General features: G+C 39.4%; 62 protein-coding genes, 3 tRNA genes, 3 pseudogenes and 1 other annotated feature (2 of these 69 cut by a window edge). Of the genes and pseudogenes, 36 read left to right on the top strand and 32 right to left on the bottom strand.

Annotated elements, in window-relative coordinates:
• The 16 genes and pseudogenes from ftsH to ODU41_RS09080 all read right to left on the bottom strand — a co-directional run.
• Positions 1-332, bottom strand: partial view of an ATP-dependent zinc metalloprotease FtsH gene (gene ftsH / locus ODU41_RS09155; protein ID WP_074391317.1) — the 5' end (the start) only. It extends 1,642 nt beyond the left edge of the window; 332 of the gene's 1,974 nt are visible here — the first part of the coding sequence; it begins with the start codon at positions 330-332; its stop codon lies beyond the left edge, outside the window.
• 21 nt (positions 333-353) lie between these two features.
• On the bottom strand, positions 354-896 hold the full coding sequence (hpt, locus tag ODU41_RS09150) for a hypoxanthine phosphoribosyltransferase (RefSeq protein WP_014735203.1): 543 nt from the start codon (positions 894-896) through the stop codon (positions 354-356).
• A 7-nt stretch (positions 897-903) separates the two neighbouring features.
• The gene (tilS, locus tag ODU41_RS09145) at positions 904-2,172 is read right to left on the bottom strand and encodes a tRNA lysidine(34) synthetase TilS (protein ID WP_141590819.1); all 1,269 of its coding nucleotides are present in this window, start codon (positions 2,170-2,172) and stop codon (positions 904-906) included.
• A complete protein-coding gene (locus ODU41_RS09140; protein ID WP_044668891.1) occupies positions 2,173-3,453 on the bottom strand; it encodes a serine hydrolase in 1,281 nt (426 codons plus the stop codon).
• Positions 3,454-3,465: 12 nt separating this feature from the next.
• Complete coding sequence (locus ODU41_RS09135) at positions 3,466-3,579, bottom strand: SP_0009 family protein (RefSeq protein WP_004194325.1); 114 nt, start codon at positions 3,577-3,579, stop codon at positions 3,466-3,468.
• Positions 3,576-3,944 carry a septum formation initiator family protein gene (locus ODU41_RS09130; RefSeq protein WP_004194327.1) on the bottom strand — a complete coding sequence of 123 codons (369 nt, stop codon included), beginning with the start codon at positions 3,942-3,944 and terminating at the stop codon, positions 3,576-3,578. The genes ODU41_RS09135 and ODU41_RS09130 overlap by 4 nt, the downstream gene beginning before the upstream one ends.
• A complete protein-coding gene (locus ODU41_RS09125; RefSeq protein ID WP_004194330.1) occupies positions 3,931-4,203 on the bottom strand; it encodes an RNA-binding S4 domain-containing protein in 273 nt (90 codons plus the stop codon). Before ODU41_RS09125 ends, ODU41_RS09130 begins: the two co-directional genes overlap by 14 nt.
• A 49-nt stretch (positions 4,204-4,252) precedes the next feature.
• Positions 4,253-7,747 (bottom strand): transcription-repair coupling factor, encoded by a 3,495-nt coding sequence (gene mfd, locus ODU41_RS09120; protein ID WP_398578941.1) that lies wholly within the window; start codon positions 7,745-7,747, stop codon positions 4,253-4,255.
• Positions 7,747-8,316 carry an aminoacyl-tRNA hydrolase gene (pth, locus tag ODU41_RS09115; protein ID WP_044693495.1) on the bottom strand — a complete coding sequence of 190 codons (570 nt, stop codon included), beginning with the start codon at positions 8,314-8,316 and terminating at the stop codon, positions 7,747-7,749. The genes mfd and pth overlap by 1 nt, the downstream gene beginning before the upstream one ends.
• 54 nt (positions 8,317-8,370) lie before the next feature.
• Positions 8,371-9,486 (bottom strand): redox-regulated ATPase YchF, encoded by a 1,116-nt coding sequence (ychF, locus tag ODU41_RS09110; RefSeq protein ID WP_014637241.1) that lies wholly within the window; start codon positions 9,484-9,486, stop codon positions 8,371-8,373.
• Positions 9,487-9,571: 85 nt separating this feature from the next.
• Positions 9,572-9,823, bottom strand: a pseudogene (locus ODU41_RS09105) (helix-turn-helix domain-containing protein); the annotation flags it as partial.
• Between the two features lie 37 nt (positions 9,824-9,860).
• On the bottom strand, positions 9,861-11,438 hold the full coding sequence (locus ODU41_RS09100) for a recombinase family protein (protein WP_154410947.1): 1,578 nt from the start codon (positions 11,436-11,438) through the stop codon (positions 9,861-9,863).
• A gap of 144 nt (positions 11,439-11,582) precedes the next feature.
• Positions 11,583-11,777, bottom strand: coding sequence for a hypothetical protein (locus tag ODU41_RS09095; protein ID WP_002334813.1), 195 nt, complete (start codon positions 11,775-11,777; stop codon positions 11,583-11,585).
• Positions 11,778-11,849: 72 nt separating this feature from the next.
• The gene (gene mobV, locus ODU41_RS09090; RefSeq protein ID WP_398578940.1) at positions 11,850-12,794 is read right to left on the bottom strand and encodes a MobV family relaxase; all 945 of its coding nucleotides are present in this window, start codon (positions 12,792-12,794) and stop codon (positions 11,850-11,852) included.
• Positions 12,795-12,977: 183 nt separating this feature from the next.
• Complete coding sequence (locus ODU41_RS09085; RefSeq protein WP_002588752.1) at positions 12,978-13,373, bottom strand: replication initiator protein A; 396 nt, start codon at positions 13,371-13,373, stop codon at positions 12,978-12,980.
• Positions 13,374-13,484: 111 nt separating this feature from the next.
• Positions 13,485-13,898 (bottom strand): cysteine-rich VLP domain-containing protein, encoded by a 414-nt coding sequence (locus ODU41_RS09080; RefSeq protein ID WP_002588751.1) that lies wholly within the window; start codon positions 13,896-13,898, stop codon positions 13,485-13,487.
• A 338-nt stretch (positions 13,899-14,236) separates the two neighbouring features.
• Here ODU41_RS09080 and ODU41_RS09075 point away from each other — a divergent pair, with 338 nt between their 5' ends.
• From ODU41_RS09075 to ODU41_RS09065, 3 genes are all read left to right on the top strand, one after another.
• Complete coding sequence (locus ODU41_RS09075; RefSeq protein WP_002334816.1) at positions 14,237-15,040, top strand: helix-turn-helix domain-containing protein; 804 nt, start codon at positions 14,237-14,239, stop codon at positions 15,038-15,040.
• A gap of 28 nt (positions 15,041-15,068) precedes the next feature.
• On the top strand, positions 15,069-15,614 hold the full coding sequence (locus ODU41_RS09070) for an AAA family ATPase (protein WP_398578939.1): 546 nt from the start codon (positions 15,069-15,071) through the stop codon (positions 15,612-15,614).
• A 175-nt stretch (positions 15,615-15,789) separates the two neighbouring features.
• Positions 15,790-16,656, top strand: coding sequence for an aminoglycoside 6-adenylyltransferase AadE (locus ODU41_RS09065; RefSeq protein ID WP_001255868.1), 867 nt, complete (start codon positions 15,790-15,792; stop codon positions 16,654-16,656).
• A gap of 613 nt (positions 16,657-17,269) precedes the next feature.
• Here ODU41_RS09065 and ODU41_RS09060 read toward each other — a convergent pair.
• The 7 genes and pseudogenes from ODU41_RS09060 to ODU41_RS09030 form a co-directional block, all read right to left on the bottom strand.
• Positions 17,270-17,386: pseudogene (locus tag ODU41_RS09060) on the bottom strand (helix-turn-helix domain-containing protein); the annotation flags it as partial.
• 104 nt (positions 17,387-17,490) lie between these two features.
• A complete protein-coding gene (locus ODU41_RS09055; protein WP_024379529.1) occupies positions 17,491-17,694 on the bottom strand; it encodes a DUF951 domain-containing protein in 204 nt (67 codons plus the stop codon).
• Positions 17,695-17,703: 9 nt separating this feature from the next.
• A complete protein-coding gene (locus tag ODU41_RS09050) occupies positions 17,704-18,585 on the bottom strand; it encodes a diacylglycerol kinase family protein (RefSeq protein ID WP_044693494.1) in 882 nt (293 codons plus the stop codon).
• Positions 18,586-18,676: 91 nt separating this feature from the next.
• The gene (gene dnaN / locus ODU41_RS09045) at positions 18,677-19,813 is read right to left on the bottom strand and encodes a DNA polymerase III subunit beta (protein ID WP_004194538.1); all 1,137 of its coding nucleotides are present in this window, start codon (positions 19,811-19,813) and stop codon (positions 18,677-18,679) included.
• A 153-nt stretch (positions 19,814-19,966) separates the two neighbouring features.
• On the bottom strand, positions 19,967-21,340 hold the full coding sequence (gene dnaA, locus ODU41_RS09040; RefSeq protein WP_398578938.1) for a chromosomal replication initiator protein DnaA: 1,374 nt from the start codon (positions 21,338-21,340) through the stop codon (positions 19,967-19,969).
• Between the two features lie 202 nt (positions 21,341-21,542).
• On the bottom strand, positions 21,543-22,307 hold the full coding sequence (locus ODU41_RS09035) for a ParB/RepB/Spo0J family partition protein (RefSeq protein WP_014638879.1): 765 nt from the start codon (positions 22,305-22,307) through the stop codon (positions 21,543-21,545).
• A gap of 60 nt (positions 22,308-22,367) precedes the next feature.
• Positions 22,368-23,564: a S1C family serine protease gene (locus ODU41_RS09030; protein WP_044668907.1), complete on the bottom strand. Its 1,197-nt coding sequence runs from the start codon at positions 23,562-23,564 to the stop codon at positions 22,368-22,370.
• A 173-nt stretch (positions 23,565-23,737) separates the two neighbouring features.
• Here ODU41_RS09030 and rlmH point away from each other — a divergent pair, with 173 nt between their 5' ends.
• Positions 23,738-24,217, top strand: coding sequence for a 23S rRNA (pseudouridine(1915)-N(3))-methyltransferase RlmH (gene rlmH / locus ODU41_RS09025; RefSeq protein ID WP_023371894.1), 480 nt, complete (start codon positions 23,738-23,740; stop codon positions 24,215-24,217).
• Between the two features lie 24 nt (positions 24,218-24,241).
• Positions 24,242-24,925 carry a YoaK family protein gene (locus ODU41_RS09020; RefSeq protein ID WP_044668909.1) on the top strand — a complete coding sequence of 228 codons (684 nt, stop codon included), beginning with the start codon at positions 24,242-24,244 and terminating at the stop codon, positions 24,923-24,925.
• Here the strand turns inward: ODU41_RS09020 and ODU41_RS09015 are convergent.
• Positions 24,923-24,996: transfer RNA gene (locus ODU41_RS09015), tRNA-Arg, on the bottom strand. The genes ODU41_RS09020 and ODU41_RS09015 overlap by 3 nt on opposite strands.
• Positions 24,997-25,107: 111 nt before the next feature.
• Here ODU41_RS09015 and ODU41_RS09010 point away from each other — a divergent pair.
• Positions 25,108-25,179: transfer RNA gene (locus tag ODU41_RS09010), tRNA-Glu, on the top strand.
• A 5-nt stretch (positions 25,180-25,184) separates the two neighbouring features.
• Positions 25,185-25,257, top strand: a tRNA-Asn gene (locus tag ODU41_RS09005).
• A 418-nt stretch (positions 25,258-25,675) separates the two neighbouring features.
• Here ODU41_RS09005 and ODU41_RS09000 read toward each other — a convergent pair.
• On the bottom strand, positions 25,676-26,008 hold the full coding sequence (locus ODU41_RS09000) for a helix-turn-helix domain-containing protein (protein WP_024378806.1): 333 nt from the start codon (positions 26,006-26,008) through the stop codon (positions 25,676-25,678).
• Between the two features lie 149 nt (positions 26,009-26,157).
• On the opposite strand from ODU41_RS09000, the gene ODU41_RS08995 reads away from it, so the two are divergent.
• The 3 genes and pseudogenes from ODU41_RS08995 (at position 26,158) to ODU41_RS08985 (ending at position 28,665) form a co-directional block, all read left to right on the top strand.
• Entirely contained in the window at positions 26,158-27,408 is a 1,251-nt protein-coding gene (locus ODU41_RS08995) for a hypothetical protein (protein WP_074391310.1), read from the top strand.
• A gap of 12 nt (positions 27,409-27,420) precedes the next feature.
• Positions 27,421-28,017: pseudogene (locus ODU41_RS08990) on the top strand (SEC10/PgrA surface exclusion domain-containing protein); the annotation flags it as partial.
• Between the two features lie 63 nt (positions 28,018-28,080).
• Entirely contained in the window at positions 28,081-28,665 is a 585-nt protein-coding gene (locus tag ODU41_RS08985) for an LPXTG cell wall anchor domain-containing protein (RefSeq protein ID WP_398578943.1), read from the top strand.
• 414 nt (positions 28,666-29,079) lie between these two features.
• Here the strand turns inward: ODU41_RS08985 and ODU41_RS08980 are convergent, their stop codons facing one another.
• From ODU41_RS08980 to ODU41_RS08970, 3 genes are all read right to left on the bottom strand, one after another.
• Positions 29,080-31,659 (bottom strand): YfhO family protein, encoded by a 2,580-nt coding sequence (locus tag ODU41_RS08980; RefSeq protein ID WP_398578937.1) that lies wholly within the window; start codon positions 31,657-31,659, stop codon positions 29,080-29,082.
• A 36-nt stretch (positions 31,660-31,695) separates the two neighbouring features.
• Positions 31,696-33,318, bottom strand: a complete 1,623-nt coding sequence (locus ODU41_RS08975; RefSeq protein WP_012775415.1) for an ABC-F family ATP-binding cassette domain-containing protein — start codon at positions 33,316-33,318, stop codon at positions 31,696-31,698.
• A 64-nt stretch (positions 33,319-33,382) separates the two neighbouring features.
• Positions 33,383-34,255 carry a YitT family protein gene (locus ODU41_RS08970; RefSeq protein WP_024384295.1) on the bottom strand — a complete coding sequence of 291 codons (873 nt, stop codon included), beginning with the start codon at positions 34,253-34,255 and terminating at the stop codon, positions 33,383-33,385.
• Positions 34,256-34,356: 101 nt separating this feature from the next.
• Positions 34,357-34,563, top strand: a binding site (T-box leader).
• Positions 34,564-34,609: 46 nt separating this feature from the next.
• On the opposite strand from ODU41_RS08970, the gene trpS reads away from it, so the two are divergent.
• Complete coding sequence (gene trpS / locus ODU41_RS08965; RefSeq protein ID WP_024391640.1) at positions 34,610-35,635, top strand: tryptophan--tRNA ligase; 1,026 nt, start codon at positions 34,610-34,612, stop codon at positions 35,633-35,635.
• A 230-nt stretch (positions 35,636-35,865) separates the two neighbouring features.
• The gene (gene guaB, locus ODU41_RS08960) at positions 35,866-37,347 is read left to right on the top strand and encodes an IMP dehydrogenase (RefSeq protein ID WP_074391306.1); all 1,482 of its coding nucleotides are present in this window, start codon (positions 35,866-35,868) and stop codon (positions 37,345-37,347) included.
• A gap of 70 nt (positions 37,348-37,417) precedes the next feature.
• On the opposite strand, the gene recF is transcribed toward guaB, so the two are convergent.
• The 3 genes from recF to ODU41_RS08945 form a co-directional block, all read right to left on the bottom strand.
• Entirely contained in the window at positions 37,418-38,512 is a 1,095-nt protein-coding gene (gene recF / locus ODU41_RS08955; RefSeq protein WP_074391305.1) for a DNA replication/repair protein RecF, read from the bottom strand.
• Between the two features lie 2 nt (positions 38,513-38,514).
• Positions 38,515-38,898, bottom strand: coding sequence for a S4 domain-containing protein YaaA (yaaA, locus tag ODU41_RS08950; protein ID WP_398578936.1), 384 nt, complete (start codon positions 38,896-38,898; stop codon positions 38,515-38,517).
• 137 nt (positions 38,899-39,035) lie between these two features.
• A complete protein-coding gene (locus ODU41_RS08945; RefSeq protein WP_398578935.1) occupies positions 39,036-40,202 on the bottom strand; it encodes a tyrosine-type recombinase/integrase in 1,167 nt (388 codons plus the stop codon).
• Positions 40,203-40,419: 217 nt separating this feature from the next.
• Here ODU41_RS08945 and ODU41_RS08940 point away from each other — a divergent pair, with 217 nt between their 5' ends.
• Positions 40,420-40,527: a type I toxin-antitoxin system Fst family toxin gene (locus ODU41_RS08940; RefSeq protein ID WP_363316190.1), complete on the top strand. Its 108-nt coding sequence runs from the start codon at positions 40,420-40,422 to the stop codon at positions 40,525-40,527.
• 604 nt (positions 40,528-41,131) lie between these two features.
• On the opposite strand, the gene ODU41_RS08935 is transcribed toward ODU41_RS08940, so the two are convergent.
• Positions 41,132-41,638 carry a helix-turn-helix domain-containing protein gene (locus ODU41_RS08935; RefSeq protein ID WP_232051804.1) on the bottom strand — a complete coding sequence of 169 codons (507 nt, stop codon included), beginning with the start codon at positions 41,636-41,638 and terminating at the stop codon, positions 41,132-41,134.
• A gap of 204 nt (positions 41,639-41,842) precedes the next feature.
• Between ODU41_RS08935 and ODU41_RS08930 the strand changes: the two genes are divergently transcribed.
• The 23 genes from ODU41_RS08930 to ODU41_RS08820 form a co-directional block, all read left to right on the top strand.
• Entirely contained in the window at positions 41,843-42,043 is a 201-nt protein-coding gene (locus tag ODU41_RS08930; protein WP_074391302.1) for a helix-turn-helix transcriptional regulator, read from the top strand.
• Between the two features lie 15 nt (positions 42,044-42,058).
• On the top strand, positions 42,059-42,817 hold the full coding sequence (locus ODU41_RS08925; RefSeq protein ID WP_398578934.1) for a BRO family protein: 759 nt from the start codon (positions 42,059-42,061) through the stop codon (positions 42,815-42,817).
• A 3-nt stretch (positions 42,818-42,820) separates the two neighbouring features.
• Positions 42,821-43,447, top strand: a complete 627-nt coding sequence (locus ODU41_RS08920; protein ID WP_398578933.1) for a Rha family transcriptional regulator — start codon at positions 42,821-42,823, stop codon at positions 43,445-43,447.
• Between the two features lie 37 nt (positions 43,448-43,484).
• Positions 43,485-43,799: a phage head closure protein gene (locus ODU41_RS08915; protein ID WP_370695984.1), complete on the top strand. Its 315-nt coding sequence runs from the start codon at positions 43,485-43,487 to the stop codon at positions 43,797-43,799.
• A gap of 172 nt (positions 43,800-43,971) precedes the next feature.
• Positions 43,972-44,373, top strand: coding sequence for a hypothetical protein (locus ODU41_RS08910; RefSeq protein ID WP_398578932.1), 402 nt, complete (start codon positions 43,972-43,974; stop codon positions 44,371-44,373).
• Positions 44,361-44,564: a hypothetical protein gene (locus tag ODU41_RS08905; protein WP_074391299.1), complete on the top strand. Its 204-nt coding sequence runs from the start codon at positions 44,361-44,363 to the stop codon at positions 44,562-44,564. The genes ODU41_RS08910 and ODU41_RS08905 overlap by 13 nt, the downstream gene beginning before the upstream one ends.
• Positions 44,565-44,574: 10 nt before the next feature.
• Positions 44,575-44,760, top strand: a complete 186-nt coding sequence (locus ODU41_RS08900; protein WP_074391298.1) for a hypothetical protein — start codon at positions 44,575-44,577, stop codon at positions 44,758-44,760.
• Positions 44,757-45,092, top strand: coding sequence for a hypothetical protein (locus ODU41_RS08895; protein WP_074391297.1), 336 nt, complete (start codon positions 44,757-44,759; stop codon positions 45,090-45,092). Before ODU41_RS08900 ends, ODU41_RS08895 begins: the two co-directional genes overlap by 4 nt.
• Complete coding sequence (locus tag ODU41_RS08890; RefSeq protein WP_074391296.1) at positions 45,085-45,366, top strand: transcriptional regulator; 282 nt, start codon at positions 45,085-45,087, stop codon at positions 45,364-45,366. Before ODU41_RS08895 ends, ODU41_RS08890 begins: the two co-directional genes overlap by 8 nt.
• On the top strand, positions 45,353-46,288 hold the full coding sequence (locus ODU41_RS08885; RefSeq protein ID WP_398578931.1) for a phage replisome organizer N-terminal domain-containing protein: 936 nt from the start codon (positions 45,353-45,355) through the stop codon (positions 46,286-46,288). Before ODU41_RS08890 ends, ODU41_RS08885 begins: the two co-directional genes overlap by 14 nt.
• A 431-nt stretch (positions 46,289-46,719) precedes the next feature.
• Positions 46,720-47,178 (top strand): hypothetical protein, encoded by a 459-nt coding sequence (locus ODU41_RS08880; protein ID WP_074391295.1) that lies wholly within the window; start codon positions 46,720-46,722, stop codon positions 47,176-47,178.
• Positions 47,179-47,257: 79 nt separating this feature from the next.
• Positions 47,258-47,824 (top strand): hypothetical protein, encoded by a 567-nt coding sequence (locus tag ODU41_RS08875; protein WP_398578930.1) that lies wholly within the window; start codon positions 47,258-47,260, stop codon positions 47,822-47,824.
• A gap of 69 nt (positions 47,825-47,893) precedes the next feature.
• Positions 47,894-48,265, top strand: a complete 372-nt coding sequence (locus ODU41_RS08870) for a replication protein (RefSeq protein WP_074391293.1) — start codon at positions 47,894-47,896, stop codon at positions 48,263-48,265.
• Entirely contained in the window at positions 48,258-48,506 is a 249-nt protein-coding gene (locus tag ODU41_RS08865; protein WP_074391292.1) for a hypothetical protein, read from the top strand. Before ODU41_RS08870 ends, ODU41_RS08865 begins: the two co-directional genes overlap by 8 nt.
• On the top strand, positions 48,503-48,634 hold the full coding sequence (locus ODU41_RS08860; protein ID WP_269472429.1) for a hypothetical protein: 132 nt from the start codon (positions 48,503-48,505) through the stop codon (positions 48,632-48,634). The genes ODU41_RS08865 and ODU41_RS08860 overlap by 4 nt, the downstream gene beginning before the upstream one ends.
• Before the next feature lie 80 nt (positions 48,635-48,714).
• Positions 48,715-49,110 carry an ArpU family phage packaging/lysis transcriptional regulator gene (locus tag ODU41_RS08855; protein ID WP_074391291.1) on the top strand — a complete coding sequence of 132 codons (396 nt, stop codon included), beginning with the start codon at positions 48,715-48,717 and terminating at the stop codon, positions 49,108-49,110.
• A gap of 491 nt (positions 49,111-49,601) precedes the next feature.
• Positions 49,602-50,855: an EF-P 5-aminopentanol modification-associated protein YfmF gene (yfmF, locus tag ODU41_RS08850; RefSeq protein ID WP_398578929.1), complete on the top strand. Its 1,254-nt coding sequence runs from the start codon at positions 49,602-49,604 to the stop codon at positions 50,853-50,855.
• Positions 50,852-52,135 carry an EF-P 5-aminopentanol modification-associated protein YfmH gene (yfmH, locus tag ODU41_RS08845; RefSeq protein WP_141590810.1) on the top strand — a complete coding sequence of 428 codons (1,284 nt, stop codon included), beginning with the start codon at positions 50,852-50,854 and terminating at the stop codon, positions 52,133-52,135. The genes yfmF and yfmH overlap by 4 nt, the downstream gene beginning before the upstream one ends.
• An 81-nt stretch (positions 52,136-52,216) precedes the next feature.
• Complete coding sequence (gene rodZ / locus ODU41_RS08840) at positions 52,217-53,071, top strand: cytoskeleton protein RodZ (protein WP_398578928.1); 855 nt, start codon at positions 52,217-52,219, stop codon at positions 53,069-53,071.
• Between the two features lie 19 nt (positions 53,072-53,090).
• Positions 53,091-53,630: a CDP-diacylglycerol--glycerol-3-phosphate 3-phosphatidyltransferase gene (gene pgsA, locus ODU41_RS08835; protein WP_398578927.1), complete on the top strand. Its 540-nt coding sequence runs from the start codon at positions 53,091-53,093 to the stop codon at positions 53,628-53,630.
• Entirely contained in the window at positions 53,630-54,466 is an 837-nt protein-coding gene (locus ODU41_RS08830; RefSeq protein ID WP_029171263.1) for an energy-coupling factor ABC transporter ATP-binding protein, read from the top strand. Before pgsA ends, ODU41_RS08830 begins: the two co-directional genes overlap by 1 nt.
• On the top strand, positions 54,442-55,284 hold the full coding sequence (locus ODU41_RS08825) for an energy-coupling factor ABC transporter ATP-binding protein (protein WP_002938195.1): 843 nt from the start codon (positions 54,442-54,444) through the stop codon (positions 55,282-55,284). Before ODU41_RS08830 ends, ODU41_RS08825 begins: the two co-directional genes overlap by 25 nt.
• On the top strand, positions 55,277-55,799 hold the 5' portion of the coding sequence (locus tag ODU41_RS08820; protein WP_398578926.1) for an energy-coupling factor transporter transmembrane component T family protein. 272 nt of this gene lie beyond the right edge of the window; only the first 523 of its 795 coding nucleotides appear in the window; the start codon lies at positions 55,277-55,279; its stop codon lies off the right edge, out of view. Before ODU41_RS08825 ends, ODU41_RS08820 begins: the two co-directional genes overlap by 8 nt.

The raw sequence follows: 55,799 nt of genomic DNA, 5'->3' as shown, positions 1-55,799 counted from the left end.
TTCGTTTCTGACGGTAAAATTAGTGACTTAAAGTTTTTATACTTAACTTTGCTAGAAACTTGGAATAACTTAATAGATGAAGCTAACTCATCTTTAGCTTCCTGTTCTGTTTTGTACTTACCAGTAATTTCAATAACACTTGAATTTGGTTGATAAGTAATTTCAGATACATTATTATTTTTCAATTCAGTCACTACTTGTGAATAACTGATTTCTTGAGTTGCTACTTGCTGACCAGCGTTAAAAAATTGAAAGGCTGTAACAATAGTGGCAATAACGAGAATAATGAGAAAAGGATTTTTTATAAATCCTTTATTTGGTTGATTGTTCATAATATAGTAGGAAACCTTTTTCTATTTTGTGTAAACTTCCTCTTTGAGTACACCAACATAAGGAAGATTACGATAATTTTCATCATAATCTAAGCCAAATCCAACTACAAATTCATTTGGAATAGTAAAGCAAGTGTAGTCTGGCTCGATTTCAACAACACGACCTTCTGGTTTATCAAGAAGAGTGGCAATTTTAATAGAAGCTGCCTGACGCAAAGCAAAGAGTTCTTTCAATTCTTTTAATGTGCGACCAGTGTCAATAATATCCTCTACGAAGATGATATGTCGACCTGCAACACTATTGTCCAAATCCTTGATAATCTTAACGGTACCGCTACTCTCCGTTCCGCCATGGTAGCTAGAAACAACCATATAATCCGTTTCTACATGGGCATCAATATGTTTCATTAATTCTGCCATAAATGGGATAGAACCTTTTAAAATTCCTACAAGAATAGGATTCTTATCTGCATAGTCTGTTGCTAGAATTTGACCGAGTTCTTTGCATTTTGCAACGATTTCTTCTTCTGAAACAAGAATTTTCTTAATATCTTTGTCCAACATAGTTGTTCTACTCTTTCATTTTTATATATAAGGTAGCTTTGATTATATCATTTTTTACTGATTTACTCAAATCACTGCTAACAAGATTCGTAATTCCATAAATTTCTCCATTCTGCTCGATAATAAGCGCATTTTGTCGAACTTTCTGTGAGATTTTATTATCAATAAACCAACGGCGCAGTTTTTTATTTACTCCGTTTATTAAAATGGTATCCCCAGCCTGCCTTCTCCTCACTACAATTGGATTTTCTGTAGGAAAATATAAAATACTATCCGCTTCTTCCAAAGGAAGATTGAGAGAAAAAATATATGAACCGTAAGAAAAAATACCCTCTGATTTTATCATGATTTTTTCTGGTTGACTATCCGTCTCTGGTCCTATTTTATAAATTTGAAAACGATGATAATCCTTCTCTAACATGTAATCATTTTTCAATAAATGATAGTAGTTAGCTTTTGAACGCAAGATGTGTAATACTTCATTAAATTGTGGACGAGAGAGCTGTAAATCAGGAAATTTTTCCAAATATTCCTCTAATAGATAACTTTGTACTGCAGGTGTCTGTTGTTGAAAACTCATCACATCTGTAACGGATAAATCCTGTGTCAAATCTCTTAGCGCTTGAAATAGATTATTTGTATCAACTGCAAGATTATTGAGAGCAAGTTCGATTTTAGGATTTTCCTGTTTTAACTTTGGTAAATAGTCATTTCTGACTCTATTTCGAAAATATTTGAAATCTGCATTACTGCAATCTTCAAAATGAAATAGCTTATCAAAATCTGCCTTTTTAAAAGATAAAAGTGGTCGAATAAGTTCTCCTGTTGCAAAAGGCTGAGTCGGTTGAATTGCTGATAAGTGACGCAAACGCCCTCCTCTAATCAATCGCATAAAGACAGTTTCTGCTTGATCATCTGCATGGTGGGCTGTCACTAGTGCAGTGTAGCCTTCCTTCTCCATGATTGTAGCAAAAAATCCATAACGCCATTTTCGTGCCGCTTCTTCTGAAAAATCACCTTCAAAATGGGACAGATAAAAGGGAACATTACTTTCTTCTGCTAACTGTTTAAGATATTTTTCCTCAATGACAGATTCTTCCCTCTGTCCATGATTAATATGGGCAATTCCAAGTTCAATCCCTAACACTTGTTTGCATTCGTATAAAAGATGGAATAGGTTCATAGAATCTACCCCACCGGATACGGCTACTAGTACTTTCTTATGTTTATCAAAAAAGTGACCATCCTGTGTCACTTTTAAAAATCTATCTTTCATTTACTTTAAAATCCCGTAAATATCATTTGCAATTTGTGTAATCTCATCATAATTTGATTTATCTGTAAAAATAGATAAAACAAAAGGAGACCCTGCGTAAACAATCGCTACATCGTGTTTGACATCATCTGCATCGCCAATTTTATGAGCAACTGGAACTGAGATGTCTTTCGAAATACGTTGATTATCAAATTGAGTAGATAACAAACTTTCTAGCACATAGCCATTTTGAATATATAAAGCTTCCATCATTTTCCCTGCGATCTCAGCTGAAGTTTCACGTGTAACCATACTCCACTCACTACCTGTTTTAGCAGTTATTACTTGATAAAAATTGGAATCGAATTTATTAGCTACATAATAAGAAAGTAAATTACTAGCTACATTATCTGACTCTTTAGCAGTCTTATTGATCAATTCTTCCACTGAATAATCTTTGTTGTCAGGAGTTTTTGACAGTGAACCACTTCCTCCAGCAACATAAGCTCCTGGGAAGGATATAGATTCGGCTGTATATTTCACTTTAGTAGTCAAATCAATATACCCAGCATTCAGTTGCTCTTGAACGTAATAAAGAATTGGTAGTTTAGCAATGCTGGCAGAATAGAATAGTTTCTCTTGATTTACACCTGCAGTTTGACCTGTTGACAATTGTTTCACATATATACCAATAGTATCTTTGGAATATTTGTTAGTCAACAACTCTTGAACGGCTTCTACTCTATTATCCGTTTTAGAAAGATTATTTACTGCAATCCAACCTTTATCTGTAACATAGGCAAAATCACCTAGGGAAGTTGTTACGATTTTAGAAACCATAACAGCTTGATAGGGTTGTAAATCATTTTTTATTTCCGTAGCTTCGTTAGCAATTGGTGAGGTTAACAATGTGAAACCTTTTTTTGTCCAATAAGTTTGCTCAACAGTAGTTTCTGTAACAATTACATCATCAAATAGTAGATGCCTACTTGCAAGAATGTAACCCTTGTCATCTATTTGGAAAACCAATTCTTTTTTGCTATTGACTAGAACATCCGTAATAGAAAAACGTTGGTTCGGCTGTAATTGTCCACCTGCTATAGTCAGTTCTTCATCCGAATAAAGATTCTCAGTTTGAAAAACATTTGGGTTTTGAGGGATAGTTTGAAAATACTGATCATAGATAGTATGAGTCAATTCGTATTCTTCTTGCGCTGTGAGTTCAAATGGTATTTCTGTACTATCGACCACCTGCCATCCAAACAAAACTGGCAATAACCATACGAGCAGTTTTTTCTGCATACTCCCTCCTTTCTACGATTCATTTTCTTCTAACTTTAATTCTCTATTCTTTTGATTCAACTCTTCTAATTTTTCATCAGAATGCTGTAAAAATTGCTCTACAATTTTAAAAATAGATTCGGTCATTTTGGTAACCCTGGAATATTGTAGACAAATTCCCCTTCTTTAGAGTATTGATACTTAGCCCGAACATACTTTGCTGCGTATTCCTCATTTTTCAATTTTGCAACCATCTCTGCTTCCTGCTTCTGTTCTTTGGTCAGTTCTTCGTAATTTTTTTCCAATTCAGCAAGTTTCTTTTCCTGCTGCTGAATATTAGTGTAAGTCCCAACAAGATTATAGGCAGGCAACATAAAAAGAAAGATAACTAGAATGAGAATTGCACCCATAAAACGATTTTTTTGTTGGCGTTCTGCCAATTGATGCTGAGTTTTTTTACGCTCCGACTGAATAAAGGCATTATTCAGTTGTAGAATTTTAGATTTCTTCATCTTTTTCTATCCTTTTTTCACTGATAATTTCATACATTTTCAGTGCGTCTTCTTTTTTAGTCGAATCTTTCATTTCAAGTACTTTTACAGTGAGTAGTTTATTACCAAATTGGATTTCAACCTGATCATTTACTTTTAAATCTGTTGAAGATTTCGCCAAAATCCCATTGACTTTTATTCGTCCTTTATCGGCAACTTCCTTCGCAACTGTTCGACGCTTAATAATGCGGGATACTTTCAAATATTTATCTAGTCTCATACTTTACCTCAGTTCATTATTTTACCATTTTTCAAGGTATTTGAGAAATTTATTCTGCCTTCCTTGCTTTAATTTCTTTTAATTTTTCGGCAAAAGAAATCAATTCCTCTAATATTTCATATTCTTTTTTCTGTTGAATGTTAAACACAACAGCTAGTTTTCCTTTATTTTCCGTTATCTGAGCTTTCAAATTTGTCACAGATAAAGCTTCAAAGTAATCTTGCGTTAGGAAAATTTGACCAGCCATAGGTTCGAATGTTACTGTCACTTGATGTTGTCGTCTAAGAACTGTATGACAGAAAACTTGGTCTAAAAATGACTTCAATAGACCGATTTCCAGTAAGTAGGCTACTACATCAGGATACTCTCCAAAACGGTCTATCAATTCTTCTTGTAATTCTTGATAGTTGACACGACTGTCAATATTCTTTATACGCTTGTAAATTTCAATTTTTTGTCGCTGATCAGCAATATAGTCACTTGGTAGATAGGCGTCAATCTGTAGGTTGACCTCAGTGTTGCTTTTCTGACGCTGAGACGCCTTGCCTTGTTTTTCTAAAATGGCTTGTTCTAGCAATTGTGAATACAATTCATACCCTACAGAATCAATAAATCCTGACTGGGCAGCGCCTAAAATATTTCCAGCTCCACGGATAGACAAATCTTGCATAGCAATCTTGAAACCTGATCCTAGTTCTGTAAAGCCCTTGATTGCCTCTAAACGTTTTTCAGCTACTTCTGTCAGGGACTTGTCTGGACGGTACATGAGATAGGCATAGGCAATCCGACTGGAACGGCCAACACGTCCTCGAAGTTGATAGAGAGTTGACAGCCCCATATGATCGGCATTTTCAATAAACAGTGTATTAGCATTTGGAATATCAACACCTGTTTCGATGATTGTTGTGGTCACTAGAATATCATACTCACCCTCTACAAAGGCATAGAGAGTATTTTCTAATTGGATTTCCGACATTTGTCCATGGACGTATCCTATAGTAGCTTCTGGAACCAAGTCTTTTAATTCAGACACTTTCTGTTCAATAGTGTCAACTTTATTGTAAAGATAGTAAACCTGACCTCCGCGATCTATCTCACGAAGCATTGCATCTCGAATAACGGAAGGATTTGTTTCCATCACATAAGTTTGTACAGGATAGCGATTTGTCGGTGGAGTCTCAATTACTGATAAGTCACGGATTCCCAACATGGACATTTGCAATGTCCGAGGAATTGGAGTTGCAGTTAGGGTTAGGACATCTATTTTCTTTTTCAGTTCCTTCAAGCGTTCCTTATGCTTGACACCAAACCGTTGCTCTTCGTCAATAACCAGTAAACCTAAATCAGCAAAAACAACATCTTTTGATAGGAGGCGATGGGTACCAATCAAGATGTCAACTTGGCCTTTTTTCAACTTCTCAAGTGTTTTTTCCTGCTCTGCCTTTGTTTTAAAACGACTCATAACATCAACATTAACAGGAAATTCTGCAAACCGTTCTTGGAAATTAGCGTAGTGTTGCTGGGCTAAAACAGTCGTAGGAACAAGAATAGCTACTTGCTTGCCATCATTGACAGCTTTGAAAGCAGCGCGCATAGCTACCTCTGTCTTACCAAAGCCGACATCCCCTACCAGCAAACGATCCATTGGAGAGTCCTTTTCCATATCTTGTTTGATTTCATCAATGGAACGAAGTTGGTCGTCGGTTTCCACATGTGTAAAGTAGTTGTCAAACTCAACCTGATTCTCATCATCTGGTGAAAAGGCAAAGCCTTTCAGTTGACTACGCTCCGCATAAAGCTTAATCAAATCATCTGCAATATCCTCCACTTGCTTCTGAACTTTTTGCTTGGTTCGTTGGAACCGACCATCGTTTAGTTTATTAACTTTTGGAGCTTTCCCATCAGACGCTAAGTATTTGGAGAGAAGATCAATTTGTTCTACAGGAATAGAAATGCGATCAGAGTTTTGATATTGAACCGTTAAATAATCACGATGAATGCCTGAAATTTCAATAGTCTCAATTCCTAAGTATTGACCGATACCATGAACATGGTGAACGACATAGTCACCAACTGCTAATTCACTATAGTCCTTAATACGTTCAGCGTTAGAAATATTGGTTCTACGTGTCTTACGCTTCATTTTCTTATTGAAAATCTCTTTTTCAGTGATGAAAACTAGTTTCTCATCCATCAAATGAAAACCTGAAGCTAACTGACCAATCGTAACCTGTTGCTGACCTTCTACTAACTTATCTGCTGCATGTACTGGAAGATGGATATCATACTCTTGTAAAGTTTTCTGTAAAGTCTGTAAACTTACATCAGAACTCGCTTGAATAACAACGGTATTGTTTGACTTCGCATACCGAGTCAATTCATCTTTTAGCAGTGGAATCTGGTGGAAAAATTCCTGCATAGGATACTGTGTGAATTGATAGAGAGCATCAAACTTTACATTACCTAAACCTTTTTGAAAACTTGAAAAGAAAGTGGCAGGTTTGTATTTTCTTAACTCCGAATAGGTAGATGCAAAATAGTGCAAACTTGACACTGATTTTCCCTTTTGTAAATCATCTGTCAATAACTCTGCTGATTCTTTTTCAAATTGAGCCTGCTTGTCAGCAATTTTATGAAAATCATCTAAAAATAAGGGAGAACCCTTTGGCAAATAATCCAACAATGTCCAAGATTGTTCATATAAAAATGATAGAAATTTTCGTAAATCGGGATGACGATATTCCGTTTGCATATCTGCCACGACTTCTCGTAAATAAGACTGCTGCTCCCCACTTCTAGATTGGTCAATAGAGATTTGGATTTTCTGACTAGCCCGCTCATAGTCAGTAGACGATAAAATAATATCTGATGCTGGTGACAAACTGATTTGTTCGAGATTCTCTAAAGACTTTTGACTATCTACATCAAAAATACGGATGCCATCAATTTCATCTCCAAAGAATTCTAAACGGCAGGGAGATGCCGCTTGCATATCAAAAATATCTAGAATATCCCCTCGTTGGCTAAATTCTCCCTGAGTTAAAACTCTGGACACCTTTTTGTAGCCTGTATTGACAAGTTTCTTTACAAGTTTGTCAACTTCTATTTCTTGACCAACTTCAAGCTTTATTTTAGAACCTTTATAAGTCTCAGGACTCGGCAATAAGACCCGACAAGCAGCCATACTAACAACTAAAATTCCTGAACTAGTAGAATCTGTCAAGAAATTTAAACTGTCAATCCTTGATTGAGTCCGTTCTTTTGACGCAAAAACAAACTCGGCAATAGGACTATCATCTGTAAAAAAGTTGTAAACATTCTCACTTCCAACGATGGCTGTTAAATCTGCAACTAATTTCTCAGCATCATTTTGAGTAGCAGTCACAATCATTATTTTCTCAGCCATACTATCATAGGCAGTCGCCATGATTAATGACTTACTGGTTCCAGTGAGTCCTAATAATAGTTGGCGGGTTGACTTGTTTAAGCCAGACTGCCACTGATTGATTTGCTTGTTCTTGTGAAGTAAATCGAGTATATTCATTATCCGTTAAACTTTCTCATTACTGTATCAAAATCATCTTCTTCGAGATATACGTTGACAGCCTTGTCAAGTTTATCTAGTGCTAAGTCGATTTCAATACGGTCCTCTATATCAAAACCAGACAAGACATGGTTTACAACGCTCATTTTTCCTTTAGGACGCCCAATACCAATCTTAATACGGTCAAATTCCTGCGTTCCAATATGCTTGACAATGGATTTGATGCCATTGTGGCCACCTGCTGAGCCTTTTTGACGGAAACGGATTTTCCCAACAGCCATGTCCAAATCATCATAAGCCACCAGAATATCGGTCTCATCCAATCCATAATAGGCCATCAAGGCATGGACAGCCTTACCTGATTCGTTCATGAAGGTCGTTGGTTTGACCAGGTAAATTTTTTCACCATCAATAAAGGTTGTAGCAATGTCTGCTTGGAAAATCTTATCGTGACTAAAGGTCACATTTTCACGTTTAGCAATCTTATCCAGCAGCATAAAGCCGACATTGTGCTTGGTTTCAAAATAGCGGTCTCCGGGATTTCCCAGACCGATGATCAATCGTGTCATTTTTTCTCCTTACATACCAAAAGGCTGGAAAATGCTTTCCAACCTAATTTTCTATTAGACGTTAAAGCGGAACTCCATGATGTCCCCATCTTGAACAACGTACTCTTTTCCTTCTTCACGGAGGCGTCCTGCTTCTTTAACAGCCTTCTCAGAGCCATATTGAATCAAATCATCATAGGACATGGTGACGGCACGGATAAAACCTTTTTCGAAGTCTGAATGGATAATGCCTGCACACTGAGGAGCTTTCATACCACGTTTGAAGGTCCAAGCACGAACCTCCTTCTCCCCTGCTGTAAAGTAGGTGCCTAGACCAAGCAAGTGGTAGGCTGCACGTGTTAATTTGTCCACGCCAGATTCTGTTAATCCGAGAGCTTCCAAAAACTCTCCCTTGTCTTCATCGTCGAGTTCTGAAATTTCTTCTTCAGCACGCGCAGAAATCACCACCACTTCTGCATTTTCTGTTGCCGCAAAGTCACGGATTTGCTGAACATAACTGATAGACTCAGGATCTGCTACCTTGTCTTCATCGACGTTGGCAACATAGAGGACTGGTTTAGTGGTCAAGAGGAAGAGTTGCTTAACGATTTTTTGTTCTTCATCTGTGAAGTCAACTGTACGAGCAGATTTTCCGTCTTCTAGGACAGGTTTGATTTTTTCAAGGACTGCAAATTCTGCCACAGAATCCTTGTCTTTTTGCGTACGTGCCATTTTTTCTACACGCGCATAACGCTTGTTGATGCTCTCTAGGTCCGCCAAAATCAATTCTAGGTTAATGGTATCAATATCTGCGATTGGGTCGACAAAAGCGTCTTCACGACCTTGTTCACGCATGACATTTTCATCGTCAAAGGCACGCACCACGTGGACAATGGCATCAACCTCGCGGATGTTGGCCAAGAATTTATTTCCAAGTCCTTCACCTTTAGAAGCACCTTTTACGATACCGGCAATATCAGTAAATTCAAAAGTCGTTGGGACTGTCTTTTTAGGGGTGATGAGTTCTGTCAATTTCTGCAAACGCTCATCGGGCACTTCCACCATACCGACGTTTGGATCAATAGTCGCGAAAGGGTAGTTGGCTGCCTCTGCTCCTGCCTTGGTAATTGCGTTAAATAGGGTTGATTTACCAACGTTTGGCAAACCGACGATTCCTGCTGTTAAAGCCATGTTTTTTTTACTCTCCAATTAAAAATTCAATCATGACTATTATAGCAGAAAAGTAGAGAAAAAGCTTGCTGTTTGGCAAGCTTCGTTAAAAATAATGCTGAATAAATAATCCACCTAAAAGCATAACTGCAAGAAAAATAAGAACGACAACATCTCCTCTCGTAAGAGGTCGTTTGGATTCTTCGTTCAAGAATTCCCAACCATTCATTTTTCCTCGTTGTTCCACCACAATTTCCTTCTCGGGTTCTTTCCCTAAAACCAGATAGTCCAGACTGACACCAAAGATTTCTGCCAGCTGAACCAGTTTGTCAATATCTGGCGTTGCTTCGCCCGTTTCCCTTAGTTAAAGATATTGTTGGGTATCTCAAGATGTGTCATTCGATTTTGCCGATAAAGCGGTAGAAGATTTCCACTTCCTGTTCCCGGCTTCCGTCCTCACTTTTGACCGCTTCATGGACAAGGATTTTTTCAATCAGCGTATTCAGAAGTTCAGCCGTCAATTCTGTGGGATTGACATACTGTTTCATCAGACCTATCCACTTTTCAGCGTCAACCGCTGTCTGGGCGGCGGTCTCCATCGCTTCGTGAAGCCGTTCAATTTTTACGTCCAATTCTCGCTGTTCGCCCTGATACTTTTCGGACAGCATATTGAAATTGTATTCTGTAATGCGTCCGGCAGACCAGTCCTCATACATTTTTGCAAACAGGGTGTCTACTTCTGCTTTGCGCTTTTCCGCCTTTTTCAGTTCGGCTGTCTGCCGCTTCCTTGCAGTATTGCGTTCCTTGTCGCTGGCGTTAAGTAGCCGTTTCAGAAGTTTGTCCCCATCCTGCTGTGCCAGCACAGACCAGTATTGCAGACGGGAAAGGACATAGGCGTAAAGCACATCATAGCGGATATAGTGCATGGAACACTGGTGCAATCCTTGCCCGTACTTGCTACAATGGTAGTGGGCATAGGGATTTTTGTTCTGGCTGTTCATACCATAGGCCAGCGACCAGCCGCAGTCCGCACATTTTACCAGCCCGGAAAATATCTGTGTTGTGCCGTTCTTCTGCCGTCTGCGCCTGTTGCAAATCTGCTCCTGTACTTGACGGAACACATCTTCGGAAATAATCGCTTCGTGGGTGTTCTCCACACGATACCATTCCTCTTTTGGCTTGCGTACTTTCTTCTTGTTTTTGAATGAAATGTTGGTCTGCTTATTGTGGACGCTGTGTCCGATATAGGTTTCCTCTTTCAGAATACTTTTCACCTGCGCTATCGTCCACGCATAGGCTTTTTCCTCCGGCGCTCCGGCATAGATATTTGCGAAAGTGCCGTATCTCTGGAAATTCAGCCAGCCGGGAGTAGGTACTTTTTCTTCGACCAAAATCCGTGTAATGCTGGCGGCTCCCCGGCCATGAACGGCAAGGTCAAAAATCTTTTCGATAATCCACCTTGTTTCCGGGTCAATCAGAAGATGGCCTTTCTTATCTGGGTCTTTGACATAGCCAAGCGGAGCATAGGCTCCATAGTGTGCGCCATTTGCGAACCGTGTCCGCATGGCCGCCTTTACCTTTTTGCTGGTCTGGCGGGCGTGCATTTCATTCAGAATGTTGAGGAATGGGGCAAGCTCATTCTCTCCGTTGATGGTGTCCACATTGTCATTGACAGCGATATAGCGGACGCCTTTGCTGGGAAAGTAGATTTCCGTGTACTGGCCGGTCAGAATGTAGTTTCTGCCTAAGCGGGATAAATCCTTCGTAACAACGCAGTTGATTTTCCCGTCCTCAATGTCATCAATCATTCTCTGAAAATCCGGCCTGTCAAAGTTCGTTCCAGACCATCCATCGTCGATATATTCATCTATGACATTCAGGCCATGCTCGGCGGCATATTGCCGGAGCATCATGCGTTGTGTCTGAATACTCCCGCTTTCTCCTTGCAGTTCATCGTCCCGGCTCAATCTCATATAAAGCGCCGTGTTGTAAATCGTAGTATTGTAAGGTTGTTTCACCGTAAAAATCCTCCTTCTAAAGAAACAACCCACGCTTACAATACTTTTGCTCTATGGCAATTATATCATAAGCGTGGGCGTGTTATCAATGATGGGCTATCAGGTTGAAGCGGCTTTTTCTGCGGTATGCCGCACCACATCTACAATCAGATCACCGAGGGGCTTCCCGCCTGCGGCGAAGTGTTCGGAGATTTTTATACGGTTGTTCCCACATACAAAATACTGCGTGCCGTTCTCTGCTTGTATAACCTGCCCTGTTCGGGGTGTAAAAATATCGCTTTCACTTTTTGCCATCCAGTGTCCTCCATATTCAGTTTTCAAGGTACAATGCCGCACAGAGGCGGCGAAAATTTCTGCTTATATCTATCACCTTTCCTTTACCGTGTGCCGCTGCTGACGTTTCAGTTCCGCCAGTATATCCGGCGGGATACGGTCAACCAGCCGCTGTAAATTGTCCAGTTCGCTTTTCAGCTTTGCCCGTTCCATCGTATCTTTCATCTTTCCTTTTTCGCTGGCCTTTGCCCTTGCTTCCAACTTCTCATTCTCCGCCAGCAGGTCATTGATTGTGACCTTGTACTTTTTCAACTGCCCGGAGAAATTCTCCATCTGCGGGAACCACTTTTTCAGCATGGAGAGGGCTTCCTCTTTTTTCTTTCCGGCGTTCAGCGGGTTAATGCCGTCCAGTGTGGCTTCAATGGCTCTTGCCTGCCGGGAGAGGGAAACCGCCTGTTTGAAAAGCCGGGTGGGGATATGCTTCCGGCCTGTCCTGCTGGCGCTCTCCCCACGCTCCAAGTCAGGATATTTCTCCACCATATAGGCGTGAAAATCGTCCTGCCACTTCGTCAGGTTTGCCCGGTTGCCGATAATCTCCTTTGCACACAGGCGGTTGTCCTTTGTCAGCGGAACAAAGGTCAAATGCAGGTGGGGCGTTTTCTCGTCCATGTGTACCACCGCCGACACGATATTTTCCCGTCCTACCCAGCCAATGAGGAAGTCCGCCGCCCTCTGGAAAAACGCCTGTATCTCCTTTGGGGATTTCCCCTTGAAAAACTCCGGGCTGGCAGTTACCAGCGTATCGACAAACCGTGTGCTGTCCTTGCGGGTTCGGCACCCGGCCTGTTCAATGCGGTTTTGAATGAAATGATAGTACCTGCCCTCTGGCTTGACGATATGAAAGTTGTACTTGCTCCGGCTTGTGTCAATGTCGGGGTTGCTGGCGTATTGTTCTTTCTGTCTTTCGTGATGGGCTTCCAGCGGCCTTGCCGGGTTGCCCTTGTGCTTCTCAAACCGCAAAATTGCGTGTTGTGCCATTCTGCTCCTTTCCCCATTCCTTTCCTATCCGGGGTTTTCCACAGGGAAAATCCCGCAGAAATTAGCTCGGATAGGATTGGAATGGATAGAATATAAATAAATCTTTTTAATCTTTGTATTTCTATATACCGTCCGGTTTTCGTACTTCCGGGGAGTGATTTCCTCACTTCATAAGTACGGTTTTCAGCCCTCCGGCGTACCAGAACCGGATTTCTTGAAGTCGGTGTTTGGAACCGCTTCATAGGATTTTGGGAAAATGCGGTTGGGTTTTCCACAGCCCTGCTTCTGGATCTCCACCAGCCCGGCGTATTGCAGTTCCCGCAGGGTGTTTACCGCTTTCTGCCGCCCACAGTGGAGCAGGTCAACCACCTCGCAGATGGGATAGTACAGATAAATCCGTCCGCAATCATCCGCCCACCCATTCTTGCGGGATAACTCTGTCCGGCGCAGGATAAAGGCGTACAGAACCTTTGCCTCGTTGGACAAGGGCTTGAATGTGGGGGCTTCAAAGAGGAAATTCGGGAGCCGGGTGAAGCTGAACGCCTTTTCCGGCTGATGGATATAGATGGTATTTGTCATAGTGCGTTTTGTGGACGGTTAGAAGCCCGTTTTCCGGGGCGGGCGATACTTTATACCACCAGCCCCGGTTTGGGGCTTGCGAAGCCTGATAAATCAAGGCTTTTTTCGCTCCTAACTGTCCACAGCAGACCTCCTTTTCCGTTCACTTTCTGTTTTCTGCCGCCTGTGAACTCTGGCGGCACAGCCGGGGCAGTATTTTGCCCGGTTGGATTTGGGGACGAACACACCGCCGCAGACCTCACAGCGTTTCAAGTCCTTATCCCGGAAAATCTCCGCTTCCAGCGTCCCGTCCAGCGGCAAGACCGCCCAGCGGAACCACTTACAGCAGACCGAGAAAGAAATCGTCTGCGGACAGGTGCAGGTGTCCCCATCGTCAAGGACAATGCAGTTGCCGTCCTCACAGCAACAGCACTCCCGGCGTATCAGGCTGGCCGCCTGTTTTCTCTGCGCCGGGGTCATGCGGTAAAGGGAACCGTCCGGCCTGCGTTCCAGCGGCGGCAAGTCTTTATAGGGGTTATCTCTCATGCGTTCCCTCCATTTTGCTTTCCGTTGCCGTTCTCCCCGAAAAGGTTTCCTGCCCCATTCCTGCGGCGTGTTCCGGCGTTGGCACGCTCCTCGCAACTTCGGGACATTTTGTCCCGAAGTCCGACTCCTTGCGGTGCTTCCCCAGCCGGGGTATTCCTTTTCGGACGGTCATTCTGTTTTCAAGGTGCCGTCCATCGATGAACTACCCTAAGTCTACACGAAAAAAATGCAATTCCCGGAATATTGCGAGAATTGCATTTTGATGAAGTTTACACTTTGGAAATTGCATTTTTGCAATCATTCTGTATAATGGAAGTATGCGGAGGAGGTGCGTATCTATGGCTTTACCCGGAACGCCCGGACAGCGGATTTCCGATTTATGCAACGGGAACCACATCACACAAAAGGAACTTGCGGAGAAGATAGGCGTTTCCGCTTCCCAGTTGAGCCGCATTGTCAGCGGCGAAACAAGAACGGTCAGCAGTGATATTCTCATAGGTGTGGCAAAGGAATTTAAGGTATCGACAGACTACATACTGGGCTTGTCTACCGTGAGCGTTCGTAAAAGCTACGATATTTCTGAATTAGGCTTGTCCGAGGGAGCCGTGAGGGGGCTTGTGACGGGTGCTGTTGATGTGCAAATCCTCAACCGCCTGTTGGAACACAGGAATTTTCCTAAGCTGATAGATTTGATACGGATTTATTTTCAGGATACGGCGGCAAAGGGCATAACAGCAAGAAACCAGCTTATCGAGATGGCAACGGCTTCCCTGTCCGACCTGATGAAAGAACACCCGGAACACCGGGCAGAAGCGAAGCAGGATTTACAGCTTTTGAACGCCCAAAAGATAGGGGAACATGAAGCGGAGATTGAAAAAATCAAAAATGTGTTCCTGGCTATCCTGCGGGACATTAAGAAAGACATTGACAACGGGGAACAGCCGGGAGAAGCTGTGACCGCCGCTATGTTCCAAGCCATGCGGGACGCACTGGCGGAACAGAAACAAAAACCACTTTCCATTGACGATGTAACGGCGATGATAGCTGGACAGATCGGACAGCTTACACCGATGGATAAAGAAACTGTTGAAATGTTCCAGCAGTTTGCGAAGAAGATGATTGAGCAGGCAGGAACAAAGTGATAAATTTGAATTGTGAGGGAAAATACAGATGAATCAAGGAAGAATTATTGTGATTACAGGCTCACCGGGGACAGGAAAAACAACAACTGCGTCAATGGTCGCAAAGGAATCAGATATGGATAAATCAGTGCATATGCACACCGATGACTTTTTTCATTACTTAAGCAAAGGCGCAATACCACCACATTTGCCAGAATCCAACGAGCAAAATCTGGTTGTCATTGAAGCCTTTTTAGAAGCTGCAAAGCGATATGCTCGTGGCGGATATGATGTAATTGTAGATGGGATTGTCGGGCCATGGTTTTTGGAGCCATGGAAAGCTCTTGCCCAAGAAGATTACGAGGTACACTATATTGTATTAAGAGCGAGTAAAAAAGAAACTATGAAGCGAGCTGTGGAACGCTCAAAATTAGATAGAAAAACAAATATTGAATTAGTGGAAACAATGTGGGAGCAATTTTCCGGTTTGGGAGTATATGAATCAAATGTCATAGACACAACTACATTCACAATTAAAGATACGGTTTCCGCAATAAAAGAAAGAGTTGCATGTGGGACGTCTTTACTATCTTAGACATTCCCATTTGTCAGGAAGATAGCAAAGCCAGCCGAGCCAGTCAACGGTCAAGATGAACGGCGCATTTCATGCGCCGCCGTTGACAGTCCCGCCCGTCTTTGCTAAAGGGTAATCAAGGCGGGAAAGCCCTAAAATGGCTTCACACCTATTTCAATAATTGGAGGAGATAAAAATGAGATCAGAAAAGGAAGTTTATGATATTGTTTTGAATTTTGCAAAAACAGACAAACGCATTCGCATGGTTACTTTGGAAGGATCTAGAACAAATACAAATATTCCGCCTGATGATTTTCAGGATTTTGATATTACTTTTTTTGTTACGGATATGGACAGCTTCACAAGTGATGATAAATGGCTAGATATATTTGGTGAAAGGTTGATTCTGCAAAAGCCGGAAGATATGGAATTATTTCCAGCTGTAGAAAAGGGATTTTCATATTTAATGCTGTTTACTGATGATGTTAAGATAGATTTAACTTTGCTGCCGCTGGAACTGATAGACGAGTATTTTACATGGGATAAACTGGTAAAGTTACTGTTGGATAAAGACAACCGTATCGTAAAGCCGCCAATACCAACGGATATAGACTACCACTTGCAGAAGCCTACTCAAAGAATGTTTGACGATTGCTGTAATGAATTTTGGAATACTACAACATATGTAGTAAAGGGCTTATGCCGCAAAGAAATTCTTTTTGCTATTGACCATATGAATGATATAGTACGAAAAGAATTGCTTCGCATGATTTCCTGGCTGATTGGTATCAAACAGGGATTTCATTTCAGTTTGGGAAAAAACTATAAATTTATGAAGCAATATGTCCCAGAGGAATTGTGGGAACGACTTATGTCCACTTATAATATGGATTCCTATCCCCATATGTGGGAATCCTTTGAACAATGTATGGCATTGTTCCGGGAGGTTTCGTCAGAAGTGGCATGCCAGTTGGATTACCAGTATCCACTATATGATGAAAAAATCAGTAATTATGTGATTCGGCAAAAGAAAAAATATGGCATTGAAGATGATAACAAATAAAATTTTTTCAATCGAAAAAATTTATTTTGATTATTCAATTTTGAAAAACTGAATACCTCAAAATCAGAAAGAGAGCGGCCAAGCACTTTGAGGGATTGGCCGCCTTGTCCACCCATCCAGCGGGACAGCGGGCGGAGGTCAAGGCCGGGTGTAAACCCGTTCATTTCAGCCTTGACGGTTGCCCGTTGTCCTGCTACTTTTCCGGGAGTGTGGCCACAACTTCGGGACACTTTGTCCACAAGTTGGAGCGTAGGACGAGGAACTGGGGCTTTCATATACGCCCTGTCTGCTGATGAGTCCAGACCTGCGCTTGCGGCTCCACGCCACGCAAGCACAGCCCTGTTTTCCTGCCGCTTCAAATGCCCTTGCCCTCCCCGGCGGCAACGGCATTTTCACGGCAACGCCGGCAGAGCGTATAACACACTACACTTTGCTTCGCAAAGTCGTGTGCCAAATGGGGGCGTTGCCCCCTTTGGAAACCCCCACAAGAAAAGGCGGTACGCTACCCCTCCACGGGGCGCATACCGCCTTTTCTTGTTATCCAGCCCTCCGGCTGTATCGGTTGAGCAAAAGTCCGCGTGGGATTGATGTGGTATCTTTAACTTTGGGAAACTCCATTTTCCCACTTGGAAACAGCCTGACGGGAAATATAGAGTTTCTCTGCCAACTCATCTTGGGATAGGTTCTTGGCTGTGCGTAAAACTCGAATTTGCTGTGCTAACTGATTCATGATCATTTCCTCCTCTTTTTTCTAAGTCTATTATAGTGTAGAAAAGAACAGTTGACTAGCAATTTTTAGGAAAAAAATCGCAACCAGCAGTTGCAAACTGTCAACTAGGCTTCACTTGGCAGAACTTGTTTCATTTTTCGTTCAAAATCATGCCGGCTCATCATGACTACATGGTCACAGTTGGTACAGCGGATTTTAATATCCGCTCCTAGACGGATAACCTCCCACTTATTGGCCTTCTTGCCGGTCGATTTGATGACACAGGCATGAGGCTTTTTCATTTCGACAAATGATCCTAATTGATACATACTTCCTCCTTAAAGATACATACTTCTTTCCTGATAGGTTAACGTTACCTCATTTGCAGTGCATGTCTCTCCATCTATTTGCAATAATAATTTTTCTTTTGATTTTAAAACTACATCTACCCCTGTCAAATGCTGAATTGTGTGAGAAGATTCATGCCTCTTCGTTAATAAGGCTAACAATGATTGTAGACGTTGGTAGAAATTTCCATTTTTGAAGTAAACAATATCTACTTCCTTCTTTTTAGCACTTGCTGTTGGCCATATCATGATTCCTCCACCAAAATAAAGACTATTTGCTACAGAAATAAAAAAGAGATTATCTAACTGATAAGATTTTTCATCAAGGGTTAATTCTAAGTTTATAGCTTGTTTTGAAAATAATGTTTTAATACCAAAGAATAGATAAGTTAACTTCCCAAGTTTTACCTTGTTCAGAATTTTTTTCAAAATTGAATTCGTTGAACCATTGATAACTTGAGCTGCAAAGCCAAAATCCATACTGTTTACAACCGTTCCGTATGAACTGTTTAAAACATATATCCGACTTGTTTTTCCCTCTAAAATGGCATCTACACTTCTATATAGCGATGTTATATTCATTGCCTTAGCAAAATCATTTCCAGATCCTGTTGGATAATAAGCAAACGATAGACTAGCTGGCCAAAAACGCAAAGCTTTAGACAGTGTGCCGTCTCCACCTAAAATCATTAATTGGTCCTCACTACTGACAAACTCCTTTAAAATAGCCTCTATTTGACTTTTTTCATCCTCAGGACCAACTGTCATAAAAATGTTAACTGCAAGCTGTGGATAACTTTCTTTTATTTTGAATATGATATGTTCAGCAGTATGGCTACCAGCATTAGGATTAGCTAATATATATAACGTCATTTATTCCCCATCACTAAATATATAAAAATAAGCTAAGTGCTATTTTTTAGTATAACATAAAAACGGCTAGTTTAGCCGTTCTTAATATTATTTAGTTGGTACGAACTGGTGTAACCAATTGAATAAAATCTTCCCCTTCATTATTTGGAATCAATGTAAATGGACGGACAGAAGAGATAAAGCTAATTTTCACTTGTTCACTAGTTGTGGCTTTCAATGCTTCTATCAAGTAAGTTGGGTTAAAGCTGATTACTAAGTCTTCACCTGATACTTCTACAGTATCTAATTCCTCATTCACACGTCCAACTTCTGGAGAATTTACATGAGCCGATACAACATTATTAGCAATTTCTAGTTTTACTGTACCATTTTGGGTTGCATTTGAAAGAAGACGAGCACGCTCCATCGAGTGACGAAGATTTGCAGTATCAAAAATTGCAGTTGTTTTAAACTCAGTTGGAATTAAGCGGTCTGTATCAGGGTAGGTACCTTCTAATAAGCGTGTATAGAAGCTAATATGCTCGCTTCTAAAAAGGATTTGATTATTTGAAAAGAAGACTTCTACTGTTTCAATATCATCTGTAAAAACTGCAGTAAATTCACGGAGAGAACGACTTGGAATGACAACATTAAAATCATCACCAGATGTATCAAGGACCAATTTCCGTTGGCTCATACGGTGTGAATCTGTTGCAACAGTTTTTAGATTTTTATTTTCTGTTAAAACAAAATGAACACCCGTAAGAATAGGACGACTTTCTTGTGTAGAAGCTGCAAATGCTGTTTCATTAATTGTTTGTTTTAATACTTTGGTTTCTAACACCAATGGTTTTGAAGTTGGAACTTCCTGTAAACGAGGATACTGTTCTGCTTCTTTTCCCTTTAATGTGATTTCAGACTTACCACTTGTCAAAACGATTTGCTTTTGTTCAATTTCATTGAAGTCAAGGACTAAATCCGGCATGCTGGATACGACATTAATAAAGAAACCAGCTTCTAAGAGAATGGAGCCTGGAGAACTGATCAAAAGTCCTGCATTTTCATCTTGAATAGAAATAAAATGTTCAATCGAGATTTGTCCATTTGAACCAGTTAAAGTGATTCCTTCACTAGTTACTGTAATTTTTACTGTTGAAAGAATTGGAATAGCATTTTTTGTACTGATTGCCCGTTTAGTAATACTAAGTGCTTGTAGAAATATATTTTTATTAATAGAAAATTGAATCATGGATTCTCCTTTATTTATTATCTATAAGGTTAATAGTAATAGTAGTCTCTGTGTATTCTGTGGAAAAGTGATGAAAGACCAATAAAACTGCGGAAATTAACTTGTTCACAACTTGTGGAAAAAACAGAGTTTTTTTAAAAAGTTATACACAGGTTAACGAAGTTTATTTTTTATACTGGTAATCTCTATTTCTAAATTCTCATCATCAAAGAGGAGAGTTTTTATTTTATTGTATGCATGCATAACGGTTGTATGGTCTCGATTACCAAATTCTTTCCCAATTTTTGGAAGGGAATTGTCTGTCATTTCACGTGCTAAAAACATAGCAACTTGTCGCGCGTGAACGATATGTTGAACACGCTTAGAACCCTTTAATTCTTTCAAGCTGACACCGTAGAAATTTCCCACTTCGGTTTGGATTTTCTCAATAGGAATAACCATATTTTGTGGATTTGCTTGTTTTCTTGATCGAATAGCTTCAGCAGCAACCTCGACACTTATCTCAGACAGTTGACGCATAGTGGCTATCAAATGGATATCTTTTAAGGCACCTTCAAGGTCACGTACGTTCGAATCAAATTGCCCAGCTAGATAGGATAGCGTCTCATTTGTAAAGTTGTAAGGCAGGTTCTCGCACTTGTTACGTAAAATTGCGATACGTGTTTCAAAATCAGGTGGAGTGATTTCACTGGTTAATCCCCATTTGAAACGTGTTACTAGTCTTTCTTCCAAATTGTCTAAGTGATCGGGATTACGGTCGCTTGTGAGTACAATCTGCTTATTTTTTTCATGAAGCGCATTAAAAGTATGGAAAAATTCTTCCTGTGTTGTTGCTTTATTACGGAGAGACTGAATGTCATCAATTAGAAGTAAGTCCAGATTACGATAGGTTTTTTTGAAACTTTCCATATCATTGAGACGGAGGTGTTCTAAAAATTCATTGATGAATGTTTCTGATGAGACATATTTTATTCTTGCCTGGGGATTATCGGCTAGAACCTTATTTCCAATCGCATTTAAAATATGAGTTTTTCCAAGACCAGGACCACCAAAAATGAATAATGGATTGTAGAGCTCACCTAGGTTATCAGATACAGCTAAAGCTGCAGCCTTTGCCCAATGATTATTGTCTCCTTGTACAAAATTAGCAAAGGTGTACTGGGATTTTATATCAGAATGAACCGGTTTAAAAGTTTCTTGAGGAGTAGCCGATTCAGGTGTCTGTACCTGGTGAACCACTGAACTTCTTGCGTTCGTAGTGTTCTTAATCTCCTGTTCATCCTCTGTAAATTGATATTGGATGGCAAGAGGCTCTCCGTAGATTTCAAAACTAGCGGCAATCATTAACTCTTCGAAGTTTTTTTCCCAGAAATCTTTTTTAAATGGACGATTTAAGAAAATATTAGCAACTTGCTGGTTGATTCCGAGTAATTTTGCATCAGCGACATAAAAATCATAAATAGATGGCTTAAAATTTACCTTTGCCAATTCAATAAATCGTTGCCAAAAAAGTTGTTCTTGGTTCATATTTTCCCCCTTTCACATTATATTCGTTAGAATAGTGTACCATAAAAAACAAAAGTTTTCCACAGATAATTTTAAAAATCCACACTGTTAAGAAAAGTTTTCCACAAGATGTGAATAAAAGCCAGAACCTTTGCTGGTCCTGACTTTTTGTAATGATTTTAGTGTGGAAAAGAGTGTTTATAAAAATAAATTGTAAACAAGTCTATTTAAAATTGTTGATAATTCTTTCGAATTCATCGAGATCATTAAAGCTAATCCGAATTTCTCCGCTCCCGTTTTTCTTCTTGATAATTTTTGTAGCTGTTCCAAGAGTTTTACTGAGTGAATCTTCCTGTTCTTTTAAAAATTGGTCGCGTTGTTTAAGCTTAGTGTGTTTTTTCTTATTTGCAGCTATTAATTTTTCAAGCGTACGCACACTTAAATCCTTTGATAAAATGAGTTGAACCCATTCGGCTTGCTTTTCTTCTGAAAATGACACCAATTGTCGCGCGTGCCCTTGTGAAATTTGTCCTTCTTCTACAGCTTGTTTAGTCTGAGATGATAGATTTAGTAGGCGCAATAAATTACTGATATATGGTCTTGATTTTCCCATGATTTGAGCAACTTCATCATGCGTTAACCCTCTACTAATCAATTTTTGATAAGAGGCTGCTTCTTCTATCGGATTTAAGTTAGAACGCTGCAGATTCTCTATGATAGCCTGATAGAGTAAATCATCATCAGTTAGTTCCTTTACCACTGCTGGTATTGTAGTCAGTCCAGCTAATTGACTGGCTCGCAACCTTCTTTCTCCAGCTAATAATTCGTATCCGATAATAGAAGATTTTCTTACAATAATCGGTTGAATTAAGCCATTTTCCTTAATGGATTGAGCGAGCTCAAGTAGCTCCTTTTCATCAAAATGAATTCTTGGCTGATAGGGATTGGGATGGATTTCTGAAATATTTAGTGTACGTAATTCTTCCATATATCCTTATTCTAGCAAAAAAAACGAGACTTTACAATTGTGTAAAGCCTCATTTGTCAATTATTCACTAAGTTCTTCTGTAGAATGTGTCAACTTAATGTCAACAGTTTGTTTCTGATTATTGCGGTAATAAGTTACAGTGATTGTGTCTCCAATTTGATGTTTGTAGAGAGCGCTTTGGAGATCACTCTTATTTTGAATAGTTTCTCCGTCAATCTCAGTAATGACATCAAAAGTTTCTAATTTTCCATCTGCAGGTAGTCCACTTTGTGTAGAGACAATTACGACACCGGATGTTAATTCCGTATTTGATAATCCAGCTTTTTCCAATTGACTAGTTGACAAGGTCGTCAAGTTAACCATATGAACTCCAAGAGCAGGTCGGCTAACTTTTCCAGCTTTCTCAAGTTGATTGATAATAGCTACGGCATCATTTGCAGGAATAGCAAATCCCATCCCTTCCACAGCCACACCTGAGCTACTTACAGAACTTGAGGTGATTTTGCTAGAGGTGATACCAATAACTTGTCCTTGGATATTAATCAATGGTCCTCCAGAGTTTCCAGGGTTGATAGCTGTATCGGTTTGAATAGCGTTGGTTGAGATTGTTTGACCATCTTCTGATTGTGAAGTAACTGTCCGACTTAGGCTAGAGATAATACCTTGAGTAACTGTATTGGCGTAGACGCTACCTAGAGGACTACCAATTGCGATAGCAGTTTCTCCAACTTTAATTGTATCGGAATCAGCAAATTCAGCAACAGCAGTGACTTTATCTGCTGATATTTTTATAACAGCTATATCAGAATAGGTATCGGAACCAACGAGTTCACCGCTGATTTTTTCTCCAGATGCTAAAAGAATATCAATCTTTTCTGCGTTATTAATGACATGCGTATTTGTCACAACATAGGCATATTGACCATCTTTTTTATAGATAACCCCAGACCCCTCTCCAGCAACAGCTAGTTCGTCAGATGATTCAATATTTCCAAAGATAGCACCAAGACTATTGTTGGCTGATTTTTGGTAATTAATAACAGACACAACAGCATTTTGTACTTTCTCTACAGCTTTTGTGGTGGAAGTTTCATTATTGTATTGAACATTGCTGACACTAGTGATAGTAGAATTTGCTTGTTGAACCTGTGGTTGGAAGAAAGAGGCTGATAAGGCCCCGATAAGACCCCCAAAAAATCCAATTACAAATAGAATCGCAAATTTCAAATATTTTTTCATATAAGGAATCCTTTCCATTTCTTTAATTTTCCTTAAGATTACTCTTGCTTTCTTAATTATAGCTTAAAGTTTTCAAAAATCAATCCACAACCTGTGGATAACTCTGTGAATTATGTGAAAAACTGTAGCCATATCCTGATTTTCTAAAAATATTTTCTGTCGTATGCTTGTGGATATGTTACAATTATTTTATGAAAATAAAATTGATTACCGTTGGAAAATTGAAAGAAAAGTACCTCAAAGAAGGTATTGCAGAATATAGTAAACGATTGGGACGATTTGCTAAGTTAGATATGATTGAGCTTCCTGATGAAAAAACACCAGATAAAGCCAGTCAGGCAGAGAATGAACAAATATTAAAAAAAGAAGCCGATAGAATTATGTCTAAAATTGGAGAGCGAGATTTTGTCATTGCCTTAGCGATAGAAGGCAAACAATTTCCATCGGAAGAATTTAGTCAAAAGATATCTGACATTGCAGTAAATGGGTATTCAGATATAACTTTTATCATTGGTGGTAGCTTGGGTCTCGATTCTTGTATTAAAAAAAGAGCTAATTTGTTGATGAGTTTTGGACAGTTGACACTTCCCCATCAACTAATGAAATTAGTTCTCATCGAGCAGATTTATCGAGCATTTATGATTCAGCAGGGAAGCCCATATCATAAGTAGTTTCACGTGAAACAAGGAGTGAAAATGAATCAAAAAGAGTATCGTGTTTTTGAGGGATTGAGAATCGCTTGTTCATTAACGTTTATCAGTGGTTATTTAAATGCCTTTACTTTTGTGACTCAGGGTGGTCGCTTTGCTGGCGTACAATCTGGAAATGTTATTTCCCTAGCTTATTTTTTAGCTAAAGGTAACTTTGCGCAGGTAGTTAATTTTTCCATTCCCATTTTATTTTTTGTATTCGGACAATTTTTTACCTACTTAGCAAGAAGGTATTTTGAAAAACAAACATGGTCTTGGCACTTTGGTAGTAGTGTAATGATGTTAGTTCTTATTTTACTAACTATCATTCTCTCACCTATTATGCCTGCGTCTTTTACAATTGCTAGTCTAGCCTTCGTAGCCTCTATTCAAGTAGAAACATTTAGAAGGTTACGAGGTGCTCCGTATGCCAATGTGATGATGACAGGGAATGTCAAAAATGCTGCTTATCTCTGGTTTAAAGGACTTATTGAAAAAGATTCAGAACTTAGAAAAACAGGTAGGAACATCTTATTGACCATTATAGGGTTTATGCTAGGTGTCATCATATCTACTCACCTATCCTTCCAATTTGAAGAATATGCCCTTATTGGTCTGATTTTGCCAGTTTTATATATTAATTATGAATTATGGCAAGAAAAAAGACCTACTCGAGGTAGGTCTAAATGATTCCAGCAGGATTCGAACCTGCGACCGTTCGCTTAGAAGGCGAATGCTCTATCCAGCTGAGCTATGGAACCTTAACCATTTTATTTTACATTAAACAAAGCACTCTGTCAATACAATAAAAAATCAAAAAATGTATTGACAAACAAAGTCACATGTATTATACTAGTTATTGTTCTAAAAATGGTCCGTTGGTCAAGGGGTTAAGACACCGCCTTTTCACGGCGGTAACACGGGTTCGAATCCCGTACGGACTATTTCTTCCGCCATAGCTCAGTTGGTAGAGCGCATGACTGTTAATCATGATGTCACAGGTTCGAGCCCTGTTGGCGGAGTAAATAAAGCATAGGAAACCTTGAGAAATCAAGGTTTTTTGCTGTTTTGGTCAAAACTTGGTCAATGAACTTACAAATATTTCAACTTCTATTGCATCTTGGATAAGAATGAAAAAATAGTGAAAAATTGGCATGAATAATCATACAAAAGGGAAATTTGGTCAAAACTTGGTCAATTGGTAGATGACATGATTTTCCTAATTTTTTCAGTTTCTTCCTCCTCTTTTTCCTTAATAAGATGAGAGTAAGTTTCTATAATCTGCTTTGTGTCCTTATGACCTACGATTTTTGAAAGTGTCCAAATATCGATTCCTTCAGCAAGTAAAATACTGATGTAGGTAGCTTTATTTTATTATTTTTGATAAATAAAAAAGCATGGTACTAACAATAATTATTGTGTATCATGCTTTTTACTATATTACTTCATCTGTTCCAATAAACTTTGAAAAGCTTTTATACTTTTTTCCTGTTTATCTTTTGGCAGTTCTGATAGTGAATCTAATAATTGTGAGAGTTCAGGGCTATTTTCCTTGATGCTGATATCAAAAAAGTGTTCAATATCTGTTTCAAGAGCCTCTAAAATTCTTTCAAACGTATCAATTTTAATATTTGTGGCTAGTTGTTCTATCTTATAAGCGTAATTCATTCCAAGGTCGGCTTTTTCTTCTAATTCGTCTTGTGTCCAACCTTTTTCTAGTCGTAAATGGCGTATTCTCTTACCAATATATTGTCTCAAACTCGCATTTTCCATCTTGAATACCTCGTTAATAATTATCTTACAAGGTTTATAGTAAAGAAGAAACTTCTTAAAAGGTTTTTAATCATCTATTTTAGTTGTTAGAGACTAAAAAATGTGGTAAAATAACCTTAAAAGATTAGTTTATTGCATATGGAGGTTTTATGAAGAAATTTGATAATACAATGAAGTCCTACGGTTCTATCCGTAAACTTCGCACAGGTGCAGTGGTTTCAACGCTTGCTACCTCGGTTATTTTTGGTTCAGCAGTTTCGGCTGAAGAGGTTGCTACTCAAGAAGTTGCTACGACTACTGAGTCTGTTGTAGTTTCAGAAGATGTTGCTCAACCTGTTGAGGTAACTCAAGCTGATGTTGACACGGCTCAAGTTCAGGTTACTGAGCTTACAAACCAAGTGACAGTTCAAGAAGATGTCGTTGCTCAGGTTTCTACTCAGGTGGAAGATTTGTCTGCTGTGGCGCCAGAGGTCGTTGCTGAATTGGAAACAGCTACAGTTAAGGCTGAAGAAACAGTTGTTCAAGCAGAAACTAATGTGGCTACTGCCGAACAGTCAGTTACTCCAGCTCAAGAGGTTGTGGCTACTCAAGAGGGTATCGTTTCCGAGGCTGAAAAGGCAGTTGAGGTTGCAAATACGACTGTTGTGAATGCAGAGAAAGCTGTAACTGATGCTCAAGCTAATGTTGACGGTTTGAAAAACATTGACGAAACACTTACTCAAGCTCAAGCTACTGTTGTAGCTGATGAGAAAGCCGTTGAGGTTGCAACTGCTCAGGTTGATACTATTAAGGTTGCCGAGCAAGACAAAGCTCAAGCTCTTGCTACTCAAGAGGGTATCGTTGCTGAGGCTAAGTCTACTGTAGATACTAAATCTCAAGCTCTTGCCACAGCTAAGTCTGAGTTGGTTACTGCAACAAATAAAGTCACTGAAACTAAGTCTACCTTGGATGCTTTGACTGCTCAAGCTACAGGCGAAGAAACTCAGTTGACTATTCCTATTTCTGCCGAGTATTTAAACACTCTTAAAGCGTATATTGCAGGCGGTAGTCGCAGTACAGAGCTTTCAAATCGCTTGAAAGAGTTGGGTGCTGAGGCTTACAAGCAAGTCGGTGTAACCTCTATGAACGTTCTTGACGGTCAACTTGTTAAGTTTCAAGATACTGACTGGATTTTGAAGTACTCAGACTACGACAACTCTCGTCGAGTTGAGATTGGTAATTTGACAGATGCTCAGCGTAGTGAGTTAAATGATTACTTCCTAGCTGTCGTGAAGCCTGTTCGTGAAGCTTTTGGGGTATCTGAGTTTAAAACTTCAGATAAGATGGTTGAAATGGCATCTGTTCTTGACTCTCGAACTAATACTCGCCTAATGGGACATGACCTTACGACTCAACGTTAGGTAGCTAAAGAATTCGGTGTACGTACTATTATTGATAATATTGGCTACGCAGGAGGTAATGAAGGTGTAGAAACTATGGCTACGCTCAAGCGTGATATCTTTAGTCAAGCTATGTTGATGTTATACGTTGACGACCATGCTCGTTGGGGACACGCAAGTTGGATGATGAGGGCTAATTTAGATTACACTACTGTAGGTGTAACTAAGTTTGTAGGTGACCCGTACAGTTCACGTAAGATTCACTTCATTTTCACTGAAGGTGTGGAGATGGCAAAACTCCAAGACACAAACGTTCGCACAGCCCCATCATCTGCAACTGACACACGTGCAACAGCCCTAGCAAATGCTAAAACAGCTTACAACACAGCTTTGGCTCAACAAGGTACTGCGAGTCAAAAAGTTACTGCTGTTGAGTTTGAGTTGCAAAATGCACAGTTTGCTTACAACTCTGCTAAAGCTGAACTTGACCGTTTGAAATCAGGCACCTCTAACCTTGCAGATGCTGAACGTACTCTTGCGGAGGCAACAGCTCGCTTGAATGCAAGCCGTCAAAAACTGGTTGAGGTTCAAGCTACTTACAATAACTTGAAAGCAAAAGAAGTAGAAGCTAAACAAACTTTGGCGACAGCTCAAAAGACACTTGAGAACGCTGAGGTTACTCAGGCTCAGGCTGTGGCTCGTTTGGACTCTGAGAAGGTTACACTTGCACATTTTCAAGGTAAGCTGGCTACAGCTCAGGGTATCTTGGACAAAGCACGCTCTACCTACGCTGAAGCGGTCAAAGTACGTGATGAGTTGAAAGCTAAGTTGAACAATGCACGCAATGCAGGTACATTGTTGGCTCAAGCTAAGGCTGACTTGGAGGTTGCTGAAACTCGTTTGGCTAACTTGAAGGTTGCTTTAGGTCGAGCTGAGGCAAATCTTACTTACTTGAGGTCACTTCTCCCAATCACTTCTAAAGGTGAGCCTGCTTACCATGAGTTACCAGCTCTTGAAATTCCAAAAGAATTGCTAGATAAGGTTGACGCTAAGGTTGATACTCCTGTGGTTACTGTTCCTCTTACAACTACTCAGGTTGCCAGCTCTGTTCCTGTTCCAGCTCCTGTAGTTGCACCTCAAACTGAGCCTGCTAAGGTTGCAGTTGAGTACAACACGTTACCTGTTACAGGAGAAACTGAAAATATCATGTTGTATATCGGAATCGGTCTACTTGGCTTGGCTGGTTTAAGTAAAAAAAGAAATAAAAGAACAATTTAATTAAGATAACTAAAAAATCTTCTTACATATTGTAGGAAGATTTTTTGGATTCCTAAAAATTTCAGAAAGACTACGCTATTCTAACAATTTTTAGGAATGTTAATAGAATTTTAAATTTTTTAGTTACTCCGAAATACTTCTTTGTCAAAACTTGGTCAGACTGTATTATTATAAAAATTCTGCATAATTTAGGAAATACATAAATATTTTATAAAATTTCATGTGGTCAAAATTTGGTCAAATTCCTTCTTTTCATTACTCCATAGATAAGTGACAAACCCTTGATTATCGCTATTTTTGTTATCTATTTTAACTTATTTTAACGTACAATTATCTGTTGGCGGAGTAGATAAAGCATAGGAGACCTTGAGAAATCAAGGTTTTTTGTTTTTTACAAGAAAAAACCGAGAAAGTTTAGGATTCTCGGTTCTTAGAATAATAGTATCTAATGAATTGATAGGAGAAAAATACAAAAACTGCACCAAAAGAAATCAGTAAACCTAGATAGAAACCATTTGGTATAAAGGTTAAAACTAGTTTAGTTTGACCTGGACTTACATCCACTTTCATAAAACCCTCTTGCGCTTTTTGGATTTTGATAGGTTTACCATCAATGGTTGCATTCCATCCTTTATCATAGGGTAAAGTAAGGAGGAGCGAGGCTTCTTTATCGGTTACAAAATCAACGGTTACTTTATTACCATCAGTTTTTGTTACTACTTGTTTTTCTTGGAGAATGGAAATAGCCTGTTGGAAAGCTAATAAGTCCAATCGATAAAATTGTGGTTTATCAAAAGAAACTTGATTATTTTCAGGAAAATATACATCGACTTGAACTTGTACATCTGTAGTAAAGCTCCCCACATTGAAGAAAGAGAAAGCATTATCTAGTGTAAACTCACTTGACTGATTATTGACAGTAATGACAATCTTTTTTTGATTCTCATTTGAGAATGTTAAATTTGGCAAATTTAAGTATACCTGGCTATTTGCAGGTATATTTACTAAGAAAGTTGCCTTTGCAGCATCCTCATTGTCAACTTTGTTGACAGTCATTCGATTGTTCAGTTCAACTGTATTTTGTGAAACAACATCTGATAAAGTGTGGTAGTATTTTTGAGATAGCCCGGTTAGTTGATTAAGAAAATTTGTTTGATTATCGAGAGTCAGATTTGTAAAATTGACATCTCTGTAAATCCCTTCAGTCAATAGTGCTAACCCTAGATTAAAACTATTTTCGTAAAGATTAATAGTAGACTGACTCTGATTCAGTGTGAAACCAAACTTATTTGGGTCCGTAGTAGCTAAATTATATTTGATTCCGAATAGGCTATCAGCAATAATTGTATTATTCTGATAACGAAGATTCAAATTGGTACCGTCTGAACGGAAACCGAGCTTATCTAGTACTGAGCTGGAAGCACGATTTCGAATGGAGGAGAATTGAGAAATACCGTTGTAATTGAATTTCATGCTATCATTGCCAGTTTGTGGTAATAGACGTTCTATACGATAAAATGAATCAGTTGTAGTCTTTGTAGACTTTACAATACTGTCAATATCTGTCAATTTTTCTTCATAGTTTGATCGGCTAGGGAAATGCCATTCATCAGAAATCCCCTGAACCTGATAATGACTATGTAATCCAAGTTCTAAGAAAGTGAAGAACAATAAAACAATATTAGTCCATTTTAAGGATGATTTATAGCGAATCATTGCTACAAAAAGAATGAAGTAGGCTATTAGAAATTCTAGTGTGAGTAGGAAATTTACATCCATTAGAAACTCATAATGATCTCTAAAAATAAAGGTAGAAGCAAAGCAAATGAGTAAAAATGAAACAATCAGAGTAAAATTTTTAATACTTACTTGACGTAGTCGTACCAATGTCTCTGCTGCTAAATAGATAACGGTTATTGATAGAGCCCATGCATAACGATAGAGGAACATATTTGGCGCATGCATACCTTGCCAAAAAAGATTGAGTGGTTGTAGGTAGAAACTTGAAATAATGAATGTAAAGAATAGAGAATAGGAGAGTTTGACAGTTGGTTTTATTTCTTTTAATGTAAAGAATAATAAAGCGAGTATTAGTGGAACGAGACCAACAGAGATCATGGGAATAGAACCGAATTTTGTTGTATCAAAGCTACCAACTAAGTTTTTTGCAAAGAAGTCCAGATACCAAGAGTCTTCGGTTTTTAGGTTGACAATTTTTGTAAATGTTTCACCATGAGTTTTTAAATCCAAGTAGGTTGGTAACAACATGAACATGCTGCTTAGAGCAGATAAAATTGACACTATTGTAAAGTTGATAAATCTTTTGATTCTCTGACTATTTATCCATGATAATTGAACCAATGTCCATAATGTTAGAAAAATAGCCACCATATAACCGAAGTAATAGTTTTGGATAAACAAGCATGTTAATGTTATGTAGTAGAGAATCGGCCCCTGTTTTTTTAATAATCGATGCAATCCAAGAAGAACGAGTGGGAGGAGTATAAAAACGTCTAGCCAGTTGTTTATTTCTAATTGACTTGTACTAAAACTCATCAGAGAAAAACTAGTAGCGAGTAATAGTGCCCATTCTTCTTTCAAATTTTTATGGATACCCTTTAGGCTGACATAAGTTGACAACCCAGTCAATCCAAATTTGACAATAGTGACAAGATAGATAGCGTCAGGCATGGATTGTAAATCAAAGAAAAAGATAATTGGAGATAGGAATGAACCTAGGTAATAGGAGGATAGAGCATAAAAATTGAGTCCTAAACCACTTGAAAATGTGTAAAATAAAGAGCCGTCTCCGTGTAAAGTATTTCGTAATGTTTGATTAAAAATAACATACTGGTGGAAGCCATCACTGGCCAATATTGTTGTATCACTTCCCCACCAGATTCCTTGAAATGCTAAGACGATAGAAATAATAGTCAGCGGAATAAGGAAAGATAAGATATAATAAATGGATGTTTTTGTAAATATTTTTTTCATAGATTTAAAAGAAAAGGCGAATAAATCGCCTTTTTATTATGCTTTCCAAAGTTCTTGTACTTTTGCTTGTACTTCAGCATTTTCCAAGAATTCATCATAAGTTTCGTCGATTCGGTCGATAACACCGTTTTTAGAAATGACGATGATATGGTTTGCTAAAGTTTGAATAAATTCGTGGTCGTGGCTGGCAAAGATGATAGACTCTTTAAAAGCTTTCAAACCATCGTTTAGACTGGAAATTGATTCCAAGTCCAAGTGGTTGGTTGGATCGTCTAAGACCAAGACATTTGACTTGAGGAGCATGAGTTTTGACAACATCACGCGCACTTTTTCGCCCCCTGACAAGACGTTTACAGGTTTGTTAACCTCATCACCCGAGAAGAGCATACGTCCCAAGAAACCGCGCAAGAAGGTATTGTCATCTTCTTCCTTGCTGGCAAATTGACGGAGCCAATCAAGGATAGATTCGTTTGTATCGAAGTCACGAGTATTGTCTTTTGGTAAGTAGGATTGACTAGTAGTGACACCCCACTTGACAGTACCTTCATATTCAATATCGCCCATAAGAGCACGAATGAGAGCAGTTGTTTGGATGTCGTTTTGACCAATAAGAGCAGTCTTGTCACCTGGACGCAGGATAAAGCTGATATTGTCAAGAATCGTTTCACCATCGATGACAACTTTTAAGTTTTCAACTGTTAAGAGGTCATTACCGATTTCACGTTCTGATTTGAAGTTGATAAATGGATACTTACGGCTAGAAGGAATAATTTCCTCCAACTCGATTTTATCCAGCATCTTCTTGCGTGAAGTAGCTTGCTTAGACTTAGAGGCATTAGCAGAGAAACGGGCAACGAATTCTTGTAATTCCTTGATTTTTTCTTCTGCTTTGGCATTACGGTCAGCTTGTAGTTTAGCTGCTAGTTCACTGGATTGTTTCCAGAAATCGTAGTTACCGACGAAAATCTTGATTTTACCGAAGTCAAGGTCGGCCATATGGGTACATACTTTGTTTAAGAAGTGGCGGTCGTGGGACACGACGATAACCGTATTTTCAAAGTCAATCAAGAAATCTTCGAGCCAGTTGATAGATTGGATATCGAGACCGTTGGTTGGCTCGTCCAAAAGAAGAACATCAGGCTTACCAAAGAGGGCCTTAGCCAAGAGGACCTTAACCTTCTCACCGTTGGTCAATTCGCTCATGTTTTGGTAGTGGAGGTCTTCTGAAATGTTGAGGTTTTGGAGCAATTGAGAAGCTTCACTTTCAGCTTCCCAGCCACCAAGTTCAGCAAACTCACCTTCTAATTCAGCAGCACGAACACCATCTTCATCAGAAAAATCTTCCTTCATGTAAATAGCATCTTTTTCTTTCATGATGCTGTAAAGTTGCTCGTTCCCCATGATAACAACGTCAATCACGCGCTCATCTTCATAGTCGAAATGGTTCTGACGTAGTACAGAAAGGCGCTCGTCTGGTCCAAGTGAAATATGACCTGTTGATGGCTCGATGTCACCAGCAAGAATTTTTAAAAATGTAGATTTACCAGCCCCGTTTGCACCAATCAAACCGTAGGTATTTCCTGCTGTAAATTTGATATTGACATCGTCAAATAATTTGCGGTCGCTAAAGCGAAGCGACACGTCTGATACTGTAAGCATAGTTTCTCCTCTATTTCTGTCTATTAGTTTTATTGTACTAGAAAGAACTTGAATTTTCAATGAATTACATTGGAATCAAAATATCTTCATCATAATGTTTATGGTCTTTTTGAAGACTGAAGCCACGTCCACGCACCTGACTCGCAGGCATAACAACCATAAAGGCAGTTTCATCAATTTCTAATACCGCTGTCTCCAGTTTCTGCATTTCTGGAATAGAGATGGTAGTCATCAACATGCGCTTGTCAACCCCTGTAAAGCCACCGATAATTGGAAATTCTGTAACACCGCGATCAGCAACTTTAGTAATATAGTCTTTAATTTCTTCTGATTTTTGAGAAATAATCATGACATTTCGAGAAGATTGTGTACCAGACATCATGCGGTTGACAATATAAGTAATGGTCATTAGGGCAATAATCGAGTACATAACAGTATCAGTATCGAAGGCAATAAATCCAAGACCAACGATAATACCATCAATAATAGCCATTGTCAGACCTAATGATAAAGGGGTGTACTTGTGAATAAATTGAATAAGAATACCTGTCCCACCAGTAGAAGAATTTCCAAGGAAAACAAGACCAAGTCCAAAACCTAGGATAATTCCACCGAAAATAGCAGCTAGGAGAGGATTTTCTGTCAAGTTGGGTAAACCTGCTGTCAACTTGATGCAAAGAGGATAAATGACAGCACCATAGACAGTTTTAATAAATACAGATTTTCCTAAGAAAAACCAACAGATAATTAATAAAGGGATGTTACAGTAGAGGACAAAGTCAGACGGACTCCACCCCAGAAGAGCATTGAGTGCGATTGCTAAACCTCCGACCCCACCAGATACGATATTATTCTCTAGAAAAAAACTGTTAAATCCAATGGCCATGACAACTGATCCGAGTGTGACAGAGATAAAGTCCTTTATACGTTCTTTCATATATTCTCCTTGGTTAGTGTTATAAAAGCAATTTCTATTATCCCTAATTTAGACAGTATCGTCAAGGCTTTGTCAGCTTGACTTTCTAATTTTTTGCGGTTATAATAGGAATCAATCAGAAGAGTAGTAAGTGGATAATTTTTAGAGAGTTTGTGGTTGGTGGAAACAAACAAGAGTCGCTTATGAATGGACTGAGTGAATAGAATCTGAACAAATAAGGATTCGGCTAGCAGGCCTTATGTGCGAAAAGATATAAGCTTATTTAATGCTTATAAGTGAGGTGGCACCGTGTCCTTGACGCCCTCGCACAGTTTTCTGTGCGTGGGCTTTTATTATGTAAAAGGAGAATAATTTATGAGTAAACCGATTATCCTAACAGGAGACCGTCCAACAGGCAAATTACATATTGGACATTATGTTGGTTCGTTGAAAAATCGTGTTTTATTACAGGATGCAGGTCAACATGAACTTTTTGTCTTTTTAGCTGATCAACAGGCTTTGACAGACCATGCAAAGGAACCGGAAAAGATTGTTGAATCCGTTGGAAACGTAGCGCTAGATTATCTAGCGGCAGGACTTGATCCAGCTAAGACAACGATTTTCATTCAGAGTCAAATCCCTGAATTGGCAGAGTTAACCATGTACTACATGAACTTGGTATCTGTTGCGCGTTTAGAGCGTAACCCAACAGTTAAAACAGAAATTGCTCAAAAAGGTTTTGGCGAAGGAATTCCAGCTGGCTTTTTGGTTTATCCTGTATCACAAGCGGCGGACATCACAGCTTTCAAGGCAAATTTTGTCCCTGTTGGAAATGACCAGAAACCTATGATTGAGCAGACTCGTGAACTTGTTCGTAGTTTTAATCATGCTTACCAAACTGATGTTTTGGTAGAGCCAGAAGGCATTTATCCTGAAAATGAGGCAGCCGGTCGCTTGCCAGGTTTGGACGGCAATGCCAAGATGTCTAAGTCACTTGGAAATGGTATTTATCTGGCAGATGACATGGATACACTCAAAAAGAAAGTCATGTCCATGTACACTGATCCCAACCACATCCGTGTTGAAGATCCAGGTAAGATTGAAGGAAACATGGTTTTCCACTATCTTGACGTTTTTGGGCGCGAAGAAGATAAGGCTGAGATTGAGGCTATGAAGGAGCACTATCAACGTGGTGGTTTGGGCGATGTGAAGACTAAACGCTATTTGCTGGACATTTTAGAGAGAGAATTAGGACCAATCCGTGAACGCCGTCTGGAGTTTGCACAGGATATGGGACAGGTCTATGCAATGTTGGAAGCAGGTAGCCAAAAAGCTCGCCAAGTTGCTGCGACAACTCTTGATCAAGTGAAGTCAGCTATGGGAATTAACTATTTTAAATAAGGTTAACAATAAAAGAGCAATGTTGAAAAAATGTTGCTTTTTTCATTTGTTTTACGACACAGCAAAAAACAAACGTTCGATTTTTATAGATAAAACTGAATAGAATTTTCTGAATTTTTAGGATTGACAATATTAAAGCGAATAATGATTGACAAATGATTTCAAAATGTTATCATAATTAAAATACAAATAGCAATCAAGCTACACATAAATAAGAAAAGAGGAAGAAAATGTCAAACTGGGACACTAAATTTTTGAAAAAAGGCTTTACTTTTGATGATGTATTACTTATTCCGGCTGAAAGTCATGTTTTACCACATGATATTGATTTAAAAACACAATTAGCACCAAATTTGACCCTTAATCTTCCGATTATTTCTGCTGCCATGGACACTGTAACAGATAGCAAAATGGCTATCGCTATGGCACGTGCAGGTGGTTTGGGTGTCATCCATAAGAATATGTCTATCGCGGAGCAGGCAGATGAGGTGCGTAAGGTAAAACGTTCTGAAAATGGTGTCATTATCGATCCATTTTTCCTAACACCAGAACACACCATTGCTGAGGCTGAGAAATTAATGGCAACTTATCGTATTTCAGGTGTGCCAATCGTTGAAACATTGGAAAATCGTAAATTGGTTGGTATTATTACCAACCGCGATATGCGTTTCATTTCCGACTATTCACAGCCAATTTCGACCAACATGACAAGCGATGCTTTGGTAACAGCGCCAGTTGGAACAGACCTTGCGACTGCGGAGGCTATTCTTCACAAGCATCGTATTGAAAAATTGCCATTGGTTGATGAAAATGGTCGTTTGTCAGGCTTGATTACTATCAAAGACATTGAGAAAGTCATTGAGTTCCCAAATGCTGCGAAGGATGAATTTGGTCGTCTTTTGGTTGCGGGTGCTGTTGGTGTCACATCAGATACTTTTGAACGTGCAGAAGCCCTTTTTGAAGCGGGTGCAGACGCGATTGTCATCGATACAGCTCATGGTCACTCAGCAGGTGTTCTTCGTAAGATCAAAGAAATCCGTGATCACTTCCCAACTCGTACCTTGATTGCCGGCAACATTGCCACAGCTGAAGGAGCTCGTGCTCTTTATGAAGCTGGTGTTGATGTTGTCAAGGTCGGTATTGGCCCAGGTTCAATCTGTACAACACGTGTCATTGCAGGTGTTGGTGTACCACAAGTGACAGCTATCTATGATGCAGCTGGTGTTGCGCGTGAATATGGTAAAACCATTATCGCTGACGGTGGTATCAAGTATTCTGGAGATATTGTCAAGGCACTTGCTGCGGGTGGTCATGCCGTTATGCTTGGTTCTATGTTTGCAGGAACGGATGAAGCACCAGGTGAGACAGAAATCTTCCAAGGTCGTAAGTTCAAGACCTATCGTGGTATGGGCTCTATCGCTGCCATGAAACAAGGTTCAAAAGACCGTTACTTCCAAGCATCTGTAAATGAAGCCAATAAACTTGTTCCAGAAGGAATTGAAGGACGTGTAGCCTATAAAGGTTCTGTTGCAGATATGATTTTCCAAATGGTTGGTGGACTTCGCTCAGGTATGGGTTATGTAGGTGCTGGTAACTTGAATGAATTGCATGAAAATGCTCAGTTCATCGAAATGTCAGGTGCTGGTTTGAAAGAAAGCCATCCACACGATGTTCAAATTACAAACGAAGCTCCAAACTATTCAGTACAGTAAACAAAAACAAGACCCTCTTGACAGGGTCTTTACTTTTTTGTAAATTTTATTGACAATAGTGTAAACAATCTTATTCTGACTCAGTAACCTTACCAGACTCAATATGGAAGATTTTTAAACTATCAGGTAGCTTATGTAAATGGTCTAAAGAGGTCGTTGTAATAAATGTTTGAATCGTATCTGTAATAGTTTCTAGTAGCTTGATTTGACGATTATTATCCAGCTCACTCATAACATCATCTAAGAGTAGAATTGGGTACTCTCGTGTGACTTCTTTCATCAGCTCGATTTCAGCCAGTTTGAGTGACAGAACGAGACTGCGGTGTTGTCCTTGACTACCATAATGGGCATTCATTCCATTTATAAAGAAAGCTACATCATCTCGATGTGGTCCAACTCCTGTATTTTTCTTAAATAAATCACGTTTGCGACACCTTTCCAATTCCGTCAAGAATATGTCAATTAAATTGACAGAATTAGTAAACTTAATTGAGGATTGATATTCGATAGTTAGTTCCTCTCTCTTATCTGAAATATCTTGAACTTTTCTATTTCCGAATTCCTCTAATTTCTTTAGAAAGTCAATACGATGTTGGATAACACGACTACCATATTCAGCAAGTTGCTGATCTAACACAGATAGGAAGTTCTCATCAATCTTATCTGTAGATTTGAGGTAAGTATTTCTTTGTTTTAAAACGTGGTTATAATTCGATAGGTCAGAGAGATAGAGTGGTTTGATTTGCCCGAGCTCGACATCGATGAACTTTCTTCTCAAAGCAGGGGCACCTTTTATCAGCTGTAAATCTTCTGGAGCAAATAGGACGACGTTCATATGTCCAATGTAATTAGAAAGTTTTGCTTGTTTGAGATGGTTGACCTTGGTCACTCGCCCCTTATCTGTCAAGTGAATGTCAAGTGGAACTTTACCGCTTGCGCGATGGAGTAAACCCGAAATAGATAATTCCTTTTCTTGAAACTGTAGTAGGTCCTTATCTGTCCGTGTTCGATGACTTCGTGTTAAAGCTAAAGCATAGATAGATTCTAGAATATTGGTTTTTCCTTGGGCGTTTTCGCCTAAAAAGACATTGAGCCCTTTGTGGAACTCAATATCTAATTGGTTGTAATTGCGAAAATGTTGTAACTCTAATCGTTCTAGCCACATGTCTACATACCAGGGAAACGAACAGGTTTTCTTTCAGTCTTTTTAGTTGCTTTTTTAGGAGTTTTTACCTGTTTCTTATTCTTTTTATTTTCTTGATTTAACTTTTTAACGATTGCAGCCACACGTTCTTTTTCAGTTTGATCTTCTTGGTGTTGCTGTATTTCTTCTGCACTAGGTACGACGATTGTGATGCTGGTGTTGTGGTCTGGGAGTGTGATAACATCTCCGACACGGATTTTTTTACCGCGTCTTTTTTCATCCTCTCCATTGAAAAGAATGGTATTTTCTTCTAAAAATCCTTTAATGGCCCCTCCTGAATGGAGAATACCAGTCGTTTTTAATAATGCTTGTAATGTGATGTAGTCATCAAATAATTTAAATTCCATAAGTCACCTCGTTACAGAATATTATATCACAAAATGGTATGTTTCTGATTTTATGTGCTGAAAACCCAGTCGTATCAAGGACTTTTACAGTCCTGTAAAGTCCTGTAAACTGAATTTGTTCACCTTTTTGTACACCCTCAAAGATTCCCGAGAGCTTTTTCATAAAATGTAACAGCATCTTTTGCCCTCTCTTTTGAAAGGTGGCTATAGATGTCCATGGTCATTGATATTCTGGAATGACCAAGGCGATGCTGGAGTTCCTTATAGGGTATTCCGGAGTTAAGCAGCAAACTAGCGTGCGTGTGGCGGAAACCGTGAAAGCCGATGTTAGGCAGTCCGATATTCCTCAGGCGTGTGGTCAACCTGTTCCCTAGGGTCTTATCCTCAGGATAGTCATGGATAAAGTCGGAAAATACTACCGTTTCAGAACGTCCGAGGGTCCAAGCCTCTTGTATCTGTCGCCGTCTGTACTCTTTCAACATGGCTACCGTCTGCCCGTCGATGTTTATATCACGTATGCTGGCGTTTGACTTGGGGGAATTGATTGATCCGTAGCGGTTTAGTGTTTTTGTGATGCTGACCGTGGCGTTGTTCAAGTCAATATCTGACCAGTGCAGTGCCAGCACCTCATTGATACGGCAACCAGTGGCTAATAGAAACTTGTATAAAGTCACTTCGTAGAGGTTTCTGTACCTAGATAGGTCCAAGCCGTCCAAGTAGTCAAGAAACTGCTTAAGTTGCTTATCGTTGAAGTGCTTAACTTTCTGCCTAGTGGCTTTTTTTGCGTTCCTGGGCAATATGACTTCCCGAGCTGGATTGTATGGCAGAACTTGCATAACAACACCGTATTGCAATATACGTTTGTTCAGCGCGTGGATTTTGTCATAGTGCAGATAGGCACCAGCTTCCCCTGTATTTGTTTTGTCTGCTAATTTGATGACGATACTTTGGAGGAGTGGGGTCGTCAGTTTATCGAGCTTATAGGCTCCGAATAGTGGAATGACGTGCCTATTTAACAGTGCTTTGACATTCCCACGGGTATTTGGCTTTACTGTGTGCTTATAGCTATTCCACCACAATTCTGCCAACTCTTTACAACTGGTTGTGGTGGCACTTTGGTAGCGTGTTGCCCCGTCTGTTTTAAAAGTTGCAATAGCTTGCTGAGTTTTGTTTTTAACCTCCTTCTTGGTCCTGCCCGTGATATTAGTCTTGACTTTCTTACCAGTGATGGCATCTACTCCTAGGTAAACACTGGCACGGTAGACAATGCTACCATCTTTCTTTTTTACCTCAGTTATTTTCATGATATTCCCTTTCTATCATCAGCAGGCAAGCCGTAAAGGTTTTATATCATGCGTAAAGCCACGAGAATAGCTCTATTTTCGTTTATTTTGGCTTAGTAGGGTAAAATATATATATATCGGTCAAGATTAAAATGCGAATATGGGCGTTTTGGAGCGTTTGACAGGGTGGATAATATTCTGATATGATAGACAAGCCCCCGGATTTTATTGAAGGAAGGTGATTTACTTGTCAAATGAAACCATCATCATCACGTTTCTTTTGCCTTTGTTGGTTGGTATTCTAACAGCATTGTTTGAGTATTGGCTAAACAACCGCAACAAGTAAAGCCTTTCGGGGCAAAATAAAAACCCTCAACGTTCGGACCGTTGGGGGCTTTTTGTTTGGACTTACTTGTCAAAGTGAAATCCTTTCATCATCTTACCCCAAGTATAGCACCCCTTTATTCAGTTGTCAAATGGTTTAACGGCATTATGTTGCGTTTTACTGCCCTAGAATGCGAGAAACGTAGGATAGTATCAAAATAGACTGGCATTATACAGTATTTTACTTCCTTGGACGATGATAGTATCACGCGCTGACAAATTGCTAAAATATACAACCTTACAAAACCTTACTTTTTTCAGCTATTAACAAAAGCTAACATTTTTAATGCGGACAAATGAGGACTTTTTTCACTCGTAACAAATCGTAACTTTTTTCACTCCCCACAGCCCACCAGAACGCCCCTGAGTTAGATACTTTTACCTAGTCGAACGATGAAAGTAGCTAAAGAATTTCCAAATGTGACAACGTTGTCACATTTGGGAAACACAGCCCTCTACCACATCGCTATGCAGTTCCGAATTCTTCAATGTTGAAGAATTTCCTTGCAGGGTAAATATACCAGAGGAGTGTTTGAACGTGCCTGGGAGGCTCCTAGGTGCGTGGGTTAGTCTTCGGGAAAAATGGAATTGTAGCCATCTTTTTTCATTTGTTCTAGCACGCCGTCAAGGTCAGCGACAGGCTCAAATAGTCCATCTTTTTGTATTGATTGACCAAAATATTTGTAGTCAGCCCCTATATGTAAGTCAGCAATCATGGAAGAAAATGCTTGAATCTGTTGGTCAGTTAGTAAAAGTGAATTTTCTAATACAAAGTTACCGAACGCATCTTTTACTTTTTCTTTTTCCTGTTTGTATGAGTGAGTAAATATTCTGCTAGTTCGAGGATTTGTGAGAACAAGTTCATCGTCATATTTTTTAGGGTTTGTTTCATACCCCAACAGATACCCAACACTTACCCCAAAATAGTCAGCAAGTGCCTGGGCTTTGTCTGGTTTGATTTGGCTCTCTCCGTTTTCCCAATTTTGTAAAGTTCTATAATGCACACCAATTTTTTTAGCTAACTCTTTCTGAGATAGCTTTTTTTCTTGCCTTAATTCTTTCAATCTATTCATAATTTCACGACCTTTCAAAAGCGATTATATACCATAATTTGAAAAAAGTACACTTTTTTTGTGTATTTTATCAAAAAATAGTTAACAAGAATAGAATTATTGTGTATTATTCAAATCAAGCACAATAAAATTGCGCATACACCCTCCACGACCTTTCACACTTTCAATCTATGGAGGGGGATTTTTCAAAGAAAGGAGAACGGCATGAGCAAACTCAAAGGCTACCGTGTCATGTTAGGGCTAACCCAGCAAGCTATGGCGGACAAGCTAGATATTTCTTTGCAGTCATACAACAACAAAGAAACAGGCAAGACTCCATTTAATGACAAGGAAAAAAGAGCACTCAAGACCATTGTCGCGGAAATTAAGCCAGACATCACCATTGACGAACTATTTTACAGTTAGAAAGGTAAGCAAGCAATGAGGAGAAACTACAGTAAAGTCATTGACGAGCTACGCAATGGCTACGGGCTGAATCTTGTGGCTATTGGTCAACGAATAGGAACAGACCCTAGGACAGTCGGCAAATGGTGGCAGGGGAAGAACATCCCTAGCCCAAAGAGCAGACAGAAGCTGAATAAACTTTATAGAGAGGTTAAACAGAACATGACAACACAGGTAAGTATTTTTGATGAAACAAACGACCGCAGTCGCTATTTACAAGTTATCCACACGGATAATTTTCACGGACACCCGCTAGATGTTTACGGTGATTTTGAAAATCCATTATTCATGGCTAGAGAAGTAGCTGAAATGATTGAGTATACAAAGACAAGTCAAGGTTACTATGATGTACAGGCGATGTTGAGGAAAGTAGACGACGATGAAAAAGTAAAATGTACACCTTTAGAAGGTACTACGAAAAATTTTCGTAGCGGGCAGACGATGTGGTTTTTAACCGAGTACGGACTATATGAAGTGCTTATGCGTTCAAGCAAACCAAAAGCTAAGGAATTCCGAAAAGCAGTCAAGCAAATCTTAAAAGAAATCCGAACACAAGGCTACTACATGCAGGGCGAACTCATTCAGGACCAACCGACAACTCAGTCCTTACCAGGTATCAGCGACTTAACTTATATCAAAAATAAGATAGCTGAGGTGCAGGAAATGGACAATCTAGCAGACATCACCGCAGGTCTTGAGCGAGTGGCTAAGCTAGTGTCAGTGATTGGAGGTTAGTCAATGGAATTAGTCTACATGGACGGACGGAAAGAGCCGTATACATTGAGTAGCATAGTGGCAGAATGTGCAGAGGTGCAACACCACACTGTTACACGTATAATCAGAAAAAATCTTGAACGCTTTGAACGTTTCGGAAAGGTTGGATTTAAAATCCAAGCTATGGAGAGTGGGCAACAGTCAAAAGATTATATTCTAAACGAACAACAAGCAACATTGCTAATCACGTTTTTAAAAAATACCGAGCAAGTCGCAAACTTTAAGGAAAACCTAGTCAAAGCATTCTTCGAGATGCGGGATGAGGTAGCAGCCTTTCGCTACCAGAGGGCACTGGAAAAGCCTAAGCGGAAAACTTTGCACGACAGCATAGAGAACTGGGAAGCGAGACCCAGACACGCGCACAGCACCGTTACGAATCTTTTGCTAAAGGGAACAACAGGTATGAACAAACGTCAGCTAGTGGCAAAACGTGGAGGTCTGACAGGCATTGACAGCCTAACCAGTCAAGAACTAATCAGATACCAGGCACTAGAAGACATGGCAATCGCTATGATTAACCTTGGCATGACTTACCAAGACATAAAGACAATGGTATTCAGACCATTAAAAAACGCACCAGCAGGCGCGTGAGAACAAGAAAGGACAGTACAGAGTGAACACTAGCAGAATGAACGAGCGTATCACATTTTTTTCCAGAACTGCAGGGCAGAACGAAGATGGCGAAGTTGTAGACAGCATACGGACAGACGTATATTCCTGTTGGGCAGAGGTGTCAAGTTCGAGTGTCAGAGATTTCAAAACAGCATCAGGACTTGAAAGCGGGAAGGCTACCAAAACCTTTGGCATCCGTTACCATCCACATCCGCCGTTTGATAATTCTATGTACGTTGAACACCGTGGCACAGCCTACAAAATCATTGAACTAGAAACTGACCACGCAAACAGGGGCTACATTTTAGTGAAAACGACAGCTGCAGAATAATACACAACAAAAAAGGCTTAGCAATAACCACACCGCAGAGCCTTTCAACCAAGAACTAAAACACAAATTACAAGCAGGCAAGCCGTAAGGGTTTTAGTAAATGTTTTATAGCTAGATTATAGCATATCTAGGACACTTTGACCAGACAGATTAAAAAACGAGGTAAAAACACATGAAAGATAGTAACAGAGATACGATAATCCATTTTGAAGCATCTAGCAATGAATATGCACCAGTAAAGGCTGCAATATCGGAAGAGCTGGAAGCTGTTATCAGCAAAGTATATCAGCTAGATCATGAAACAGGATGGACATTGCACTATCTAACCGGCATCATGCTGAAATACTTTCACGAGGATGTTGTTCGAGTTCCATATGGTGATTTGACAGCAATTGAACTTGCTTTAAATAGTTTCGTTTCAAGAATTGAACATACTAGGATGCTACTCTTGAAAGCTGGTTACGAGGATAATGTAGGGGCAGGTAATCCGATGTGGTATTTGAAACTAGCTTTACAAGATTTTGAGCATATGAAAAAATTGTCCAGAAAGGAAGCTAAGACATGCAAGAAATGACAATCGAAACAGCTTTGACCCTACTAGCGATTTTTACACCGCTGAACATGGTTCTATGGTTTGGCGTTGGTTTAGGCACTTTTCAGCTTGATATAGAGCCTAAAATCAAGACCGAGGGTAAAGATACCAGACCGCTGACAAATGCGAACTATGGGGCTTATATTCAATCACAGGGCAGATACTACAATTAGGAGGACAAACATGAACAAACTAGACCAGATACTTGAGGAAATCAAAGAAAAACGCCCAGCACTCTATGGGCTTATCATTGGCATCATAGAGAACAAAATACCTAAAGAGGAAGAAGAACGCTTTTTGACACTTTCCCAAGAAGAGAAAAAGCAATGGATCATTGACTGGATGAATCTGCTGGAGGTGCAAGCATGACAGAAAACCAACTACCACCACACCTATACAAAGTTTTCAAGCTACTACCGCTTGGAATGGAATTGCCTATCACGGGGACAGATATTGAACGGCTGACAGGCTTGGACATCCGAACCATTCGGGAGCATATACGCCAGCTTATAGTTGATTATGGTATTCCAGTATGTGGCGGACGTGATAACAAGCTAGGAGGCTACTATATCCCCCAGAATGAAGTGGAACGACTTGCAGGGGTGCTACCACTCCAAAAGCAATACGACCAGGAACACAAGCGTATACACGCGCTTTTGACTGCTGACTTAGAAGATTGGAGGAAGTACCGAGATGTTTAGCCTAAGCAGAGAGAGCGAGCAGGATCTAACTCACGGCTTGCTGGATATGGTTGGTAAGTACTTGGATGCGCGTGAGAAGGTCAAACCAAGGTTACTTGGGCTAATCACTGCCCAGCAGATAAAAGATGAGCTAGATGTCGAATACAAGACCCTGAAGCGTTGGGAGGATAACGGACTGAGACGATACCAACCACCGCTAGAGGATACTAGAAAAATCTTCTATAGGGTCAGTGATATTTTGATATTTTTGGGAGTGGACAATGGCAAAAACTAAGGTATATTTCTGGTTAAAGATTGATAAGAAATTCTTTGACAATATTTTTATCAAGAAATTAAAGACAACCCCTAATGGCTACGCAATGACAGTAATATACATGCGTCTTCTACTGGAAAGCCTTGACAGTGATTGTATCTTGTACTATGAGGGTTATTTTGATAACCTCAAAGATGAATTGGCATTGAAACTAGATGTTTCTGAAGAAGACATGGAAATGACCATAGAATATTTTACAAAATGTGGGCTGATTCAGATTGATGAAGACAAAAACGCAGAACTAACACAAGCCAAAGCAATGGTTATGAGTGAAACAAACTGGGCAAGTTACAAACGTGGACAACGACAAAATAAAGATAGTTTGGACAATGTCCAAAAATCTTTGACAAATTCCAACTCGTGTCCAACAGAGATAGAGTCAGAGATAGAATCAAAGATAGAGTCAAAAAAAGAGATAGAGATAGAATTAGAATCAAAGATAGAGTCAAAAAAAGAGATAGAGATAGAATTAGAAGCAGAGTCAAAGTCAAAAAAAGAAAAAAACTATATCTTTGATTTTGACGAAGCATCACCATCATTTGTAAAAATGGCTTTGTCTAATACTGGTTATTCTGTTGATGTTATGAGTGATGAATTTCTGATAGATGCAACTGACGAAGAATTCATAGCAGGTTTAACATATTACTCTTTCAATCGTGAACCAGATACTTATGAAATAAACACCATAAAGAAAAGGTTGAACAAGTTCGATAGATTATTAGTTAAAGAGATATACAAACGAGCAGGGCTTCATGGAGCTGATTCGGTTGCTTATGTTACTACGTCTTTGCAGAATCTGGAAAAAGAGAATGTATACACCATTGAAGATTGGGAAAAATTCCAAAACCTATCTGTTGAGGAGGAGACCGAAGACCTAATCTAGCTTACACTCTCCTCTCCTCTCCTATCCTTACCTAACCTATGCGGACATTTGGTTGGCAATTGGTTGGCAATTGGTTGGCATTTGGTAAACCCCAGTATTATCAAGGGTTTAGTGGTATCAGGGGTATACATAGGTTACTATAGGACAAAAAGAAAAAATAAAAAAATTAAGACATAAAATACATATATAAAATTAGTACAAAAACAAAAAAATAGTAAATGTATATAAGAAAACCCCTGTAACCCCCTGTACCCCTGTACCAAACCAGTAAAATCAAGGGTTTATCGGTATCAGGGGTCTGTGGCTACCCCTGTAAAAGTATCAGGGGTCTGACCAAAAATGGAGGAAAAAACATGGAAATCAAATTATTTTATGGGAAACACAAGCGGATTGTAAAAAAAATAAGTAAATGACAAAAAGAGGATATAGATATGACCGAACAAGATTTTTTTGAGCAAGCAGAAAAAGACATCGCAGAACTTGACCAACGAAGGGCTGAGTTTATGGCCATGGATTTTGAAGAACTGAACGAAGCAGACTATAAGAACTTTTTAGAAATCGGGAATCGTATTGCGGCTGAGGACGTGACTTTGAATGTTTACGAACTCTACAAACATCCAGATACTCGGGCGAAGTTCTTTGCTACAATCGCCAAAATTGCTTATCACGTCAATAATTTGTTTCAGACTGCAGACCGCATGGAAGCAATGATTGAAAATCTAGAACTACACTTCCAGAATACAGTCAAGAAACTGGTATATCAGACAGATAGTGACAAATTGGCAGAACTGTTGTTGGAAGTCAAGAAGGGCAACCCGAATATGACGGCAGAGCAGGAAAGCCAATTTATCCGAGATATTGCAGTCAGTGGACTATTAGCAATGCAGTAGGAGGCGACACCGTGACCGATGATGCCGAAATAATAAGGAAACTTTCCAAATTTATCAAACAACTAGGGAGAATAAAGACATGACATACAAAACATTTTCAGATACACCAAACACATTCACATTCAACTACACATTCAAAGACTTTGACACCGCACAAGTTGCAGGTCACGCGCTTATGGGCTATATGACAGGAACTTATGATCAGCCAGTTATTGAAGTCAGCTACCACAATGACGGACAGGGCGGAGTTCATAACCAATTAGCAGTTGAGTACGTGGAAGATGATGACCTTATTAAGGTATTCCAGCGTATTTGTGATAGTTTTAAGGACTACTACAACAATCCTGATGATTTAAACGAATACGAACAACAGCAAGCGACTGAACAAGAATACATCCGTAAGCGCGTGGAACAGTTCAAACAAACAGAGAGCTTTGATAGCTTACTGGAAAAAACAGCCAGATTAGAGCTGGAGTTTATGGAACTTGCTGACAGCGTACTAGATGATGACTATCCAGATATGGCAGTGAATGGCGTGCACAGCAACCTAGAGGTGGTAGATGACGAGGCTATGGCTTTACTGAAAAGTCTGGACACAGAGGGAGAGTTTAAAGCCTTGTGGCAATATTCCAGCCGTGATGAATAGTGAAGAGAGCCCCAGGGCTCTTTTCGTGCATATACAGAAAGTAACAATTAGAGGGGGTGGTACGATATTATGACCGACAAACTGAACAAACGACAAGAGACCTTTTTGGCTAACTTACTTTTGACTGGTAATGTGGCAAAAGCGTCTGAACTATCCAACATCACGCGCAAAACAGGTTACGAATATTTGAAGAGCGCAACCTTTAAGCGTGTTTATCGAGAACGCAGGAGCGAGCAACTGAAAGAAGCGACAGCTCTTTTACAAGTGGCAAGTATTAGGGCGGTCAAGGTGCTTACTGACATCATGGAAGATGAGACCGCTAGCCCTTACGCTAGGGTACAATCAGCCCAGACAATCCTAACAACAGCATACAAGGCAGTTGAGGCGGTGGAGATTGTTGAACAGTTGGAAGTATTGGAGGCCAAGTTATTAGATGAATAAGGCAATTAAAAGACGACTAGAAAAATTGAAAGAGCGAACAAATCAACAGGGAATAGGCCTTATTTTCATAACTCCCCTAGAGTCTGGAAATTATGAGGTTAAGCACCAAGATTATACTAAGGGTTTTACTGAAGTAAATTATACTTATCAATCAGAGGAAGAAGCGCACCGAGTGGCTAGTGACATTGCACGAGAAGGCAACTATATTCTATTTTTTGACTATGTGGAAGATGACGAATGAATAAATCAATAAAGAAACGACTGGAAAAGCTAGCAGGATACGCCGAGCAAGGGGATATTATCTTTTACCACTACAGAAAAACAAATGATACTGTTATTATTAAAGATGAATGGTATAACGGCGAATAGGATACAAAAAAAGCCAGCACGCTTGTACCGACTCTGTGAATAAAACTCTAAAACTATTATATCACACGGAGGGCGTTGACTTGAGCAAACAACTAGCAAAAAGAAAACTAAAGGAGTTTCCCCGCTGGTGCAGGGTGGTAGTTCTGCATCATGACATGATACAGGTAGATGAGAATTGGACCATAAAGCTGTTTGAGTTTGACCCTGAAGACTACAAGGGCAAGGTACACGGCTGGCAACGTGAGGCACCAAACGAGGTCAACGAGATTTTGAAAGCTATCAACGCGATAGCTAAACCAAGACATCGAGCTATACTTATCATGAGTTATATATCACCCGACAAGTTACGATCAGTAGAGCAGGCACAACAACTTGGGATAGCTGAAAGTACTTACTACTTGGCTAAAAATGAAGCTTTGCTAGAGTTCGCTGGTCAGTACCGTAGTGGCGAACTACTGCAGCACTTGGATAGTTAAGTTTGGGACCATTCGGAAATACCCCCATCTTTTTTTGAACGGGGGTGGGTTTGTTCGGGAATAAACAACGCCGCCCTCTTCCGTGCACGATTTTCCCTTTTTGAAATTTTTGAGCAATTAGCAACCACGCGCCGCAGTCTATTTCGCCAAAATGGTATTTTTGAACGGATACAGTAAAACACAGTAGGAAACAGTAGAAGCATGATATAATACACTTATCAGCAATCAAAAAAGCGTACCGAATGGATACGCTAGTCCTTGCCTGCTGAACTCATTATTTTTAGTCTATCATGCTATAAATGATAGGCTTTTTTTGTTCCCCTTTTTGTACACTTTCTAGGGAAATGTAACGCTGTATAAAGTTTACACTGTTTTTCAAAAATCCAGTAAAATCAACTGAAAAGGCGTGTAAAGCAACCAAATGCTAAAGCCAAGCATACCTTATCACAAAATGGTATAATGGAAGGTACAATGTTTGAAAGAGGAAGAAGATGAAATTACAAGAGGGAGTAGATCTTCATTTTATTGATACAGATCAGTTTACGACAAATCGTATACGTATTCGCTTTGCAGCTGAAATGAGTGAGGCTACCGTTGCTGGTCGTGTGTTAGTTGCAAATATTTTTGAAATGGGTAACCAAGAATTTCAGACTGCTCAGGCTGTTCGGAGAAGATTGGCAGAATTGTATGGTGCTCAGTTCTCGACCTCAGTTTCAAAACGTGGTAGGGTGCACTGTGTAGATGTGACAATTTCATATGTCAGTCCTCGTCACTTGCCAGAAAATGAGGATATTACAGTAGAGATTCTTGATTTTTTATACACGTGTATATTTAGACCACTGAAAAAGGGGCGAGGATTTGATAGTCAGATTTTCGAGGTTGAAAAAACGAATTTAATCAATTTTCTTCAGTCAGAGATAGAAGATAATTTTTATCATGCAGATGTTGAAATGAGTAAGCTTTTTTATAAAGATCCCTCTCTTCAAATTCCACGCGTCGGTAGGCTTGATTTGGTTGAAAAAGAAACAGCAGAATCAACCTTTCAGATTTATCGGAATATATTGCGTATGGATAAAATTGATATATTTGTCTTAGGGAAGGTTGACAGAGAGCAAGTCAAAAGAAAACTTGAAGATTTTGGTTTTACTTATAGAAATCCAAAATTAGAGTTAGAATATCATCAGGAATACTCAAACATAACGCAAGAAAAAATCGAGCGTAAACAGGCAAGGCAGTCCATTTTGGAATTGGCATATCATTTACAGGTGGTTTACAACGATGTAAACTATCCAGCTTTGATGGTATTTAATGGTCTACTAGGTGCTTTCTCTCATTCGAAATTATTTATGAATGTTCGTGAGAAAGAAAGTTTGGCCTATACAATTGGAAGTCAGGTCTCTATTTTTTCAGGAATGCTGAAGGTCTATGCTGGAATTAGCCGCGAAAATAGACTCAGGGTAATGAAGTTAATTAGTAAACAACTACTTGATTTAAAATGTGGTAAATTTACAGAAGAAGAATTAGAGTTGACAAAAAACATGTTGATTCATTCAGCAACCTTGGCTCAGGATAGGCAGAATAATTTGATAGAACAAGTATATAATCAAGTTACCTTAGGAAATAGAAATTTAAGTTGGCTAGATTGGATTGAGGCTATCAAATCGGTATCAATAGACGATGTCATTCGAGTAGGACAGATGATTAATTTACAGGCTGTTTACTTTATGGAGGGGACAGAAGAATGAAGTTAATTGAGAAGAAGTATCCTTACATGAAAGAATCTGTCTTTTATGGGAAAGTTGACAATGGGTTGACAGTTGTTTTACTCCCTAAAATAGAATTTCATGAGACATATGGAATTCTAACGACCAATTTTGGGGGTATTCATACTCGATTTACACTGGCTAATGGTAATAGTGTTGTTTATCCTGCAGGGATTGCACACTTTTTAGAACATAAGCTGTTTGAAACTGAGAATGAAGAGGATATTATGAATGAGTTTGCTAAATTGGGAGCAAGCGCAAATGCTTATACCAGTTTTAGACAGACTAGTTACTTATTTTCAACGACTCAGAAAGTATTGGAGTCTCTATCACTTTTACAATCTTTTGTTCGAGAACCGTATTTTACAGAAGACAATGTAGAAAGAGAACAGGGGATTATTGAACAAGAAATTGAGATGTATCAAGATGATGCAGATTATCGCTTGTTTACGGGAATTTTATCATCGCTTTATCCAGAAAGTCCTTTGGCCTATGATATAGCAGGGACAGTTGAATCAATTGCTGCAATTACTGCGGATGATTTACATGAGAATTTTGATGTGTTTTATCATCCAAGTAACATGAATTTATTCGTTATTGGTAATTTTGATTTAGAGGCAGTTTGGAAACAAATTTCAAGTTATCAAGTAGCTCAGATGGATAATCCAGCTCAGTCGTTTGAATTGGCAGGTGTCCAAAAGTTGCCGATACAGGAGCATCTCTCAGAACAATTTGAAGTATCTACCCCAAAATTGGCTGTTGGTTTACGGGGAAATGACGAGGTTGATAAGGAGACTATTCAGAAATATCGGCTCAGTTTACAATTTTTATTTGCCATGTTGTTTGGTTGGACTTCAAAACGATACCAACAGTTGTACGAGCAGGGAAAAATTGATTCTTCTTTCCAGTTCCAATTAGAGGTTACACCTGAGTACCACTATTTGATTATCTCGGGAGATACTCAAGAACCCATTACGCTTTCTAGTATACTGATGAAAGCACTTAGGAAATTTGAGGATGATGCAGATGTGACAGAGGATCATTTACAATTGTTGAAAAACGAGATGTATGGAGATTTTATTCGTAGCTTAAATTCTCTTGAGTTTACAGCTAGTCACTTTGTTTCTCAGTATTCAGAATATGAAAATGTTTTTGATATACCTCAAATGATACAGGAACTACAGTTAGATGACATCAGAGAGGCAGGTCGTCGCTTTATTGATCACTGTGATATGACAGATTTCACGATTTTTCCAAAATAAGTGGGCGCAACCCGTCGAAATTTCCTTGGAATTTTGTTAGAATAGTATACTGTACATGATGAGCGATAGAGAGAGGGTATTATGAGACAAAAGAGTATAGGGGAAGTACTTAGAACAGCTAGAGAAGGACGGGGTTGGACATTCGTTGATTTGCAACGGATAACAAAAATCCAAGCTAAATATTTGCAGGCACTTGAGTACAATGATTTTGATTTTATTGCAAACTCAGATGATGTTCATTCTATTTTAAGAGCATATGCTGAGGCTTTGGAATTAGATGCAGATGTCCTACTGGATGCTTACGAGACCAATAGTTTAGTGAAATATTATGAAGATGGAGAAGAAGAACTCCGATCTTCAGAATTGAAAAGAAGCTATAAGGTTCGTAAACGTAAAAAGAACTCTTATCTTCCGTTGATTTACTTATTACTTGCGACGGGTTTGATAATTATTTTTGTGACTTATATTGTTCATAGCAGGCTCCAAAATAGAGCATCTATTACGCCTACTACAACGTCATATAGTATAGTTGAGCAATCTGTATCTGAAGCAAGTAGTGGCACAGAGACGAGTTCTACTGAGCAGGCGCAGTCAAATTCAACGAGTTCAAGTAGTTCCGCTACAGAAAATGTGACTATTTCAGGATCAGGTTCTAACATTGTTGCGACCCTTAAAACAGTGACTTATCCATTAGAAGTAACTGTAACAGCAAAAAATACAACGAGTTGGATCAGCCTTTCTGACACCTTGTTAGAGGGGGGCGTTACACTAACACCTGATAATCCAACAGTAACTACTACTATTGAAGAAGGAGTGACTTCTACTACACTTGTTCTTGGTGTTGTCAAAGGAGTAGAGGTAACTGTAGGTGGTCAAAAGCTAGATCTATCAGCTCTGACAGCCGATACAGGGGCGGTCACTTTAAATTTTGAATAAGGGCAATAAAGGTATTAGAATGAAAAAAGAAAATATTCCCAATGCATTGACGATAGGTAGGATTTTGGTAATCCCAATTTTTATCTTGTTACTGACCGTTTGGGATTCAACAATTAGTCATGTGTTGGCAGCACTTATTTTTGCATTAGCTAGTATTACGGATTATCTAGACGGCTACTTGGCTCGTAAATGGCAGGTTGTAACAAACTTTGGAAAATTTGCGGATCCGATGGCAGATAAGATTTTGGTGATGACAGCGTTTATCATGCTTGTAGAGCTTGGATTTGCCCCAGCTTGGGTAGTTGCAATTATTATTTGTCGTGAATTGGCAGTGACAGGTCTTCGTCTACTCTTGGTGGAAAATGGAGGAACAGTTCTAGCTGCGGCCATGCCAGGAAAAATCAAAACATTTTCACAGATGTTTGCAGTTATTTTCCTGCTCTTACACTGGGACGTTGTGGGGCAAATAACACTCTATATTGCACTTTTCTTCACCCTATATTCAGGTTATGATTATTTCAGGGGTGCCTCTTACTTATTCAAAGATACTTTTAAATGATGACAAATATTATCGAAGTAAAAAATCTTAAATATAAATACGACCAAGAGGATGAGCGCTATACCCTAAATGATGTCTCGTTTCACGTGAAACAGGGAGAATGGTTGTCTATTATTGGACATAATGGTTCGGGTAAATCAACAACAGTTCGTTTGATTGATGGTTTGTTGGAAGCTGAATCAGGTGATATTTATATTGACGGTGATGCCTTAACCATTGATAATGTATGGGATAAGCGACGCTTGATTGGTATGGTTTTTCAAAATCCAGATAACCAATTTGTGGGTGCCACAGTTGAAGATGATGTTGCATTTGGTTTAGAGAACCAGGGAATCCCTTTGGAGGAGATGCGTAGTCGAGTTGACGAAGCTTTGGAATTAGTTGGAATGACTGATTTCAAAACACGTGAGCCTGCTCGTTTATCTGGTGGTCAGAAGCAGAGGGTGGCGATTGCTGGAGTGGTTGCCTTGCGTCCAAAAATTATTATTTTGGATGAGGCTACGTCTATGTTGGATCCAGAAGGTCGTCTCGACTTGATTAAGATTGTCCGTGAAATTAAGGATCGTCATGGTATGACGGTTATCTCTATAACACATGATTTGGATGAGGTTGCATTGAGTGACCGAGTTATCGTGATGAAAAATGGACAGGTTGAATCAATTAGCACTCCAAATGAACTATTTATGCGAGAAGATTTGGTAGATTTAGACTTGGATAGACCATTTACGACAGAACTGGCTTCATCTTTGCGCCAGACTGGACTTGATTTACCGCTCCGCTATTTTACAGAGGAAGAATTAGAGGAAACTTTATGGGAATTGATCTCCAAGAAGTAAGCTATACCTATCAAGCTGGCACTCCTTTTGAGGGGCGTGCGCTTTTTGGTGTGGATTTGGAGATTGTTGATGGCTCTTACACGGCCCTTATTGGGCATACGGGTTCGGGCAAATCAACGATTTTACAACTCTTGAATGGATTAAATGTACCAACAGAAGGAAGAGTAGTCATTGATGATGTTGTGATTACAGCGACGTCTGAAAATAAGGATATTAAGCAAGTAAGGAAGAAAGTGGGGCTGGTGTTCCAATTTCCTGAAAGTCAAGTGTTTGATGAAACGGTCTTGAAAGATGTTGCTTTTGGTCCACAAAATTTCGGAGTTTCTCAGGAAGAGGCTGAAACGATTGCGCGTGAAAAGTTGGCCTTGGTTGGAATTGATGAAAGCTTGTTTGAGCGTAGTCCTTTTGAACTATCTGGTGGTCAAATGCGTCGGGTGGCTATTGCTGGGATTCTGGCAATGGAACCAAGTATCTTAGTTTTGGATGAACCAACAGCTGGCTTGGACCCTGCGGGTCGTCAGGAATTGATGGATATTTTCAAAAAGCTTCATGAATCAGGCATGACAATCGTTTTGGTAACTCATTTGATGGACGATGTGGCTAACTATGCTGATTTTGTTTACATTATGGAAAAGGGAAAGCTGGTCCGTTCTGGTAAACCAGTCGATATTTTTCAAGAGGTAGATTTTTTAGAGAGTATTCAGTTGGGAGTACCTAAGATTACTAAATTTGCAGCTAATTTGGAGAGAAGAGGCTTTGTATTTGAACGTCTTCCTATTACAATTGAAGAATTTACGGGGATGGTGACACATGGATAAATTAATTTTAGGTCGCTATATTCCTGGGGATTCAATTATTCATCGCTTGGATCCAAGAAGTAAGCTTTTAGCAATGTTTGGATTTCTATTGATGATTTTTTGGGCCAATAATTTGGTCACCAATGCCTTGTTGATAGCATTTGTTTTAGGAATGGTTGTTTTATCTCGTATTCGCTTATCATTTTTTATTAATGGTTTGAAACCGATGATAGGAATTATTCTATTTACAACTTTCTTTCAGGTTTTCTTTACACCTGGAGCGACACTTTTATGGGAGTTTTGGATTTTTAAATTATCAGTTGAGGGTTTGCAACAGGCGGCGATTATTTTTGTTCGCTTTGTTTTGATTATTTTCTTCTCAACCCTATTGACCTTGACGACGACACCCCTTAGCTTGGCAGATGGTATTGAATCAGGTCTTGCACCTTTGAAGAAATTTAAAGTTCCTGTGCATGAAATTGGTTTGATGTTGTCCATGAGTTTGCGTTTTGTACCGACCTTGATGGATGATACCA

Origin of the sequence: Streptococcus sp. 2022WUSS083, assembly GCF_044427155.1 — a bacterium.
GTDB classification, from domain to species: domain Bacteria; phylum Bacillota; class Bacilli; order Lactobacillales; family Streptococcaceae; genus Streptococcus; species Streptococcus hashimotonensis.
Note: the sequence above shows the minus strand (reverse complement) of the source record. Positions and strands in the feature narration are given on the sequence as shown.

Excerpts from the sequence above, each read along its gene's own strand:
- guaB (WP_074391306.1), top strand. The coding sequence starts at position 35,866 with ATGTCAAACTGGGACACTAAATTTTTGAAAAAAGGCTTTACTTTTGAT.
- ODU41_RS08895 (WP_074391297.1), top strand. The coding sequence starts at position 44,757 with ATGACAGAAAACCAACTACCACCACACCTATACAAAGTTTTCAAGCTA.
- rodZ (WP_398578928.1), top strand. The coding sequence starts at position 52,217 with ATGAGACAAAAGAGTATAGGGGAAGTACTTAGAACAGCTAGAGAAGGA.
- ODU41_RS08900 (WP_074391298.1), top strand. The coding sequence starts at position 44,575 with ATGAACAAACTAGACCAGATACTTGAGGAAATCAAAGAAAAACGCCCA.
- ODU41_RS09050 (WP_044693494.1), bottom strand. The coding sequence starts at position 18,585 with ATGACGTTATATATATTAGCTAATCCTAATGCTGGTAGCCATACTGCT.
- ODU41_RS09095 (WP_002334813.1), bottom strand. The coding sequence starts at position 11,777 with ATGGCAAAAAGTGAAAGCGATATTTTTACACCCCGAACAGGGCAGGTT.
- ODU41_RS08865 (WP_074391292.1), top strand. The coding sequence starts at position 48,258 with ATGAATAAGGCAATTAAAAGACGACTAGAAAAATTGAAAGAGCGAACA.
- ODU41_RS09140 (WP_044668891.1), bottom strand. The coding sequence starts at position 3,453 with ATGCAGAAAAAACTGCTCGTATGGTTATTGCCAGTTTTGTTTGGATGG.
- ODU41_RS08890 (WP_074391296.1), top strand. The coding sequence starts at position 45,085 with ATGTTTAGCCTAAGCAGAGAGAGCGAGCAGGATCTAACTCACGGCTTG.
- ODU41_RS08885 (WP_398578931.1), top strand. The coding sequence starts at position 45,353 with ATGGCAAAAACTAAGGTATATTTCTGGTTAAAGATTGATAAGAAATTC.
- ODU41_RS09035 (WP_014638879.1), bottom strand. The coding sequence starts at position 22,307 with ATGGAAGAATTACGTACACTAAATATTTCAGAAATCCATCCCAATCCC.
- ODU41_RS09100 (WP_154410947.1), bottom strand. The coding sequence starts at position 11,438 with ATGAGATTGAGCCGGGACGATGAACTGCAAGGAGAAAGCGGGAGTATT.
- yaaA (WP_398578936.1), bottom strand. The coding sequence starts at position 38,898 with ATGGAATTTAAATTATTTGATGACTACATCACATTACAAGCATTATTA.
- ODU41_RS09085 (WP_002588752.1), bottom strand. The coding sequence starts at position 13,373 with ATGACAAATACCATCTATATCCATCAGCCGGAAAAGGCGTTCAGCTTC.
- ODU41_RS08975 (WP_012775415.1), bottom strand. The coding sequence starts at position 33,318 with ATGCTTACAGTATCAGACGTGTCGCTTCGCTTTAGCGACCGCAAATTA.
- tilS (WP_141590819.1), bottom strand. The coding sequence starts at position 2,172 with ATGAAAGATAGATTTTTAAAAGTGACACAGGATGGTCACTTTTTTGAT.
- ODU41_RS08920 (WP_398578933.1), top strand. The coding sequence starts at position 42,821 with ATGGAATTAGTCTACATGGACGGACGGAAAGAGCCGTATACATTGAGT.
- mobV (WP_398578940.1), bottom strand. The coding sequence starts at position 12,794 with ATGGCACAACACGCAATTTTGCGGTTTGAGAAGCACAAGGGCAACCCG.
- ODU41_RS09125 (WP_004194330.1), bottom strand. The coding sequence starts at position 4,203 with ATGAGACTAGATAAATATTTGAAAGTATCCCGCATTATTAAGCGTCGA.
- ODU41_RS09000 (WP_024378806.1), bottom strand. The coding sequence starts at position 26,008 with ATGGAAAATGCGAGTTTGAGACAATATATTGGTAAGAGAATACGCCAT.
- ODU41_RS09020 (WP_044668909.1), top strand. The coding sequence starts at position 24,242 with ATGAATCAAAAAGAGTATCGTGTTTTTGAGGGATTGAGAATCGCTTGT.
- yfmH (WP_141590810.1), top strand. The coding sequence starts at position 50,852 with ATGAAGTTAATTGAGAAGAAGTATCCTTACATGAAAGAATCTGTCTTT.
- ODU41_RS08910 (WP_398578932.1), top strand. The coding sequence starts at position 43,972 with ATGAAAGATAGTAACAGAGATACGATAATCCATTTTGAAGCATCTAGC.
- pgsA (WP_398578927.1), top strand. The coding sequence starts at position 53,091 with ATGAAAAAAGAAAATATTCCCAATGCATTGACGATAGGTAGGATTTTG.
- dnaA (WP_398578938.1), bottom strand. The coding sequence starts at position 21,340 with ATGAACCAAGAACAACTTTTTTGGCAACGATTTATTGAATTGGCAAAG.
- dnaN (WP_004194538.1), bottom strand. The coding sequence starts at position 19,813 with ATGATTCAATTTTCTATTAATAAAAATATATTTCTACAAGCACTTAGT.
- pth (WP_044693495.1), bottom strand. The coding sequence starts at position 8,316 with ATGACACGATTGATCATCGGTCTGGGAAATCCCGGAGACCGCTATTTT.
- ODU41_RS08875 (WP_398578930.1), top strand. The coding sequence starts at position 47,258 with ATGACATACAAAACATTTTCAGATACACCAAACACATTCACATTCAAC.
- trpS (WP_024391640.1), top strand. The coding sequence starts at position 34,610 with ATGAGTAAACCGATTATCCTAACAGGAGACCGTCCAACAGGCAAATTA.
- ODU41_RS08945 (WP_398578935.1), bottom strand. The coding sequence starts at position 40,202 with ATGAAAATAACTGAGGTAAAAAAGAAAGATGGTAGCATTGTCTACCGT.
- hpt (WP_014735203.1), bottom strand. The coding sequence starts at position 896 with ATGTTGGACAAAGATATTAAGAAAATTCTTGTTTCAGAAGAAGAAATC.
- ODU41_RS08925 (WP_398578934.1), top strand. The coding sequence starts at position 42,059 with ATGAGGAGAAACTACAGTAAAGTCATTGACGAGCTACGCAATGGCTAC.
- mfd (WP_398578941.1), bottom strand. The coding sequence starts at position 7,747 with ATGAATATACTCGATTTACTTCACAAGAACAAGCAAATCAATCAGTGG.
- ODU41_RS09075 (WP_002334816.1), top strand. The coding sequence starts at position 14,237 with ATGGCTTTACCCGGAACGCCCGGACAGCGGATTTCCGATTTATGCAAC.
- ODU41_RS09065 (WP_001255868.1), top strand. The coding sequence starts at position 15,790 with ATGAGATCAGAAAAGGAAGTTTATGATATTGTTTTGAATTTTGCAAAA.
- ychF (WP_014637241.1), bottom strand. The coding sequence starts at position 9,486 with ATGGCTTTAACAGCAGGAATCGTCGGTTTGCCAAACGTTGGTAAATCA.
- ODU41_RS08830 (WP_029171263.1), top strand. The coding sequence starts at position 53,630 with ATGACAAATATTATCGAAGTAAAAAATCTTAAATATAAATACGACCAA.
- ODU41_RS08980 (WP_398578937.1), bottom strand. The coding sequence starts at position 31,659 with ATGAAAAAAATATTTACAAAAACATCCATTTATTATATCTTATCTTTC.
- ODU41_RS09030 (WP_044668907.1), bottom strand. The coding sequence starts at position 23,564 with ATGGAAAGGATTCCTTATATGAAAAAATATTTGAAATTTGCGATTCTA.
- ODU41_RS08825 (WP_002938195.1), top strand. The coding sequence starts at position 54,442 with ATGGGAATTGATCTCCAAGAAGTAAGCTATACCTATCAAGCTGGCACT.
- ODU41_RS09070 (WP_398578939.1), top strand. The coding sequence starts at position 15,069 with ATGAATCAAGGAAGAATTATTGTGATTACAGGCTCACCGGGGACAGGA.
- ODU41_RS08930 (WP_074391302.1), top strand. The coding sequence starts at position 41,843 with ATGAGCAAACTCAAAGGCTACCGTGTCATGTTAGGGCTAACCCAGCAA.
- ODU41_RS08935 (WP_232051804.1), bottom strand. The coding sequence starts at position 41,638 with ATGAATAGATTGAAAGAATTAAGGCAAGAAAAAAAGCTATCTCAGAAA.
- ODU41_RS09080 (WP_002588751.1), bottom strand. The coding sequence starts at position 13,898 with ATGAGAGATAACCCCTATAAAGACTTGCCGCCGCTGGAACGCAGGCCG.
- ODU41_RS08915 (WP_370695984.1), top strand. The coding sequence starts at position 43,485 with ATGAACGAGCGTATCACATTTTTTTCCAGAACTGCAGGGCAGAACGAA.
- ODU41_RS09130 (WP_004194327.1), bottom strand. The coding sequence starts at position 3,944 with ATGAAGAAATCTAAAATTCTACAACTGAATAATGCCTTTATTCAGTCG.
- ODU41_RS08870 (WP_074391293.1), top strand. The coding sequence starts at position 47,894 with ATGACCGACAAACTGAACAAACGACAAGAGACCTTTTTGGCTAACTTA.
- ODU41_RS08905 (WP_074391299.1), top strand. The coding sequence starts at position 44,361 with ATGCAAGAAATGACAATCGAAACAGCTTTGACCCTACTAGCGATTTTT.
- ODU41_RS09135 (WP_004194325.1), bottom strand. The coding sequence starts at position 3,579 with ATGACCGAATCTATTTTTAAAATTGTAGAGCAATTTTTACAGCATTCT.
- ODU41_RS08995 (WP_074391310.1), top strand. The coding sequence starts at position 26,158 with ATGAAGAAATTTGATAATACAATGAAGTCCTACGGTTCTATCCGTAAA.
- rlmH (WP_023371894.1), top strand. The coding sequence starts at position 23,738 with ATGAAAATAAAATTGATTACCGTTGGAAAATTGAAAGAAAAGTACCTC.
- ODU41_RS08970 (WP_024384295.1), bottom strand. The coding sequence starts at position 34,255 with ATGAAAGAACGTATAAAGGACTTTATCTCTGTCACACTCGGATCAGTT.
- yfmF (WP_398578929.1), top strand. The coding sequence starts at position 49,602 with ATGAAATTACAAGAGGGAGTAGATCTTCATTTTATTGATACAGATCAG.
- ODU41_RS09055 (WP_024379529.1), bottom strand. The coding sequence starts at position 17,694 with ATGTATCAATTAGGATCATTTGTCGAAATGAAAAAGCCTCATGCCTGT.
- ODU41_RS08860 (WP_269472429.1), top strand. The coding sequence starts at position 48,503 with ATGAATAAATCAATAAAGAAACGACTGGAAAAGCTAGCAGGATACGCC.
- recF (WP_074391305.1), bottom strand. The coding sequence starts at position 38,512 with ATGTGGCTAGAACGATTAGAGTTACAACATTTTCGCAATTACAACCAA.
- ODU41_RS08880 (WP_074391295.1), top strand. The coding sequence starts at position 46,720 with ATGACCGAACAAGATTTTTTTGAGCAAGCAGAAAAAGACATCGCAGAA.